Annotated in this window: 45 protein-coding genes, 2 tRNA genes, 1 pseudogene and 1 other annotated feature (2 of these 49 cut by a window edge); of the genes and pseudogenes, 4 read left to right on the top strand and 44 right to left on the bottom strand. The window is 48.0% G+C overall.

What is annotated here, in order from left to right:
* On the bottom strand, positions 1-232 hold the 5' end (the start) of the coding sequence (locus M1D61_RS07280) for a ThuA domain-containing protein (RefSeq protein ID WP_458121762.1). It extends 428 nt beyond the left edge of the window; 232 of the gene's 660 nt are visible here — the first part of the coding sequence; it begins with the start codon at positions 230-232; its stop codon lies off the left edge, out of view.
* 244 nt (positions 233-476) lie between these two features.
* Between M1D61_RS07280 and M1D61_RS07275 the strand changes: the two genes are divergently transcribed.
* Together M1D61_RS07275 and M1D61_RS07270 are read left to right on the top strand one after the other, a co-directional pair.
* On the top strand, positions 477-1,322 hold the full coding sequence (locus M1D61_RS07275; RefSeq protein WP_458121761.1) for an AraC family transcriptional regulator: 846 nt from the start codon (positions 477-479) through the stop codon (positions 1,320-1,322).
* Between the two features lie 197 nt (positions 1,323-1,519).
* Positions 1,520-1,729, top strand: coding sequence for a hypothetical protein (locus tag M1D61_RS07270; RefSeq protein ID WP_046214805.1), 210 nt, complete (start codon positions 1,520-1,522; stop codon positions 1,727-1,729).
* 165 nt (positions 1,730-1,894) lie between these two features.
* Here the strand turns inward: M1D61_RS07270 and M1D61_RS07265 are convergent.
* Positions 1,895-1,980: transfer RNA gene (locus tag M1D61_RS07265), tRNA-Leu, on the bottom strand.
* 364 nt (positions 1,981-2,344) lie between these two features.
* On the opposite strand from M1D61_RS07265, the gene M1D61_RS07260 reads away from it, so the two are divergent.
* Positions 2,345-2,545, top strand: coding sequence for a hypothetical protein (locus M1D61_RS07260; protein WP_458121760.1), 201 nt, complete (start codon positions 2,345-2,347; stop codon positions 2,543-2,545).
* A gap of 294 nt (positions 2,546-2,839) precedes the next feature.
* On the opposite strand, the gene M1D61_RS07255 is transcribed toward M1D61_RS07260, so the two are convergent.
* From M1D61_RS07255 to M1D61_RS07065, 39 genes and pseudogenes are all read right to left on the bottom strand, one after another.
* A tRNA-Ile gene (locus M1D61_RS07255) sits at positions 2,840-2,913 on the bottom strand.
* Between the two features lie 186 nt (positions 2,914-3,099).
* Entirely contained in the window at positions 3,100-3,741 is a 642-nt protein-coding gene (pyrE, locus tag M1D61_RS07250) for an orotate phosphoribosyltransferase (protein ID WP_458121759.1), read from the bottom strand.
* On the bottom strand, positions 3,728-4,474 hold the full coding sequence (pyrF, locus tag M1D61_RS07245; protein ID WP_458121758.1) for an orotidine-5'-phosphate decarboxylase: 747 nt from the start codon (positions 4,472-4,474) through the stop codon (positions 3,728-3,730). The genes pyrE and pyrF overlap by 14 nt, the downstream gene beginning before the upstream one ends.
* Before the next feature lie 138 nt (positions 4,475-4,612).
* On the bottom strand, positions 4,613-7,909 hold the full coding sequence (gene carB, locus M1D61_RS07240) for a carbamoyl-phosphate synthase large subunit (protein ID WP_458121757.1): 3,297 nt from the start codon (positions 7,907-7,909) through the stop codon (positions 4,613-4,615).
* Positions 7,910-7,911: 2 nt separating this feature from the next.
* Complete coding sequence (gene carA / locus M1D61_RS07235) at positions 7,912-9,042, bottom strand: glutamine-hydrolyzing carbamoyl-phosphate synthase small subunit (protein WP_458121756.1); 1,131 nt, start codon at positions 9,040-9,042, stop codon at positions 7,912-7,914.
* A gap of 106 nt (positions 9,043-9,148) precedes the next feature.
* Positions 9,149-10,474 (bottom strand): dihydroorotase, encoded by a 1,326-nt coding sequence (locus tag M1D61_RS07230; RefSeq protein WP_046214769.1) that lies wholly within the window; start codon positions 10,472-10,474, stop codon positions 9,149-9,151.
* 141 nt (positions 10,475-10,615) lie between these two features.
* Complete coding sequence (locus M1D61_RS07225) at positions 10,616-11,527, bottom strand: aspartate carbamoyltransferase catalytic subunit (protein ID WP_458121755.1); 912 nt, start codon at positions 11,525-11,527, stop codon at positions 10,616-10,618.
* Entirely contained in the window at positions 11,524-12,084 is a 561-nt protein-coding gene (gene pyrR / locus M1D61_RS07220) for a bifunctional pyr operon transcriptional regulator/uracil phosphoribosyltransferase PyrR (RefSeq protein ID WP_458121754.1), read from the bottom strand. Before pyrR ends, M1D61_RS07225 begins: the two co-directional genes overlap by 4 nt.
* A 539-nt stretch (positions 12,085-12,623) precedes the next feature.
* A complete protein-coding gene (locus tag M1D61_RS07215) occupies positions 12,624-13,580 on the bottom strand; it encodes an RluA family pseudouridine synthase (protein WP_458122433.1) in 957 nt (318 codons plus the stop codon).
* Positions 13,581-13,661: 81 nt separating this feature from the next.
* Positions 13,662-14,153, bottom strand: coding sequence for a signal peptidase II (gene lspA, locus M1D61_RS07210; RefSeq protein ID WP_458121753.1), 492 nt, complete (start codon positions 14,151-14,153; stop codon positions 13,662-13,664).
* 157 nt (positions 14,154-14,310) lie between these two features.
* The gene (locus tag M1D61_RS07205) at positions 14,311-16,749 is read right to left on the bottom strand and encodes an excinuclease ABC subunit UvrA (protein WP_458121752.1); all 2,439 of its coding nucleotides are present in this window, start codon (positions 16,747-16,749) and stop codon (positions 14,311-14,313) included.
* Between the two features lie 405 nt (positions 16,750-17,154).
* The gene (gene ileS, locus M1D61_RS07200; protein WP_458121751.1) at positions 17,155-20,250 is read right to left on the bottom strand and encodes an isoleucine--tRNA ligase; all 3,096 of its coding nucleotides are present in this window, start codon (positions 20,248-20,250) and stop codon (positions 17,155-17,157) included.
* Between the two features lie 115 nt (positions 20,251-20,365).
* Positions 20,366-20,729, bottom strand: a binding site (T-box leader).
* 249 nt (positions 20,730-20,978) lie between these two features.
* A pseudogene (locus tag M1D61_RS07195) lies at positions 20,979-21,479 on the bottom strand (DivIVA domain-containing protein); the annotation flags it as partial.
* Positions 21,480-21,835: 356 nt separating this feature from the next.
* Complete coding sequence (locus tag M1D61_RS07190) at positions 21,836-22,618, bottom strand: YlmH family RNA-binding protein (RefSeq protein ID WP_458121750.1); 783 nt, start codon at positions 22,616-22,618, stop codon at positions 21,836-21,838.
* Positions 22,619-22,735: 117 nt separating this feature from the next.
* Positions 22,736-22,954 carry a YggT family protein gene (locus M1D61_RS07185; protein ID WP_046215147.1) on the bottom strand — a complete coding sequence of 73 codons (219 nt, stop codon included), beginning with the start codon at positions 22,952-22,954 and terminating at the stop codon, positions 22,736-22,738.
* A gap of 58 nt (positions 22,955-23,012) precedes the next feature.
* Positions 23,013-23,462: a cell division protein SepF gene (locus M1D61_RS07180; RefSeq protein WP_458121749.1), complete on the bottom strand. Its 450-nt coding sequence runs from the start codon at positions 23,460-23,462 to the stop codon at positions 23,013-23,015.
* A gap of 2 nt (positions 23,463-23,464) precedes the next feature.
* Entirely contained in the window at positions 23,465-24,154 is a 690-nt protein-coding gene (locus M1D61_RS07175) for a YggS family pyridoxal phosphate-dependent enzyme (RefSeq protein WP_458121748.1), read from the bottom strand.
* A gap of 8 nt (positions 24,155-24,162) precedes the next feature.
* Entirely contained in the window at positions 24,163-25,008 is an 846-nt protein-coding gene (pgeF, locus tag M1D61_RS07170) for a peptidoglycan editing factor PgeF (protein ID WP_458121747.1), read from the bottom strand.
* Between the two features lie 195 nt (positions 25,009-25,203).
* Positions 25,204-26,349, bottom strand: a complete 1,146-nt coding sequence (gene ftsZ / locus M1D61_RS07165) for a cell division protein FtsZ (protein WP_458121746.1) — start codon at positions 26,347-26,349, stop codon at positions 25,204-25,206.
* A 64-nt stretch (positions 26,350-26,413) separates the two neighbouring features.
* On the bottom strand, positions 26,414-27,670 hold the full coding sequence (gene ftsA, locus M1D61_RS07160; RefSeq protein ID WP_458121745.1) for a cell division protein FtsA: 1,257 nt from the start codon (positions 27,668-27,670) through the stop codon (positions 26,414-26,416).
* Between the two features lie 373 nt (positions 27,671-28,043).
* Complete coding sequence (locus M1D61_RS07155; protein ID WP_458121744.1) at positions 28,044-28,841, bottom strand: cell division protein FtsQ/DivIB; 798 nt, start codon at positions 28,839-28,841, stop codon at positions 28,044-28,046.
* 227 nt (positions 28,842-29,068) lie between these two features.
* The gene (murG, locus tag M1D61_RS07150) at positions 29,069-30,193 is read right to left on the bottom strand and encodes an undecaprenyldiphospho-muramoylpentapeptide beta-N-acetylglucosaminyltransferase (protein ID WP_458121743.1); all 1,125 of its coding nucleotides are present in this window, start codon (positions 30,191-30,193) and stop codon (positions 29,069-29,071) included.
* 117 nt (positions 30,194-30,310) lie between these two features.
* Entirely contained in the window at positions 30,311-31,795 is a 1,485-nt protein-coding gene (gene murD, locus M1D61_RS07145) for a UDP-N-acetylmuramoyl-L-alanine--D-glutamate ligase (RefSeq protein WP_458121742.1), read from the bottom strand.
* Positions 31,796-31,797: 2 nt separating this feature from the next.
* Positions 31,798-32,766 (bottom strand): phospho-N-acetylmuramoyl-pentapeptide-transferase, encoded by a 969-nt coding sequence (gene mraY / locus M1D61_RS07140; RefSeq protein ID WP_046214754.1) that lies wholly within the window; start codon positions 32,764-32,766, stop codon positions 31,798-31,800.
* 19 nt (positions 32,767-32,785) lie between these two features.
* On the bottom strand, positions 32,786-34,180 hold the full coding sequence (locus M1D61_RS07135) for a UDP-N-acetylmuramoyl-tripeptide--D-alanyl-D-alanine ligase (protein WP_458121741.1): 1,395 nt from the start codon (positions 34,178-34,180) through the stop codon (positions 32,786-32,788).
* Entirely contained in the window at positions 34,177-35,664 is a 1,488-nt protein-coding gene (locus M1D61_RS07130) for a UDP-N-acetylmuramoyl-L-alanyl-D-glutamate--2,6-diaminopimelate ligase (protein ID WP_458121740.1), read from the bottom strand. The genes M1D61_RS07135 and M1D61_RS07130 overlap by 4 nt, the downstream gene beginning before the upstream one ends.
* A 109-nt stretch (positions 35,665-35,773) precedes the next feature.
* Positions 35,774-38,278 carry a penicillin-binding transpeptidase domain-containing protein gene (locus M1D61_RS07125; protein WP_458121739.1) on the bottom strand — a complete coding sequence of 835 codons (2,505 nt, stop codon included), beginning with the start codon at positions 38,276-38,278 and terminating at the stop codon, positions 35,774-35,776.
* 16 nt (positions 38,279-38,294) lie between these two features.
* Positions 38,295-38,705, bottom strand: coding sequence for a hypothetical protein (locus M1D61_RS07120; RefSeq protein ID WP_458121738.1), 411 nt, complete (start codon positions 38,703-38,705; stop codon positions 38,295-38,297).
* 21 nt (positions 38,706-38,726) lie between these two features.
* Positions 38,727-39,692, bottom strand: coding sequence for a 16S rRNA (cytosine(1402)-N(4))-methyltransferase RsmH (gene rsmH / locus M1D61_RS07115; protein WP_458121737.1), 966 nt, complete (start codon positions 39,690-39,692; stop codon positions 38,727-38,729).
* 20 nt (positions 39,693-39,712) lie between these two features.
* The gene (gene mraZ / locus M1D61_RS07110; RefSeq protein ID WP_458121736.1) at positions 39,713-40,150 is read right to left on the bottom strand and encodes a division/cell wall cluster transcriptional repressor MraZ; all 438 of its coding nucleotides are present in this window, start codon (positions 40,148-40,150) and stop codon (positions 39,713-39,715) included.
* Positions 40,151-40,463: 313 nt separating this feature from the next.
* Entirely contained in the window at positions 40,464-41,309 is an 846-nt protein-coding gene (locus M1D61_RS07105) for a DUF2785 domain-containing protein (protein WP_458121735.1), read from the bottom strand.
* A 123-nt stretch (positions 41,310-41,432) separates the two neighbouring features.
* Positions 41,433-42,695 (bottom strand): adenosylhomocysteinase, encoded by a 1,263-nt coding sequence (locus M1D61_RS07100; RefSeq protein WP_458121734.1) that lies wholly within the window; start codon positions 42,693-42,695, stop codon positions 41,433-41,435.
* A 344-nt stretch (positions 42,696-43,039) separates the two neighbouring features.
* Positions 43,040-44,686, bottom strand: a complete 1,647-nt coding sequence (gene bshC, locus M1D61_RS07095) for a bacillithiol biosynthesis cysteine-adding enzyme BshC (RefSeq protein ID WP_458121733.1) — start codon at positions 44,684-44,686, stop codon at positions 43,040-43,042.
* Between the two features lie 169 nt (positions 44,687-44,855).
* Positions 44,856-46,625: an ABC transporter ATP-binding protein gene (locus tag M1D61_RS07090; RefSeq protein ID WP_458121732.1), complete on the bottom strand. Its 1,770-nt coding sequence runs from the start codon at positions 46,623-46,625 to the stop codon at positions 44,856-44,858.
* A gap of 21 nt (positions 46,626-46,646) precedes the next feature.
* Entirely contained in the window at positions 46,647-47,501 is an 855-nt protein-coding gene (locus M1D61_RS07085) for an ABC transporter permease (protein WP_458122432.1), read from the bottom strand.
* Between the two features lie 66 nt (positions 47,502-47,567).
* Positions 47,568-48,500, bottom strand: coding sequence for an ABC transporter permease (locus tag M1D61_RS07080; RefSeq protein WP_458121731.1), 933 nt, complete (start codon positions 48,498-48,500; stop codon positions 47,568-47,570).
* Positions 48,501-48,751: 251 nt separating this feature from the next.
* Positions 48,752-50,416: a peptide ABC transporter substrate-binding protein gene (locus tag M1D61_RS07075; protein ID WP_458121730.1), complete on the bottom strand. Its 1,665-nt coding sequence runs from the start codon at positions 50,414-50,416 to the stop codon at positions 48,752-48,754.
* A 199-nt stretch (positions 50,417-50,615) separates the two neighbouring features.
* The gene (locus tag M1D61_RS07070; protein WP_046214742.1) at positions 50,616-51,008 is read right to left on the bottom strand and encodes a DUF3397 domain-containing protein; all 393 of its coding nucleotides are present in this window, start codon (positions 51,006-51,008) and stop codon (positions 50,616-50,618) included.
* Positions 51,008-52,012 carry a ketopantoate reductase family protein gene (locus M1D61_RS07065; protein WP_458121729.1) on the bottom strand — a complete coding sequence of 335 codons (1,005 nt, stop codon included), beginning with the start codon at positions 52,010-52,012 and terminating at the stop codon, positions 51,008-51,010. The genes M1D61_RS07070 and M1D61_RS07065 overlap by 1 nt, the downstream gene beginning before the upstream one ends.
* A 227-nt stretch (positions 52,013-52,239) precedes the next feature.
* Between M1D61_RS07065 and M1D61_RS07060 the strand changes: the two genes are divergently transcribed.
* Positions 52,240-53,346 (top strand): hypothetical protein, encoded by a 1,107-nt coding sequence (locus tag M1D61_RS07060; protein WP_458121728.1) that lies wholly within the window; start codon positions 52,240-52,242, stop codon positions 53,344-53,346.
* 119 nt (positions 53,347-53,465) lie between these two features.
* Here the strand turns inward: M1D61_RS07060 and M1D61_RS07055 are convergent, their stop codons facing one another.
* The 3 genes from M1D61_RS07055 to typA form a co-directional block, all read right to left on the bottom strand.
* Positions 53,466-54,797, bottom strand: coding sequence for a PhoH family protein (locus tag M1D61_RS07055; RefSeq protein ID WP_458121727.1), 1,332 nt, complete (start codon positions 54,795-54,797; stop codon positions 53,466-53,468).
* Positions 54,798-55,270: 473 nt separating this feature from the next.
* Entirely contained in the window at positions 55,271-56,422 is a 1,152-nt protein-coding gene (locus M1D61_RS07050) for an LCP family protein (protein ID WP_458121726.1), read from the bottom strand.
* Between the two features lie 141 nt (positions 56,423-56,563).
* Positions 56,564-57,671, bottom strand: partial view of a translational GTPase TypA gene (gene typA, locus M1D61_RS07045; protein ID WP_458121725.1) — the 3' portion only. Its footprint extends 731 nt past the window's final position; 1,108 of the gene's 1,839 nt are visible here — the last part of the coding sequence; the start codon falls outside the window, past its right edge; it ends in the stop codon at positions 56,564-56,566.

Raw genomic sequence — 57,671 nt, 5'->3', positions numbered from 1 at the left:
CGACAGCACGCAGCACCGGCTGCAGCTGCTCGTCCGTAATCTCCGCCATTGTCCAGACCGGGACGATCAGATTCAGCTGCTTCAGCTTCTTCTCATCCAGAAATGCATCCAGTGTATCGGATATCTCCACCTCAAAACCTTCCGCTCTAAGCCATTCGGCGAATAACTCGGATACTTCTACCGGCTGGTGTCCTTCCCAGCCGCCTCTGACGATTAATGCCTGTTTGGTCATATCTGCTCATTCTCCTGTATATTCGATCTGGTGCAGATCTTATTTTTGTAACGCTTACATACTATGTATTGTAGGGAAAATGATTGATCGTTGCGCGTCATTTTAATTGTAATAGTAGACAATTTTTGCTACTATTCATATAATCCAGCCGGAGTCTTTATTATTCGACAGTTATGCCAAATGGTGACCGAACACAGGACTTTTCAGCAAGAATATTACATATCAAGCTATGCGGGGTGAGAGGATGCGTGCTTTTCACGAGAACCGTTTGTATTATTATGAGACAGGGTTTCCTTTTCAGGCTATACAGATCCGGAATATTAACTTTCTGGCGCACTGGCATCATGATCTTGAATTTATGTACGTGTATGAAGGATCGGTACGCATGGGGATTAATTCGGAGACGAGAGTACTGCATCAGGGAGAGATGGCCCTGTGCGGCAGCGGAGATATTCACTATTACGACAGTACGGGTCTGGAATCGAGCATTCTGCTGATTATCTTCAACCCACGGCTGATTGGCATCCCTGCCGGATGGCCGCAGGAACATCCCCTTCGGTCCAGCTTTGTGTCTCCGAACGGGCCCGATGGAGAGCAAGACCGGCTGTTCCTGCAGCAGGCCGAGCCGGTGATTCGCTCGCTGGCGGCGGAAGTGCAGCATCATGAATCCCAGTATGAAATAATCATTACCGGCCTGCTGCATCAGCTGAGCGGCCTGGCGCTGCGTTATCTGGCTGCCGACCATTCGTCGGTTCGAAGACACCATTCCCGTACGCTGGCTCATCTGAAGGTCATGCAGGAGCTGCTGGAGCATCTGGAACAGCACTGCACAGAGCCATGTACACTGCAGGATGGTGCCGACTATGCAGGGATGAGCGTTTTTCACTTTTCCCGCTTTTTCAAAACGGTCACTGGGGTAGGGTATAATACATATATTAATGAGCTGCGCATTCGTCATGCCGAGCAGCTGATCCTGCAGTCGGATCGCAAGCTGATCGATATTGCGCTGGAATCGGGATTTGGCAATGTGCGTACATTTAACCGGGTATTCCGCCAGCTGCGCGGACGCACTCCCTCCGATCTGCGCTAAAAAAGAGGAAAGCTTCTCCTGTTGTTGCCTATCCATCCTACTGCTCCATTGTGATCGGCGAGACAGTTTGTTACTATATTAGAAAGCAGGATCACAAGCAGGCTATTTCGCTTCGCCTATCGGTCCGGGATCGGCATCATGCCTCCTGTCCTGTTACCATTATTCCATTCATCTGTGTACGGAGGTGCATAACGCCAATGAACGAAAGCACGGAACGCAAATTGACAACCAATGTCCATTTCTTCGCCGCTGCGCTGTTTCAAGCCAAGGTTTACGCCTGGCAGCCCGGTTTTAGTGTAGAACATGGAGTGATCGAGCGGATTACCGAAGATTACATAATGCTCAAAAATGAAGATGGGAATGTGACCTTCTATTCACGTAAAGATACGGTATTTGTTCATAAATAAGTCCGCTGTCCCTTCATTGGGACGCGGCCTTTTTTTGTTTTTGCTATTATGAATTTTTCATTTAATGAAATATTATTTAAGATTCAATTTACGGCTTTTTGTTCTTTGGCTTCTGTATAATAAAAAAAGCTTTCTCTCCTGTAAGGAAAGAAAGCTTTTTCAGTATGCCGAGGACGGGGGTCGAACCCGTACGGTAGTCACCTACCGCAGGATTTTAAGTCCTGTGCGTCTGCCAATTCCGCCACCCCGGCAAGTTAAGATCAAGTGAGCTGTGTTACTCAGGTGTATGAATACTTATCATTAATTGCTATGTAGTATATCATCTCATGATATGAACCTGCGCGTTTCAGTCACCAACATATAATATAATAATTTTGATATTCTGTAAAGCATAAATTTTTAGAACCTTTTTCTTCTCCATTTTGCGTCTTTCGGATACCATTTTACTGCTGCCAAATGAACAGTTCTTTTGCTAACAAAATGATTCAGCGCATCCTCCAATGGTTTATTTCGATAACATAGCTTTCTTTATTCTTATTCGCTCATTAGAATTGTACAGTTTCCTTTTTAATTCCGTTCACTACCAAATAGACGATACAGAAAGGATGAATGACAATGAACAATCCAGATGAATATAAAGATTCCCATAAAGAACGCGGCGCAGGTGTGGATCCTGTTCCCGATCCCGATCCGAATAATGATCGTTCCGCTCAGGACCTGCTGGAAGAGGCAGTCGGCGAAGCGGTAAATAAAGTACGTGAAGACTTTACAGATAAAGATGATAAGACAGATAAAGACAAGCCTTCCCGCATCTAGGATTCAGGCAGGGTCGTCTCTCACTTGATCATCTGAACTCCCATTATAATAACAGCAGCTTATCGATGAGGTACCCTGTATCCTGTTTATTTTCCGGAGACAGGTTCTGGAAAAAAGGCCGCTGATTCAAGGAGGTGGCCCCATATGAAATTTCTGCTGATTATTGTTGTTATTGTACTGCTGGTTATACTTTTCAAGAGACGCGGCAGGCGCTAACCGGTTACCCCTTTGATTCATAACAAAAAGGACCGTCCATCATGTCAGCAATTGACGATGGACAGTCCTTTTTTAGTATGGGCCCAGAGGGACTCGAACCCCCGACCAACCGGTTATGAGCCGGTAGCTCTAACCAACTGAGCTATAGGCCCTTGTGACCAAAAAGAGCGTTCTCTTCTGGTGCATCAAGTAAACAGCGACTTAATTAATATACCGCATCTCATTTATCGCTGTCAATATTTTTTCACAACCGCTGACAGATATGTATAAGACCTGGTGAAGCTCTCAGCAAGCGTTCACCAGGCGTAAGTAGACAATTCCAACTTGCTCCGGTTTATTTACTTGCCAAATGCGGCCGGGTCTTCTCTCCAGGAATGCAGCAGAGCGAGATCATCCGGCTGTATTTTACCCATTTCCACAGCTTTATCGATCAGTGCCGTATAGTTGGACAGCGTCTGCAGCGGCAGATTGGAAGCGGCAAAAGCCTGAACCGCTTTGTCCAGCTGATAGCTGAAAATCGCCAGTACAGCCAGCGGATCGCCACCTGCTTCACGTACCGCTTCGGCCGCTTTGATCGAGCTGCCTCCGGTGGAGATCAGATCTTCGATTACAATCACTTTCTGGCCTTCCTTGATCAGTCCTTCAATCTGGTTCTGCTTGCCATGTCCTTTGGCTTTGTCGCGAATATAAGCCATCGGCAAATCCAGCTTCTGGGCCACCCAGGCAGCATGCGGAATCCCGGCTGTCGCTGTGCCGGCGATTACTTCCGTATCCGGGTACTGCTCACGAATAATCATGGCAAATGCATCTGCGATCTGATCGCGGATGTATGGATAGGACATGGTTAGCCGATTATCGCAGTAGATTGGCGACTTGATGCCGGACGTCCAGGTAAAAGGTTCTTGCGGACGAAGCGCTACCGCTTCAATCTGCAGCAGGGCTGCGGCAATATGAGCTGGAATCTCTTCAATCGTTAACATGGACACTCATCTCCTCTATGATTTGTTCTGCAGATTGTCTCGGGTCGTTGGCACCGGTAATCGGGCGGCCTACGACGAGATAGTCATTGCCTGCTGCCATCGCCTGTCCCGGTGTCATAATCCGGCTCTGATCGCCTGCAGCGCTGCCTGCCGGACGCACTCCCGGTGTGACCGTGACAAAGGAACGGCCGCACATCTGCTTGATCGCAGGACCTTCCAGCGGTGAGGATACTACTCCATCCAGTCCGCTTTCCCGGGCCATCTGGGCATAACGTACGACGGTGTCTTCCACTTTGCCGGGAATGCCGATATCCTGATTCATCGTTTCCTGCGACGTGCTGGTCAGCTGTGTTACGGCGATCAACAGCGGACGCTGCAGGCTGGAATCTTCCTGCAGTGCCTGCTCCATACCGGCTGCAGCCGCTGCCATCATCTGGCGTCCACCGGCAGCGTGCACATTGAACATGTCGACACCCAGACGGGTGATGCTGTGTGCACCGCCTTTGACCGTGTTGGGAATATCGTGCATTTTCAGATCAAGAAAGACCGAATAGCCTCTCGATTTCAGCTCACGGATAAAGTCCGGACCTGCCGTGTAGAACAGCTGCATGCCTACTTTCATATAACAGGGGATGCCTTCAAGCTGCGTAATCAGCTGACCCGCTTCTGCTGCGTTCGGATAATCCAGTGCAATGATCAGCCGCCGGGCAGCGCTATGTAGAGCCTGGTTCATTGTTCCACTCCCTTTTTCCAGTTACTTTTACATCCTGCTTGTGTAACGATATCTCTATTCTCTGCTTGTATACACATATGCGCACACAAATGACGGCGGACACGTGAATGGTCCGCCGCACAAGTGGCTCATCATCATTTAGCTCAGGATTGTCTCCTGGTCTTCCAGCTGGCCGACAACGGCCTGGATATCGAGACTCTCTTTGCTTTGCTGCTTCTCCTTGCTCAGGGAAGGCATTGCATAAGACGAGAAGTTGATCGTATCCAGCATGGTCAGCAGCGCTTCAACGGTATCCAGAGACGTCATACATACGACGCCGTTCTCTACCGCTTCACGGCGGATACGGAATCCGTCACGCTCCGGTGTTTTGCCTTTGGTCAGTGTGTTGACTACGAAGTTTGCCTGTCCGCTGCGGATCAGATCCAGGATGTTCGGCGTACCTTCAGACAGCTTGTTGACAACAGTTACCGGGATATTGGCTGCTTTCAGTGCATCGGCTGTACCGCCGGTGGCAATGATTTTGTAACCGAGACGGTAGAAGCCTTTGAGCAGGCGAACCGCTTCGTCTTTGTCCTTGTCCGCTACGGTAGCGATCAGGGCGCCGGTGGATGGTATTTTCATACCAGCACCGATCAGTCCTTTGTACAGTGCTTTGGCATAGAGCAGATCGCGTCCCATGACTTCACCCGTGGATTTCATCTCCGGTCCGAGTGTCGGTTCTACGCGGCGCAGCTTGGCAAAGGAGAATACCGGTACTTTGACAGAGACATGGTCGCTCTCCGGCCACATGCCTTCCTCATATCCGAGATCGGCCAGCTTGCGTCCAAGAATCGCCTGTGTCGCCACATTGGCCATCGGGATATTGGTGACTTTGCTCAGGAATGGTACGGTACGGGAGGAACGCGGGTTCACTTCAATCACGTACACTTCATTTTTGAAAATAACGAACTGGATATTGACCAGACCGATTGTTTTCAGTTCCTTGGCAATGCGGATCGTGATGTTGACGATTTTCTCCTTGAGCTCTGCGGACAGATGCTGCGGCGGATAGACCGCGATGGAGTCACCGGAGTGCACGCCTGCACGTTCCACATGTTCCATGATGCCAGGCACCACGACGGTATCGCCGTCACAGATGGCATCCACTTCGACTTCCTTGCCGAGCATATAACGGTCGATCAGTACCGGATGCTCCGGGTTGACCTTGACGGCTTCCACCATGTAGCGCAGCAGTTCTTCGTCAGAGTATACAATCTCCATGGCACGTCCGCCGAGTACGTAAGATGGGCGTACAAGTACCGGATAACCGAGCTTCTGCGCGGTTTCTACCGCTTCATCCACAGACAGCACGGTGCTGCCCTGCGGCTGGGCGATATTAAGTCGGGACAGCAGAGCTTCGAACTTTTTGCGGTCTTCCGCTTCATCGATACTTTCCAGGCTCGTTCCGAGAATTTTGACGCCTGCTTTTTGCAATGGTGCAGCCAGATTGATCGCTGTCTGTCCACCAAACTGTACGATTACGCCTACCGGCTGTTCCTGCTCAATGACATTCATGACATCCTCGAAGAAGAGCGGCTCGAAATACAGTCTGTCCGATGTGTTAAAGTCAGTCGATACAGTCTCCGGGTTGTTGTTGATAATAACCGCTTCATAACCGGCTTCCTGGATCGCCCATACCGCATGAACGGTAGAGTAATCGAACTCGATTCCCTGTCCGATACGGATCGGTCCCGAACCAAGCACGACAATTTTCTCCTTGGTAGCCGGTGTGACTTCATTCTCGGTCTCGAATGTGGAATAGTAGTATGGCGTTGTCGCTTCGAACTCGGCAGCGCAGGTGTCTACCATTTTGAAGACAGGCATCATGCCATTTTCTTTACGATAGGCACGGATAGCATGTTCATTGTTGAATTTGTCATCCGGTTTGTTCTGGCTGCGCAGTTCGGCGATTGAGCGGTCGGTGAATCCGAGGCGCTTCGCTGTATACAACGTCTCATCGGTCAGTTCATCTTCCATCGTAATTACAGATTCATAAGCGACGATACGCTCGATCTTGTCGAGGAACCACCAGTCGATATTGGTCAGCTCCTGAATCTGATCCATGCTGTATCCACGGCGGAATGCTTCGGCGACAAGGAACAGACGCTCATCATCCGCCTTGGTCAGGCGCTCATCCAGCTTGCTGTCTTCAATCTCATCAGCACCTTTGAGATGCAGACGGTGAACACCGATTTCCAGCGAGCGGACCGCTTTGTGAATCGCTTCTTCAAATGTACGGCCGATCGCCATCACTTCGCCGGTTGCTTTCATCTGGGTACCCAGCTTGCGGTTGGCACCGGTGAATTTGTCAAACGGCCAGCGTGGAATTTTGGCTACGATATAATCCAGTGTCGGCTCAAAGCAGGCATACGTCTGGCCGGTAACCGGGTTCATGATCTCGTCCAGTGTGTATCCAAGCGCAATCTTTGCCGCCATTTTGGCAATTGGGTAGCCTGTCGCTTTGGAAGCAAGAGCCGATGAGCGACTGACACGCGGATTGACTTCGATGACGTAGTATTGGTAGCTCTGCGGGTCCAGTGCGAACTGTACGTTACAGCCGCCTTCGATATTCAGGGCGCGAATGATTTTCAGGGATGCGGAGCGCAGCATCTGGTACTCGCGGTCAGACAGCGTCTGGCTCGGTGCGACGACGATACTGTCACCGGTATGAACGCCTACCGGGTCAAAGTTCTCCATATTACATACAACGATACAGTTATCGTTGGCATCACGCATTACCTCGTACTCAACTTCTTTCATGCCAGCGATACTTTTCTCCACCAGACATTGTCCGATCGGGCTGTAGCGCAGTCCTGCCGCTACCGTCTCGCGCAGTTCTTCTTCATCAACGCAGATTCCGCCCCCTGTACCGCCCAGCGTGTAGGCCGGACGTACGATGATCGGATAGCCGATCTCATTGGCAAAAACGATCGATTCTTCCAGTGTGGTTACAATCGTGCTGTCCGGAACCGGCTGCTCCAGTTCGCGCATCAGGTCACGGAACAGATCGCGGTCTTCCGCTTTTTCAATCGAGTTCAGCTGGGTGCCGAGCAGTTTGACATTTTCACTTTCCAGTACACCGGCGCGTGCCAGCTCTACCGCCATATTCAGACCGGTCTGGCCGCCGAGTGTCGGCAGCAGCCCATCCGGACGTTCCTGGCGGATAATCTGTGTTACAAATTCCAGTGTGATCGGCTCGATGTAGACTTTGTCTGCCATGTTCGTATCGGTCATAATGGTGGCCGGGTTGCTGTTGATCAGCACGACTTCCACGCCTTCTTCTTTCAGTGCCTGGCAGGCCTGCGTGCCTGCATAGTCAAACTCGGCTGCCTGACCAATAACGATCGGACCGGAACCTATAACAAGAATTTTTTTGAGATCTTTATTTATCGGCATACTTAGCGAGCTCCTTTCACAGCGGCCATCATCTCAGCCTGACGTGTTTTCTTGGGGTTTTGCTGCTTGTGTTCACGAATCATTTCCAGGAACTGATCGAACAGATAACCGTTATCAAATGGACCGGGTGCTGCTTCCGGATGGTACTGCACCGAGAATGCCGGGTATTTGCTGTGCTTCAAACCTTCAATCGTCTTATCGTTATTGTTGATATGGGTCACTTCCAGGTCGGTGTTCTTGATGGACTCTTCCTTCACTGTATAACCATGATTCTGGGAAGTGATATAGCAGCGTCCTGTGCTCAGATCCTTGACCGGATGGTTGCCGCCGCGGTGTCCGAATTTGAGCTTCTCGGTGTCTGCGCCGCAGGCAAGTGCGAACAGCTGATGTCCGAGACAGATCCCGAAGATCGGATATTCACCGAGCAGTTCGGCAATTACACCTGCTGCGTGCATTACATCTTTCGGGTCCCCAGGGCCGTTGGACAGCTGAATACCGTCGGGATGCAGGCGGCGAATCTGTTCTGCCGTCGTATCCTGAGGTACAACCACCACATCACATCCGCGCTGTGTCAGTTCGCGCATAATACCGCTCTTGGCGCCGTAGTCGATCAATACGATCCGTTCCTTGGCACCAGGACTGCTGTAAATGTGACGGGTCGACGTCTGGCTGACCTGGTCAATCGATGAGCTGGTCGCCTGCAGACGCTCCATCAATTCTTCGGTGGATAGAGCTGCTGTCGTCAGAATGCCCCGCATTGTGCCCTGATGGCGAATACGGCGTGTCAGCATCCGGGTATCGATATCGCTGATGCCGATAATGCCATATTCCCGCAGCAGTTCATCAATCGTGTACTGGGCGCGCCAGTTGCTGGGAACAGGCTCATGCCGGCGGACGACAAATCCATTAATATACGGGCGGACCGATTCAAAATCATCGCGGTTAATTCCGTAGTTCCCGATCAGCGGATACGTCATCGTAACGATCTGTCCGCAATAAGATGGGTCGGACAGCACTTCCTGGTAACCGGTAATCCCGGTATTGAATACAACCTCGCCTGTCGTTTCACCTTCCGCTCCGAAACTCCGGCCGGTAAATAAGGTTCCGTCTTCCAATAACAATTTTGCCTGCATTCCGATTCACTCCTCTGTCTATCCTGAAAGTTATTTGGGACGGGTATGAAGCTCATACACCGTGTTCTTTATGCTCTATGAATAATTATATCACATTATAGTATATTTATGCACTAGGAGTTGTAACTTCCTGTGACCACACGACTTGACCGTCTACGATCGTCATAATCGGCCAGCCTTGCAGCTCCCATCCAGTAAATGGTGTATTCTTTCCTTTGGAAGCAAATGTCGACGGATCAACCGTGCGTTGTTCTTCCAGATCAATCAATGTCAGATCAGCAGGCGCGTTCTCTTCCAGTCGTCCGCTTTCCAGCCGGAATACTCTTGCCGGATCAGCCGTCATGCGCTGTACGAGCATTTCCAGAGACCAGCGTCCGGTCTTAACGAACTTCGTATACAACAGCGGGAAAGCCGTCTCGAATCCGGTAATTCCGAATGGTGCCAGCTCCATGCCTTTGGCTTTTTCCTCGGCACTGTGCGGTGCGTGGTCGGTAACGATCATATCGAGCGTACCGTCTTCCAGTGCGGCGATGCAGGCTTCTACATCACGCGGCGAGCGCAGCGGCGGGTTCATTTTCCAGTTGGCATCCAGACCGGGGATATCTTCATTCGACAGAATCAGATGATGCGGGCATACCTCGGCAGTAACGTTGATGCCGATCGATTTGGCCATACGGATCAACCGGATGGACTGCTCGGTGCTGACATGGCACACATGGTAATGAACACCGGTCGCTTCCGCCAGCAGAATATCGCGGCCGACATGGATTGCTTCCGACTCGTTCGGGATGCCTTTGAGACCGTGCTTGCGGGCAAATTCGCCTTCGGCTACAGGAGCGCCGACAACCAGCGAATCATCCTCGCAGTGCGCAATTACGGGCATGTCGAGTGAGGCCGCCAGCTTCATGGCGTCCTTCATCATCTGTGCATTTTGTACACCGACACCATCGTCGGTAAATCCGATCGCTCCGGCCTGCTTGAGTGCGGCAAAATCGGTCAGCTCGCGGCCAAGCTCATTATACGTAATCGCTGCATACGGCAGCACTTTGACACCGTTCGCTTGTGCGGCTTTGTCCAGCACCAGCTGTACGACTTCCGGCTTGTCGGTCACCGGCTTGGTATTTGGCATGCAGGCGATTGTCGTGAATCCGCCTTTAGCTGCAGCTTGTGTTCCTGTAGCTATTGTTTCTTTATGTTCAAAGCCCGGTTCGCGCAGATGCACATGCATATCGATCAGTCCGGGAGTAAGCAGCTTGCCGGAAGCATCAATTTCTGTGATCTCAGAGCTGCCGCCGTGTGACGCTTTGATTTCATCGACAGAAGTCGTCCCGGAGAAAATATGTTTGATACGACCGGATTCTACCCATACATGAGTATTCTCGAGCTGTCCCTGTCCGTTCAGTACGCTTGCATTGGTGATGAAAAGTGTCATGATTACCCTCCGAAATGGGCTTCAGCTATCCATCATTTCCGGATAGATCCGCCGGTTTATTTTCGGTATCCGCTCTGTCGGTCCTATTCTCCTACAGACGCGGATACCTGATATGAATTCAGTCATTCCGTACTGTATGATTTAGTTACGCAGAGCTCGTTCGATGACAGACATACGTACCGGTACGCCATTTTGCATCTGGGTAAAAATTTTGGATTGGGCACTTTCGACCAGTGCATCGTCAATTTCGACGTTGCGGTTCACTGGAGCCGGATGCATAATGATTGCATGTTTTTTCATCTTAGCTGCACGTTCTTCGGTCAGTCCGTATTGGAGCCGGTAATCTTCAGCCGACTTGAGCATGCCTGTTGCATGACGTTCCAGCTGCACCCGCAGCATCATGACCACATCCGCCTGCAGCGCTTCTTCCATACTAATGTAGCGGGCATCCGGCAGGTCGTCAGCTTTCATATTATCGGGTGCACAGAAGCTTACTCTGGCGCCCAGCGCATTCAATGCCCAGTAGTTCGAGCGGGCGACCCGGCTGTGCAGAATATCGCCGACGATCGCTACATGCAGCCCTTTGACCGAACCGAAGTGGCTGCGCATTGTATACAGATCAAGTAAAGCCTGTGTCGGGTGTTCGTTGTTACCATCCCCCGCGTTAATGAGCGGCACGCCTACTTTGGCAGCCAGCTCCTGGAGTACACCGGCAGGTTTGAGGCGGATAATGCCCGCGTCGATGCCCATGCTCTCCAGTGTACGTACCGTATCATAGATCGACTCACCCTTTTCCACACTGGAAGCGGCGGCCGTAAAATTGAGTACTTCTGCACCCAGACGCTTCTCGGCCATTTCAAAAGAGAAGCGGGTACGCGTGCTGTTCTCAAAAAACATATTCGCGACAAATTTGGATTGCAGTACAGATACCTGTTTTTCCGTATGAGCGTCCCAGTAAGCTGCCCGGTCCAGAATCGATGTCAGTTCGTGTGCACTCATGCCCTTGAGACCGAGAAGACTGCGCTGATGCAATGTAGGTGCTGCCATGATCATACAGTCACCTCCCGATGCTGCATAATGTTGACCTGATCGCTGCCATCCACTTCGCTCAAGAGCACTTCAATCTCTTCCAGCTTGGAGGTAGGTACGTTTTTACCGATATAATCCGGACGGATCGGCAGTTCACGGTGTCCGCGGTCGGCGAGTACCGCCAGCTGAATCTGCTTTGGTCTACCGCAGTCCATCAGAGCATCCATCGCTGCGCGGATCGTTCTGCCAGTGTAGAGTACGTCATCGAACAGAATAACTTTCTTGTCGCTGATGCTCAGATTTTCCGGTGTCAGCATCATCTGTTCTGTCAGCCCGGCCTGCTCTTCCTTGCGGTCGTCCCGGTAGCCTGTAATATCAAGCTCGCCATAAGGAACAGGCGTACCTTCAATCTCCTCAATGCGTTCTGCTATCCGTCTTGCCAAATAGACACCGCGTGTGCGGATACCTACGATAATACAATCTTCAATCCCTTTATTTTTCTCGAGAATCTCGTGTGCAATACGGGTAAGAGCACGGCGGATTGCCGTCTCATCCATGATAATGTGTGTATCCATCGTCATGATTTATAGCCTCCTCAGGTTTGTGGTTCGTACACCTAAGGCCCCGTGGTTAACATGCTGGCTGCAGATGATGTACCCGAGTCTGCCTTGCAGCCGTCTGGATGCAGGGTATAAAAAAGACTCCCTGCCCCAAAACGGCAAGGAGTCTCGAGTCATCGACCGCAGTCATGACTGTCATACTCAGACGCACTGCAACCTCACCGCTCCATCAGAGGGTGTACTTACAGTGAACATCATTCACGTTACCTTGCCAGTCTCACGGGACTGAATTAAAGGTGCTTATTCATCTGCATTGAATTATGACAGAAAGAATGAGGCATGTCAACCTCCATCTTTATCATCACAAGTCAGATATGTATAGCATGCATTTTTTATGCATCTTTATCTGAGCAATGAATAGTTATCCCTCTGCTTCTCATTTACCGGTGAAGTCGTATTGTCAGTAAAAATAAAAGCCTGCCACCCTGAACGGAATGACAGACTTTTGAGATATTGTATTAGAGCATCAAATTCATCCTATTTCCTGGTAAAGGACGGGATTAGCGATTGCGCAGAGCATGCAGTTCCTGTTCCATATCTTCCGGAATAGGTGCTTCAAACTCCATATATTCTCCCGTAGTCGGATGCTCAAAGCCAAGAATAGCGGCATGAAGTGCCTGACCTTGGACAAAGGAAGCTTTGGCACGGACACGTCCATACATCGGATCACCCACCAATGGATGCTCGATAAACTTCATATGCACACGGATCTGGTGTGTACGGCCGGTCTCCAGTCGAAGCTCGGCTACAGTGAAATCGCCAAACCGCTCGGTAACCGCAAAATGGGTAACCGCACGCTTGCCGTTTTTCTCTGTCACCGTGAACATCTTGCGGTTCTGGGAAGCGCGTCCAATCGGTGCATCAATCGTTCCGTGATCATGTTCGATATTGCCATGTACGAGCGCAATATATTTGCGTGTTACGGTATGGTTCTTGAGCTGTGCAGACAGGGACGCATGGGCCTTGTCATTTTTGGCAGCCATCAGCAGGCCGCTCGTGTCCTTGTCGATTCGGTGTACAATCCCCGGACGCAGTTCACCATTAATGCCGGACAAGTCCGTGCAATGGTACATCAGTGCATTAACGAGCGTACCGGAGGAATGACCGGCTGCCGGGTGAACGACCATACCGCGCGCCTTGTTCACGACAATTACATCAGCATCCTCGTATACAATGTTAAGTGGAATATTTTCCGGCTCGATCTCTACAGCCGACAGGTCAGGTACACGTACGACGACCTGCTCGCCTTCCGCCAGTTTGCGGTTGGCTTTGACCGGCTGGTCGTTAATGGTGACATGGCCGCCGGTAATCCACTGCTGTACCTGGGAACGGGAAATACCTTCCGGCAGACGGTCGGCAATATATTTATCCACACGTGCTTTGGCTTCGTCTGCAGTCACGGTCCATTCCAGCAGCTCTGTTCCTGCTTCCTCGCCGTCTTCCAGCATATCGTCCATCTCTGCGGTTACTTCCAATGTATCCATCTCTTCTACAGATTCCAGACCCTCGGCCTGATTATGATTCTCTTGCTTACTCACTTATACATTCTCCTCTTCCTGCTTAGCAGGCTGTTTCTTCTCGCGGATCATATCCAGCAGCGCGTCCAGAACAATGAGCGCCACGCCGACAACAATACAGGAGTCCGCCACATTAAAAATCGGGAAGGTGTAGCTGCCAAAGTTAAACTGAAAGAAATCGACGACTTCACCCATCCGCGCACGATCTATAAAGTTGCCAATCGCTCCGCCCAGCACAAGTGACAGTGCCAGAGGCAGCAGCTTATCCGGCCGTGATTTGACTTTTTGGATATACCATATAATCGCAGCCACTACAATAATCGTAATCACGATAAAAAACCAGCGCTGATTCTGCAAAATGCCAAACGCTGCACCCTGATTGCGATGTGACGTAATCAGGAAAAAGTCACCGATTACCGGAATTTGCTCTCTGAGTTCCATACGTGTTGCCACAAAGTATTTGCTGATCTGGTCGATAATAATAGCCACGAGCGCAATTACATAATAGATCACGTTCATCCTCCACCCTGTTTGTTCAATCCTGTGCCGGCGGCAGCGGATATTAATTGTCATTTTGTCCGTTTGCATCGTGAACACAGCTTTTCCTATTGTAGCATAGGCGGAAATGATGCGTCTATTGGTCTGGTCAGGCAGCATGGCTGTGTACCATTTAATTCCTCTCCAAATATCTTCCGGTTATCGATGCCTGATTGTCTCTTAACGTCTGGGGTGATCCTTCTGCAATAATTTGGCCCCCTTTTGCTCCCGCTTCTGGACCCAGCTCAATGATCCAATCACATGAATTTAATACTTCGGAGTTATGCTCGATAACGATAACCGAATTTCCATCTTTGACCAGTTCATCCAGAAGTTTGATCAATTGTGCTGTATCGTAAAGACTCAACCCGGTAGTCGGCTCATCCATGACATACAGAATATTCCCTTTCTTTTTCTTTCCAATCTCTTTTGCGAGCTTCAGTCGTTGTGCTTCTCCCCCACTCATTGTGGAAGTCGGTTGTCCCAGTGTAATATAACCCATGCTAATACGCTCCATCACTTCCAGGGTAGCAACGATCGTTTTATGTTCTTTGAAGAATGAGACTGCTTCCGATACTTGCAGGTCAAGAATTTCCGAAATGGTTTTATCCTTGTATCTCACCTGCAGGGCTGCATCATTATATCGCTTTCCTTTACATTTGCTGCACGTTATATAAATTTTCATGGCTGTACCAGGAAAGACTGCTTGACGACCACTGCCTCCGCAATTCTCGCAGGCCCCCTCGGAATTAAATGAAAAGTGCCCGGCTGACAGCTGTAAGCGTCTAGCTTCAGGTTGGTCAGAGAAAAGCTTTCGAATTTTATCCCAGATCTTAATGAAGGTAACCGGATTGGAATTAATATTTCTACCGATTGGCGCTTGGGAAACTTCCGTAAAACCCGACAAATATGCCAGACCATCCACACTTTCCACTACTGTCTCAATAAGTGACGCATCATCTTCAATATTGCTTTGATAATCTCCGTTATACATTAGGGTGTTATTCCTTGATGAATTGCGAAAATGCTTTTTCAGAAATGGAACCAGCGTTTTTGAAATCAGCGAGCTTTTCCCACAGCCGGAAATTCCCGCCACACCAACCAGGACGCCAAGCGGCAGCGATACCGTCACATCTTTCAGATTATTCGTTTTTGCATGATGGATCGTTAATCGGGGTGACTTTTCATCGCTAAATATATCGGGTTTCAACGTTCTGATCGGCATTTTTGCTTTTCCGGACAAATACTGCCCGCTGAGTGAGTCCTCGCACTGAAGCAGCCCTGCATAACTACCTTCATAAATAACTTGTCCACCTTCGATGCCTGCCTTCGGTCCGACATCGATAATATGATCAGCAGCTTCAATCGTTCTTTTATCATGTTCGACTACAATAACGGTATTCCCCAATTCCTTGAGTGCATAAATGGAGTTCAGCAATTCAGCTTTTTCTGACTCATGTAATCCTACTGTGGGTTCATCAAGGATATAGATCAGCGATTCCATTTTCGATTCAAGATGGGAATTAAGAAATAATCGCTGCAGTTCTCCTCCGCTCAAGGAAGACATTTCTCTATAGAGCGATAAATGCCCTAAACGAGATCGGATCAATGAAGAGATTTTACGTAAAATGTCCTGACTTAAAATTACCCCTGGTGCTGTAAAACAGCTATTTTCCAGCGCAGATTCAAAAAAGAGTCTCGCTTCCAGAAGTGTCATCTTTCCGACTTCTCCAATATGTTGGCCATTAATGAATACTCTGCGTGCTTGGTCGCTAATGCGGTAGCCACTGCATTCCGGACATGCAACCAGCTCGTACAGGTTATCCATATACTCACCTTTTTTATGACGAATCTGCAATATGCGAGACAGACAGAAACTCTGATTGGCACTATTATTCGTGTAATGGCCATTAATGACCTCATTTTTGATAGACTCTGGCAGCTCTGCATACGATATATCCATATAGGATTTGAGTTGTCTCTCTACTATCCTTGTTATGCCGGGAGTAACATGGATAGATTCGAAAATTTCACGAACTGTTATTTGATCATTTGGAACTAACCTGTCCATATTAACCTGATAATAAGCACCGCGTCCTGAACATTTTACACACATGCCATTAATATTATTGTAGGAGAAGCAACCGAAATCGAGCTGATTCTTTTCATTTTCACAGGCACTACAGCTTCCCCCTTTCGTTACCGCTTCCTCGCACTGTGAGCAAGAAAGATGACCTTCACTGAAAAAGAGCAGACCAATAAGGCGTAGAAGATCTGTTCTTGAACCCACGGTTGATCGAGGGTTGGCTTGACGCACAATACTCTGCTTCACAGCAACTGTAGGACCAATGCCGGAAATGCTATCAAACTTCTGTTCATCTTCCAGATCTCCAAACAAGCCAATAGATTTCAGATATTCTTTACGCCCCTCTTCAAAGATGATATCGAACATAAGACTCGATTTACCTGATCCACTAATACCAGTGGCGACGATAAGTTTATTTTTGGGAATAGAAATATCAATTTCTTTAAGATTGTGTATCCGGGCTTTTTTCAAATCTATACTGTTCATCTTGGCTCTCCTCATTTCTTTATGAATATAATTTTAATAATTCGTTGTTACGAGAATTAAATTAGGTTTATGTATGGGTTTGATAGAGTACTATGTTGGCATTTTCCCCCTCCGTTCTCTGTTGTCCTTATCCTAACTTATTATAAAAAAAATCACTACATTTCTTTATATAATGAAAATGCTATCTATTTACATTTCATTGTTTGACTCGCATTTATCCAATACAAAGAACCCACCCTTCCAACAAAGGAAAGGTGGGTTCAATATTATATCTATGGGCTCAATCGTTATTAAAGTAAAACAGCCAGCCTCATATTTCACTCCTGAAAGCAATCAGCAGAACGTAATATGAATGCGAATCCAATATGCTAATCACAATATTCCATCCTGCCTTGAATCAACCACTCAGTTAATATGAATACCCGCTTTTTGACCGACCAGCTCTACCTGCTCCATACCTTCCACTTCACCAAAGCTTACATCGGTGACGAGTACATTTTCGCGCAGTACATGATCGAATGCTTCGATTGCCTGACGCAGTTCGTCGCTGACGTTCAGGGTCAGGTGAACATATTTCTCGATCGGCAGGTCAAGCTTTTTGCGGTAATCCTGTACGGTACGTACTACTTCGCGTACCCAGCCTTCCTGTTCCAGTTCAGGCGTGATATCGGTGTTCAGTGCAACAGTCAGACCATAGCCGGATGCAGAAGCAAAGCCGGATTTGGCTTTTTTCTCTACCAGCAGTTCTTCACTCGTCACATGCAGCTCTTCGCCTTCCGGAGAAGTGATGTTCAGCACACCGGCTGCCACAACATTACGGGTTTCTTCGGCAGACATTTCCTTGAAGAAGTTCTGCAGGAAGCCTACGTTTTTGCCGTACTTCTTACCAGCAACTTTCAGATTCAGTTTGAAACTGAAATCGACGAAGCCTGCATCGTCATGCTCGGTACGGATTCCTTTGACATTGATCTCATCCTTGATGATCTCTTCATACGATGCCAGATCAAAGTCCTTGTCCAGCGAGACGATCAGCTCGGACAGCGGCTGACGGTTCTTGATACCGGTCTCGTTACGAACGTTACGCGCCAACTCAACGATGCGGCGTGCTGTCTCCATATCGCGCTCCAGCTCCAGATCCACCAGTGCTTCATTCACTACCGGATAATCTTCCATATGCACGCTCTCGCCGCTGCTCAGGTTGAGGTAGATATCTTCTGCCAGCATTGGTGTAAATGGTGCTACCAGCTTGGCTGTCGTCAGCAGTACTTCCGTCAGTGTACGGTAAGCATCCAGCTTGTCTTCAGTCAACCCACTGCCCCAGAAGCGGTCACGGGAACGACGGATATACCAGTTACTCAGTTCATCGACAAAGCCTTCGATCGCTTTGGAAGAATTCAGGTAATCATTGACAGCCAGTGCTTTCTCCACTTGAACGATCAGGCTGTTCAGACGGGAAACGATCCAGCGGTCCAGCTTGTGTGCCGATGGCTGGAATGGATGCTCTGCCGGGTCAAATCCATCGATCGTTGCATATAGCGTCAGGAACGCATGTGTATTCACGAGGGTGTCGATCATTTTGGATTTGGCTTCACCGACGATGCCTTTGGAGAAACGTTTGCTGTTCCATGGTGCACTATCGGACAGCAGTGCCCAGCGGAAAGCGTCAGTACCGTATTCTTCGATCACTTCCCAAGGATCAATTACATTGCCTTTGGATTTGGACATCTTCTGTCCGTTCTCATCCAGTACGTGTCCGGTCGCCATAACCGCTTTGTACGGTGCCTTGCCGGTCATCAGTGTAGATACGGCCAGCAGGCTATAGAACCAGCCACGTGTCTGGTCGATCCCTTCACAGATCATATCCGCCGGATACTGCTGCTCAAAGGTCTCCACATTTTCAAAAGGATAATGCTGCTGGGCAAACGGCATCGAACCACTGTCGAACCATACATCAATGACTTCCGGTGTACGCTTCATTTCATACTTGCCGCAGGAGCTGCGAACTTTGATATCATCCACATACGGTTTGTGCAGTTCCAGGTTCTCCGGCACATCACCGATGGCACGCTCACGCAGTTCGGCGATGCTATGTGGTGCAAACTGCTCACCGGTCTCCTCGCATACCCATACGTTCAGCGGTGTACCCCAGTAGCGGTCACGGCTGATATTCCAGTCCACGAGATCTTCCAGGAACTTGCCGAAGCGTCCTTCACGCACATGACCCGGATACCAGTTCACTTCATTATTGTTGGCGATCAGCTGATCCTTGATCGCTGTCGTCTGGATAAACCAGCTGTCCATTGCATAGTAGAGCAGCGGTGTATCACAGCGCCAGCAGAACGGATAGCTGTGCTCGTATCTTTCTTTGCTGAACAGACGTCCATGCTCGGACAGGTAACGGATGATATCCACATCACAGTCTTTGACAAAACGACCGGCAAAGTCAGTTACCGCATCAACGAATTTACCTTCCAGATCAACCATATTTACAAAAGTGATGCCATTCTCACGGCAGACACGGTAGTCATCTTCACCATGAGCCGGAGCCATATGGACGATACCTGTACCACTCGCATCGGTAACGAATCCTGCGCCGAGGATGATGTTCGCTTTTTCCGCTTGGACATAGTTAAATGGCGGGTCATAGGTTTTGCCGACCAGATCGGCACCCGGCATCGTGCTCAGCACTTCATAATCGCCTTTGCTTTCTTTCATAACCTCTTCGACGAGGTTTTTGGCCATGATGTATACTTCGCCATCCTGGCTGACACGTGCATATTCCATCTCCGGATTAACTGCCAGTGCCACGTGGGAAGGCAGTGTCCAAGGCGTTGTCGTCCATGCCACTACATATTCGCCGCTGTCGTGCAGCTTGAACTTGGCAGTTGCACTCAAGTCCTTGACGTCTTTGTAGCCTTGAGCCACCTCATGGGAGCTTAGTGTCGTCTGACAGGAAGGACAGTATGGGCTTACCCGGTGTCCGCGGTACATCAATCCTTTGTCATGGATTGTTGCCAGGTTGTTCCATACGCTCTCGATGTAATTATTATCGAGTGTGATGTAGGGATGATCCATATCGGTCCAGTAACCGATCGCTTCGGTCAGATCGCGCCACTGCTGCTCGTATTCGAATACGCTCGCTTTACATTCGTTGATGAATTTCTCTACGCCATAGTCTTCGATTTCCCATTTATGGGAAATGCCGAGCTTTTTCTGTACGCCGAGTTCTACCGGCAGACCATGTGTATCCCAGCCTGCTTTACGCACGACACGATAGCCTTTCATCGTGTTATAACGACCGATAAAGTCCTTGATTACGCGGCCCAGTACGTGTCCGATATGCGGTTTGCCGTTCGCGGTCGGCGGTCCTTCATAAAATACGAAGTTCGGCTTGCCTTCACGGCTCTCGATGGAACGCTGGAATGTACGCTCGCTGTTCCATTTGTTCAGGATACGCAGGTCGCGTGCCCGTGCTTTTTCTTTGATATCTACTTTTTGCATGTCCATTTCATCCTTTCGTCTGTCTCATTGTGCTGCGATCATCTGTCTGGTCGTATGCATGTGTCCCTGGTACTATAAATCATCATGTTCCAGAACATAAAAAAGCCCCATCCCAAAAAGGGACGAGGCTGCTCGCGTTACCACCCTTGTTCCATTTCACCTGTCTGCTGTAAAGCTGAACATCATCGGCTGACTACCATACATTCCTGCCGGTCTCAGCAAAATCACAAGCTGAGTGACTGTCAAAATGTACTTACGGCTGCAGCGATTGATCTCCACAGATAAAATGACACTTGTACCCGCATCATCTAATGCGGTGCCTCTGTAACGGCAGGCAATCCGGCTTGGCTTACTACAAATTACGGTTCAGCCGCGCTTCTCCGGGGAGATCTTCCATAGCGCATTGTTCATTGGCTTGCACCTGCCGCCAACTCTCTGGGAACAATGACAGCCTGTACTGGCCCCATCACTGAATTTAGAAGTTATATCATACTGCACTATAACGATCTCTGACCGTCTGCTTACACTACGGTATGCAGTACAGTCAGCTGTGCCGGAATATGGAATCCATGCACAGTCATAAAATATTTATAGCGCTTCGGGCTGAAAATGTCAACCTGATCTTTTGCATATCAGTACATATCTCCTGAAGAGCGTGACTCTTCCGCTTCACGATCTTCCAGGCGTTCGCGTTCACGGTTCCACTGTTCGCGTTCACGCTCGTTGCGTTCCTGACGTTCGCTGCTGGTTCGCTCCAGCTCGCGGGTCTGGTTTTCCAGTGCGTCCCAGCCATCCTGGCTGAGCAGCTCCAGCTGCGCTTCGACCAATGTACGGAAACGGGTCCGGTAGATGGAAGCCTGCTTTTTGAGCTCTTCCACTTCCATGGAGATCTTGCGTGCCTTGGACAGCGACTCATTGATGATCCGGTCCGCATTTTTCTCGGATTCCTTGATAATCAGCTGGGCCTCTTTTTTGGCATTGTTTTTTACTTCATCGGCCGCTTCCTGGGCAACGATGATCGTTTTGCTGAGTGTCTCTTCCAGATTTGCGAAATGGTCCAGACGCTCCTGCACTGCCAGCAGCTGGTTCTGCAGGTCTTTATTGTCGCGGATCATTCCCTCGTAATCCTTGATTACCTGATCCAGGAACTCATTCACTTCGTCTTCGTCATAACCACGCAGCCGACGCGAGAATTCCTTATTATGTATATCCAGCGGGGTTAATGGCATAATAGACACCTCCTATAATATTTAGGCCGCTTAAATTGCCTCATTACTGCTATCATACTGTATTTCGGCAACATTGAATATACTCTTGTGTCGAAAGCAGATATGTTAGTCTATATCGGCTGATAGCGCCTGTTTTTTGATCCTGTTTGGCGTCTCCTGTACACACCGGAAATAACAGCCTGGTACAAAAAAACCGACCTGAATGGAGCTCTGGTCCGTTTTTTTGTCCATTCTTCTGCCGGGTTGTCCGCCGGACACATGCCCGGCGGACAACCCTATTCAAATGCCAGGCAGATGGTAGACGGCTATGCTATCCGCTTATGCGGTCAGAACGTCAAAGAAGGATCTACTGTTTATCACACATATTTACCGATTTTGACTCGGTACCTTCCCTTTTTGGTCACACCTTCCAGTTCAAGTACCTTGAAACGGCCCAATCCCTGGACGGATACCATATCCCCTTCTTTGAGAGGATGGGAAGGATCTTCTTCGGGCTTCCAGTTAACCCGGCAGCGCCCCGCCTTGATCGGAACGAGTATTTTGCTGCGGCTCAGCCGGTACACATCACTGGCAATGCCATCCAGACGCATCGAAGCCACGCTCAGTTCCAGCGTTTGGATATCCGGCACAGCCGCGCGAAGTTCACTGATCGGCAGCAGACTGGTCATCACATGCAAACGGTGAACCTGATTCATATGCAAATGCAAATAGGAAGCGATCTCCGAAGCCACAACGGTATGACAGCCATCATCCAACACATGGATATCGCCAACCTTGCCGCGCTTCATACCAAGTCCTAGAATGGAGCCCATATAATCGCCATGCTCCAGTTCCGTGAACTTCTGGCCCTCCGGTGTAATCGATAACACTTCCAGCTGCATGTCTTCCGACTCCAGATCCAGATAATCCGGACCGACCAGTGCCCGCTTGCGCTCAGCATGGGGCGAACCGCCATCCAGTCGCAGCTGTACATCCGGTTCTCTGGCGATCAGCGTAGACAAAATATAGGCCTGTCTCGGATCGAGAAAGTCCGTCAGTTTCTGCTCATGATAACGGGCTGCGTTATCAACCCACTCCGCAGCCCGTTCTACAAACTCCCGCTCATCCGGATGAAAATGATGATGAATATTACTATGCATGAGTGGTTACTACCTTTCATTGAGCTATCTTGCGACAGCTCCTGTACTGTATAAGGATATAGCCGTATTCGGCCTGCAACATCCGTCTGCCGTATAGTGACTTATCATTAATCCAAATTAGTAGAACAGGCTGATCAACAGGTACTGAAGGCCGCTAAAAGCCAGATTCAGTACGAACAGCGCCACGATTGGCGAAATGTCCAGCACTCCGCCAATTGGCGGAATAAAGCGGCGGAACGGCGCCAGATAAGGCTCTACCAATTTGCCCAACAGCTGTCCAAACGAACTTTCGCGTGCGCTAGGCAGCCAGGACAACAGGATATAAATAATAAGCATATACGTATAGATCTGGTACAAAATGTTTAATACCGCAAAAACTGTACCCAACGTTCTATCACCTCATCTTGTTAATATCAAAATCTTCACCAAGTATCTCCGCGATCGTGCCTTCAATCTCCACCGTATCCGGTGTGCACAGGAAAATGTTACCGCCGATCTTGGAAATGCTGCCGCCGAGTGCGTACACCGTTCCGCTCATAAAATCGATAATCCGCAGCGCCTGGTCCGTACGGACACGCTGCAGGTTCACAATGACCGAACGGTGCGAGCGCAGATGATCTGCAATATCCTGTGCTTCATCGTAGCTTCGCGGCTCATTCAAAATGACTTTCACATTTTTTTGTGAATGAATACTAACGACATTATTCGCTCTACTGTTCTTACGTAGATCGGCCGGAGAAGTTTCACGGCGATCATCATCTTCCTCAATAATCTGCTCACGCTCCACAATTTCCTCTTCTTCCTGAAGCCCCAGAAAGTTCATAAAGCGATTCATTACTCCCATCGTTAATCCTCCTCTTTACCCACCAAAATGGAACCGAGGCGTACAAAGGTCGCCCCTTCCTCAACTGCTATCTCAAAATCACCCGACATTCCCATCGACAGATGCTGCATCGGTTGTTCCGTCAGCTTGAGCTCATTCAGCCGGTCTCTTAATTCATGAAGTCCGCGGAATACCGGACGTGTCTGTTCCGGATCATCGACTTCCGGTGCCATCGTCATCAGTCCTACCACATTCAGATGCGGCATCTGCTGAACAGCCTGCAGCAAAGCAGGCGCATCCGCCGGGGCCAGTCCATATTTGGACTCTTCGCCGGATACATTAATCTGTACGAATACATTTACACGGATATCCAGTTCGGCTGCCTTTTTCTCCAGCTCTTTGGCCAGTGACAGGCGGTCCAAAGAATGAATATATTGAAATTTGCCAATAACGTCTTTGACTTTGTTGGTCTGCAAATGACCGATAAAATGCCATACGCCGCGATCATGCAGCGCTTCCCATTTTTCCCGGGCGTTTTGCCAGCGGTTTTCTCCTAAGTGTACAAGTCCTGCATCCAGTACGCGTGCTGTCTTTTCCAGCGACACATATTTGGTGACAGCGACTATCTGGATTTCATCCACACTGCGGCTGCTTCGCTCACAGACAGCGGCAATACGCTCCTGTACATGAGCTATACGTTCTTGTAGTCCCAATCTGTAGTTCACTCCATTTCTATACCAACCCAGCTTGCCATACGGCCTGTACGTCCTCCATCTGCACGATAAGAGAAGAACAGATCATTGTTCTCGTACGTACACCATGTACTCATTTCGATATGCTGGGGCTGTATTCCTGCATAAATCATAATTTCCCGATTTAATTGTTTGAGGTCGAGCCAGGTTTTGCCCGGCTTGCCCGGTCTCGCGTATGTAAGCTGCTGACCATTACCCTCAAGCCTGGCTGTCCAAACATCTACCGCATCCATGACCTTGCTGTCCACTTCATAATGACCGCTGCCAATTGAAGGGCCGATCGCTGTACGGATATCGGCTGTATCGCTGCCATACTGCTCTGTCATGGTCCGGATCATTGCTCCGGCAATATCAGCTACCGTGCCTTTCCAGCCAGCATGAGCCAGTCCTACAACCTTATGCACAGGGTCTATAAAATATAATGGCACACAATCCGCGTAAAAGGAAGTCAGCAATATGCCAGGCACATTGGTGATTAACCCATCGGTTTCCTGAAATGCGCTTTCCCGGTCAGCCCAGCCTTTACCTGCATGCTCCGCTGTTACAATGGCGATATGATTGCTGTGAACCTGTTCTCCGCACACCCAGTTCTCCGGGTGAAAGCCGAGTGCATCGCAGAGCAGCCTGCGATTCTCCAGCACATCTGCTGCCTGGTCCTCAACATGATAGGCCAGATTAAAAGAATTGTAGGGCGCTTTGCTGACACCACCGCGCCGTCCGGTAAAGCCTGCATTCAATCCGCTGCTGTATGCTGAACAGTCCAGCATAAACAGCTCTGGCCTGTTATTTTCGGTTGTATGAATAAATGGTTCCATATGCATACCTCATCTCTGGCAGTTCTGCACAGTTCCTATGGAGCTGTACGGATATTTAACAAAATACATAAAGCTTGTTGAAATGAAAAAGACCTGTTTTCCGTAGAAAACAAGTCCTTTCCGTAAATCAAGTACATCCTGTATCAGGGAATGTTCACCAAACCGGTTCCCATTCCCGATTATGTGTTAACGGTTCTAGTCGTTTTTGTGACGGGAACGATTACGCAGGAAAGTAGGGATATCCAGCTGGTCTCCACTTGGCTGCTGATTATTGTTGCTGAACTGGCGCGGACTAGGCGCTTTTTCTTCAGCTGGAGCTTCGCCCGAAGTTGACTGCTGTGGCTGGGACGCGGATGGACGGCGTGCCGGCTGCATTGGCTGTGCAGGCTTATGTTCAAAACCCGTTGCAATAACGGTAACCTTGATCTCTTCCTTGAGGTTCTCATCAATGATCGCACCGAAGATCATGTTGACTTCCGGATCGGATGCACTGATAACAATCTCAGCCGCTTCGTTAACTTCATACAGGGACAGGTTGTTGCCGCCCGTAATATTCATGATTACGCCGCGTGCGCCTTCGATGGAAGTCTCCAGCAGTGGGCTCATGATCGCTTTACGTGCCGCTTCAGCTGCACGATTCTCGCCTGTTGCTTCACCGATACCCATCAGGGCAGAGCCGCGCTCGGTCATGATGGTTTTCACGTCAGCAAAGTCAAGGTTGATCAGACCCGGTACAGCGATCAGATCGGAAATACCCTGTACAGCTTGACGCAGTACATTATCGGCTTCACGGAATGCCTCCAGCATCGGAGTCTTCTTGTCGACGATCTCCAGCAGGCGGTCATTCGGAATGACGATCAGGGTATCTACTTTTTCCTTGAGTGCTTCGATACCGAGTTCTGCCTGGGAAAACCGTTTACGGCCTTCAAAGGTGAACGGACGGGTAACGACGCCGACTGTCAGCGCGCCGCACTCTCTCGCAATTTCTGCAATTACAGGGGCTGCACCTGTTCCTGTACCGCCGCCCATACCTGCAGTTACGAATACCATATCTGCCCCTTTCAGCGTGTTGCTGATCAGATCACGGGATTCTTCGGCTGCTTTTTTACCCACATCAGGATTCGCTCCTGCACCCAGACCGCGCGTCAGCTTGTCGCCGATTTGCAGTTTGTGTTCGGATTTAGCCAGATGCAATGCCTGTGCATCTGTATTTACCGTTATAAATTCCACGCCTTGAACACCATTCTCGATCATCCGATTGACTGCATTGCTTCCGCCGCCGCCAACACCGATGACCTTAATCTGGGCCAGGCTCTCCATTTCGAAATCAAATTCCAACATACTCTTCCATCTCCCCCTCATTGTCCATGAATGGCTCGTTCCAAGCTAGAATGAACTTCTTTTATTAAATGAATTCACTGAACATGTTTTTGAGCCGTTCAATCAAGCCCGGTTTTGCATTGCTCTCCGGGGTCGATGCGGCTTTGTTACGAGCCGGTGCTTTTTTATTGGCGCCAGCTGTACTTCCGCCGCCGCGAATATTGCGAATCACATTATACAGGATGCCGACACCGCTCGTATAGGCAGGGTCGCGTACACCGATGTAATCAGGAACTGCAATCCGGACAGAAGCTGCCAGTTCTTCACGGGCAATCTCGAGAACCCCCGGCATGGATACAGTGCCTCCTGTGAGTATATAACCACCCGGCAGCTCATGATAACCGAGACGTACAACTTCCTGACGAATCAATTCAAAAATTTCCTGTACACGCGGTTCTATAATCGCTGCAAGATCCTGCTGTGTGAACTCCTTGTCCACATTGCTGCCGATACGCTGTACTTTGAATACAACATCCGGCGCAGCTTCTTCATGAAGCGCACAGCCGTATTTGAGCTTCACTTTCTCCGCATTCTCTGTCAGGGTCCGCAGACCGTAGGCGATATCATTTGTAACAAACTCGCCGCCGATCGGCAAGGTAGAGGTAGCCTTGAGAGAACCATCTTCAAAAATGGCGATAGTGGATGAACCTGCTCCAATATCAACCAGCACGGCTCCCATCGTTTTCTCGTCTTTGGACAGTGCCAGCTGTCCGGCTCCCAGGGAAATCAATACCAGATCCTTAATATGCAGATCCGCTTTCTCTACACAGCGGAGCAGGTTATGAATGGATGTCTTGGCGCCTGTAATGATGGTTGCCTCCACTTCCAGCCTGACTCCGATCATGCCGCGCGGATCCTGGATTCCTTCCAGTCCGTCAACCACGTATTGCTTGGCGACTACATCGATAATTTCCCGTTCAGGCGGAAGGGCAATAACTTCTGCCGCTTTCAGCACCCGTTCGATATCCTCTTCGCCAATCTCGCGGTCTTCATTGGATACGGCTACTACTCCGTGGCTCGTTTGAAGTCCGATGTGGTTGCCCGAAATACCTACAATCACTTCAGATATTTGAATGCCGACCATACGCTCTGCATGATCAACTGCATTTCGGATGGACTGCACGGTCTGATCAATATCAACGATCGCGCCCTTGCGAATTCCTTCCGAGTCGGCAGATCCAACTCCAATAATATTAAAGGTTCCATTGTTCATTTCCCCGATAATAGCACGAACTTTGGATGTACCGATGTCCAAACTAACAATGATGTCATTGTTGCTCAAGCCCTTGGCACCTCCTGTAAATTCCTTAGTTAAAATAGTGCATTTCCGTTCTTCTGGGCTTGCTGCCTAAAAGCTGGAAACTCAATTTCCGAAAATCATTTTCCATAAAACGCTCTCTACATTAGTATTCCACATTTCATATGCTTTCCCTCTTTTTTCTGCAAACTTTTTGGGGTCCCGAAAAACGCTAAAAGTGTGGAGAAAAAAGAAAGAGCTCACCGGGTACTTCAGAAAATTGTTAAGCCAGTATTAAAGTTTACAATTCTTTAATATCTATACAGCCTATTCTAGCATTTTTCTGACGCGGCAGAAAGTATTGCGGCCCGAACATTGTCAAAAAGTACATTTTGCCAACATAAAGATGTCAAAATCGTTACTGCGCGGATGCCTCTTCTGCCTCATCCTTGATATCATCCGGATTAAACGGGGTATAGGCATCGGCCTCCAGCATGGTGATCACGCCGGGCGGCTGCGTCTCAATAACCTGGTTCAGGTACTCTACTTTGTCTGCGAGCAGCGATATGCTTGTAATCACTTCAAAACGTGAACGGGTATACATCATGATCCGATCCGGGAATGAAGGCGTCGGAGAAGGGATGATCTCCGAAATATCCGATGTCAGTTCACCCGGTATTGTTCCCAGTACTTTGCACAGCTGAACCTTTTGCGCTTCATAGTCCGCCCACTGGGTGAGTACGGGCTTTTCTACAGCTACGCCGCGCGTGTCGGCACGTACCGAAGCTCCGCTCTGCAAAATAGCTGTCAATTGTCCCGACCCTGCCAGCTCGTAGGCAACAACAGGGTACTCTTTGATCATTACGTCAATTTTACCCGGAAAGTGCTTGGTTACTGTTGCGCTCTCAATCGCCGGGATGCTCAAGAGCCTCTCCTTGATCGTGTCGGCAGATGAACCGTAAAAAGCATTGCCTTTGGCCAGCCGGGTCGCTGACAGCAGATCTGTCTTGGATGTAAACGCGTTACCTCTGAAAGTGATCTCTGATATTTTGCCCAGCGGTGAGAACCAGAATACGATCCCGAGTATCAGCAGGAAAAATATGCTCAGCAGAATGATCAATCGGTTTTTACGTCCGTATAATCTGCGGCCTGTAGCAGGGCGGGATCCTGCAGGATATTCATTTTTCGGAAGAACAACTAGTTTTTGCTTTGGCATGGCAATTCTCCAATAAGTCTTATTTCAATCCAATCCTCATTACAGCAAGGTTATGCTTGAACTTCTCCGTCATTATAGCATGCCCCATTTGGAATCCCCAACTAGCGTGAAGCTTCTTCCGAGTGTTTCCCTGCATAGCATGGAGCCACTTCATTGCATTAGCATGATATTTCGTCATCATGACCGATTGTCGATACAGACGATTTGTATGTAACTGTTCGTCCTGTTCATTCCTTTACCACAGGAACTCCGCAGATCCGCTGTATCTCTTCAACGAGTAAAAAGGCAGACTGTGGAGTTCCCAGACCGGAAGCCGCTTCGGACATTTGCTGCCGTTCCTGTTCATTATCCATAATTCGGTCAATATGGGCGATCAATGCCTCTCCACTGAGCTCACGTTCCAACAGCATCTCCGCTGCTCCGGCCTTTTTGAGAGCCAGCGCATTGGCTTCCTGATGATTGTTGGTGACATTCGGTGACGGAATCAATAATGAGGGCGTACCAAGTGATGTAATTTCAGCCAGGGAAGACGCGCCTGCACGACCGATCATCAGGGAAGTCGCTGCCAGCACTTCAGGCATATTCGGAATATAGGGCAGTACATGCAGATAGTTCGGTATTGAGCCTGTCCCCTGGTTAATGCGCTCATAGATCTCATCATAATAGATCTCACCTGTAACGAACACATAATGTACATCGGGTTTGGGCTTTAATAGAGGTGCTGTCTGTACCATGGCTTCCACCAGTGCACGTGCTCCCCGGCTTCCGCCAACCATCAGTACAATCCGGGCATCTCCAGGCAGTCCAAGTGAAGCCAGTCCGCGTTCACGATCGGCATGCTGTACCATAGTCGCCCTCGGATTACCCGTGAACAGCACATGCTTAGCTCTGCGGAATTTGGAAATGGCTTCTTCAAAGCTGACAGCTACAGTATCCGCATATCCGCTTAAAAATAAATTGGTCAGTCCCGGAATCGCATTCTGTTCATGAACCATTGTAGGTACACCCAGCTTGGCTGCCGCATAGACCACAGGTCCGCATACATAACCTCCGGTTCCGATAACAATATCCGGCTTGAATTCGCGTATGAGTTTTTTTGAAATTTTCACACCTTGAATGAAGCGGTTGATTGTCTTCACATTTTCCAGTGAGAACAGTTTTCTGCGAAATCCCGTAATATCAATCGACTCAAAACGCATTTTAGCTTCCGGTACTATTCGTGTCTCCAGGCCGCGTTTACCGCCGATATACAGAAATTCGGCTTGGATACCTTGCTCCTTGAACTGCTCGGCGATAGCCAGTGCCGGATAAATATGACCTCCGGTACCTCCCCCTGTTAAGATAACTCGCATTTTTCGCACCTCCTTTCATTTCAAAATTGCGTATCTCAGTCTCTGAGTTACATATTGTATAGTACAATAGAGTGCCTGGCTATTAGCAGGATTACCAGAGCTGTATATATCAGGAATCTACAGTTCACTGACAGCCTGCTTGAATACTTTCCCTCTGATTTCATAGGAGGCAAACATATCCCAGCTGGCACATGCAGGCGACAGCAGTACAATATCACCGGATTCCGCTAGTTCAGATGCTTGCTGAACGGCCTGTCGAACGGCCTGCTCCGCATCGTCTGTCTCTTCTACAATCTGTACGGAAGCGATTCCTGCGAGTTCGGCGACACGCGCCAGTTTATGACGAGTCTGACCGAGTACAACGAGAGCCTTGACCTGGGACTGAAGCACAGGCAGCAGATCCATATAATCGGATCCCCGATCCAATCCACCGGCAATCAGTACAATTCCCTGATCCTGAAAAGCGGACAGTGCCATCATTGTGGCCTTGGCATTGGTAGCTTTGGAATTGTTGTAATAAGCCACTTCATTATGGGTCGTCACATACTCCAGACGATGCTCCACACCACGGAAGCTGCGCAGGGTGTCTGCCAGCTCTTGTGGTTGGCAGCCTGCGGCAATGGCAATCGCACAGGCGGACAGTGCATTTTCCACATTATAACGACCAGGAATACCCAGCTCCTCCACACGCAGAATCGGCACAGCGCCCTGCACTTCATCCCAGTACATGATCGTCCGTACCAGTTCATCCTCGATATCCGGCAGGTAGGACGGGGATACGTATATTCCGCATACAGACATATTCGTCTCCGCTGAGAGGGCAGCTGTCATGGCTGCATTATTGCCCAGTTCCTCGTTCACGGAGAAAGGAATGATGCGGCCTGCTTTGATATAAGGAATCATACTACGGCAGTAGCTGTCATCCCAGTTTAGAATAGCGGTATCCTTTTCACCCTGATTTTCAAAAATTTTGCGTTTGGACGTTACATAATCATCCATCGTGCCATGATAATCCAGATGGGTCTCGGCTACATTCAGCAGGCAGGCAATCCTCGGATTGAAATCCCGTGTGCCTTTGAGCTGGAAGCTGCTCAGCTCGGCCACAATAATGGCGTTGTCCTTCTCTTTGGCCTGCATAACCGCCTCACAAAGCGGAATACCGATATTGCCGCCTACGATCGGATGCAGTCCACAGGCATCCAGCATTTGACCCACCCAAGTAGTGGTTGTCGTCTTGCCGTTGGAACCGGTAATGCCGATCATTGGAACATCCGATATCCGATAAGCCAGCTCGACTTCGGTAATGATTTCGATACCCAGTTCAAGCGCCTGCTGAATCGGCGGCGCACTGTAAGGGATACCGGGATTTTTGACAAGCAGTGCCACGTCCCGGTGAATCAGTCCTTCCGGATGTCCGCCGCAGATGACCTGTATATCCAGTTCTTCCAGCTCGGCTGCTTCGGGGGACTGCTCTCTTGGTTTCAAATCATTGACGGTCACGACAGCACCGAGACGATGCAGCGCTTTGGCCGCTTCGACACCGCTGCGTGCCAAGCCGATCACAACGACCGGCAGTCCGCGGTAAGATTGAGGATCATTCATCACTACAACCCCTTGCTAATATAGATTCCGAGCACGGCCAATACGAGGCTGACTGCCCAGAAGGTCGTCACTACACGCCATTCCGACCAGCCGGATAATTCAAAATGATGGTGAATCGGTGCCATTTTAAATACACGCTTGCCGTTACGGGTCTTATAGGAGACTACCTGAATAACAACAGACAGCAGTTCCACGACGAACACACCGCCAATGATCAGGAACAGCAGTTCACTTTTGGTTACGATCGCAATACCGCCGATCGCTCCCCCTATTCCGAGTGAACCCATGTCTCCCATAAATACTTTGGCCGGATGCGCATTGAACACGAGGAATCCGATCACTGCGCCGATCATTGCTGCGGCACATACGGCAGCAGCAGGCGCCGTCGCCTGAATCGCAATAATCGCATAAGCGGCAAATGCAATGGCACTTACCCCGGACAGTAAGCCGTCCACTCCATCGGTAAAGTTAACCGCATTAGTAATCGCCAGCAGCATGATAACGATGAACGGATAATAGAACCAACCGCCCCAGTCAAAGGAGAATGAAGTCCCTGGGATACCAAGCGCCGTACTATGCCCTTTATCAATCAACAAATAACAGATAATTGCCGAAAAGAACAGCTGCATTACCAATTTCTGCTTGACCGTCAGACCGAGTGAACGTTTCAGGCCGATTTTGATGTAATCATCGAGAAATCCGATCAGACCGAAGCCTACTGTAGACGTTAACAGCACCCAAAAGTTCGTATCAATCACCGAGAACTTGATGAAGACAAGTGTCGCTGCCAGGATAATAACAATACCGCCCATTGTTGGCGTTCCTGCCTTTTTCAGATGGGTCTGTGGGCCGTCACTGCGTACATGCTGTCCGAACTTGATACGTCGCAGCAGCGGGATCAGTATCGGCATCGCAATAATTGACAGTATGAATGATGCGGCAGCCGCTAATAACAATATTTGAAAATCCATTTTCCTACTCCTCCAGCGCCTATGCGTTGCTTATTGAATCAGGCATCAGCGCCTGTATAACTTCTTCCAGTCTCATGCCTCTGGAAGCTTTGAATAAAATAACGTCCTTGCTGCGAGCTGTTTGCAGCAAATCATCGATCAATTCCGGTTTGGATGTGTAGGAACGGATAGCTTCCGGCGGCAAATGTCTGGCTGCGCCGCTGGCAATCGCTTTTCCCCGTTCTCCATAAGTCAGCAGCAAGTCTGCTTGTCCATCCACATATTCACCAATCTGCTCATGATAAGCAAGCTCTTCGGTTCCGAGTTCCAGCATATCCCCGAGCACAGCGATTTTGCGTTTGTATCCCTTGAGACTGCCCAGCACATCGATAGCTGCCTTCATGGAGCTTGGACTTGCATTGTAGGCATCATTGAGCAGGGTGATTCCGTCTCTGCCCTGCAGCATCTCGATTCGCATGCCAGTCAGTCGCAGCTTGGCAAAACCCTGACGAATCTGGGCTTCACTCAGTCCATATGCATTAGCCACCAGGATTGCAGCCATGGCATTGACCATATTATGCGCTCCCAGCACCGGCAGATTCCAGGCTTCTTCCGATAGCGCATTGGTTGTAAATATGGTGGACTGTTCCTGGGTCATCATTCCGGTAGCATACAGATCATTGTTATGCTCCATGCCAAACGTAACCTTGCGCATTTCCTGACTGACATATTGCGGTTCAGCCAGTACCTGCTTGAGCAGCGGCTCATCTCCATGGTATACGAGCAGACCCGAGGGTTTTAGACCATTTACAATTTCCAGCTTGGCACGGGCAATTTCTTCCCGGCTGCCGAGCTGCTCCAGATGGGATTCTCCGATATTGGTAATAACCGCTGTATCGGGGCGTGCAATATGGGACAGCAGCTCAATCTCGCCGCGTGCACGCATCCCCATTTCCAGAATCAAAATTTGCGTATCCCTAGGCATGGCCAGAATGGTCAGCGGAAGACCGATATGACTGTTGAAGTTGCCTTCTGTCTTGTGTACCCGATAGGCTTCTGTCATCAGGGCATAGATCATGTCCTTGGTCGTTGTCTTGCCGTTGGACCCGGTAATGCCGATTACTTGCGCCTCGGTACTGTCCAGATAAGCGCTGGCAAGCTGCTGAAGCGCCTCCAGCGTATTTTCGACGACAATAGTATTCCCGGTAGGTGGTGCGCCGTGATCCGCCTGCCACAGCGCTGCAGCGGCTCCATCTGCCAGCACCTGTCCTACCAGATCATGTCCATCCATCCGCTCCCCGATAATCGGGATGAACAGGCAGTTGTCATGCAGCTGTCTGGAATCAATAATGACGCCATGACAGAGCACCGATGGATCGCCGTTCAGCTGTCCGCCGCACATGTCTGCTATCTGACCAATAGTTGTGTTTATCACTTGAAAAGACCCCTTATCGCTTCTTTGGCTACCAGCCGATCATCAAAATCATGAACCTCCGTACCTACAATCTGATACGTCTCATGGCCTTTGCCCGCAATCAATAGTACATCGCCGGGTAGTGCCATTTCAACCGCTTTTTGAATCGCAGCACGCCGGTCGACGATCCGTTCATATTTATCTGCAGCCACCTGCTGTTCACGCAGTCCGGCTTCAATGTCATCCAGAATGGATTCCGGATCTTCGGTACGCGGATTATCCGATGTCACCAGCGTATAATCGCTGTATCTCGCAGCTACCTGTCCCATTAACGGACGTTTAGTACGGTCACGGTCACCACCACAGCCGAATACGGTCAATACCCGTCCTTCTGCAAATTCGGTAATTGTACGCAGTACATTTTCAAGTCCATCCGGTGTATGGGCATAGTCTACAATGACGGCGAATGGCTGTCCGGCATCAACCGCTTCAACACGACCATCTACACCAGGCATCTGCTCCAGACTCTCACGGATGCGCTCGAGCGGCACATTCTCGATCAGTGCTGCTGTAATTGCAGCCAGTACATTGTACACATTGAACTTGCCTACCATCTGAAGTGTGATATCTGTACTTCCGCGAAATGTATCCAGATGGAATGTGGTGCCTTTGGCTGTAATCTGGATACGGGATGCCAGTACATCTGCAGGCTGATCCACACCATATGTAATCACATCGGCAGCCGTAATACTGCGGAAATACGCTGCTGCCGGATCGTCGGCATTCAGCACCGCATATTTGCGTTCACACGGATCGACATCATAAGAGTTCCCCAAACGTGCAAAAAACAGCCCTTTGGCTGCCACATACTGTTCCATCGTCTCATGATAATCCAGATGATCCTGACTAATATTTGTAAAAATGGCTGTCCGGTAATCCGTACCTTTGACACGTCCCTGTTCCAGCGCGTGGGAAGACACTTCCATTACACAGCACTCTACGTCATTTTGTACCATCTCATGCAGCAGACGCTGAAGCTCCATCGCTTCTGGTGTGGTACGAGGCATCGGCACCGCTTTACCGTTATAACGCATTTCAATCGTTCCGATCAAGCCTGTATTGATATGATGATCATTCATAATACGCTCGATCAGATAAGAAGTTGTGGTTTTGCCGTTGGTTCCTGTAATTCCGATCATATTCAGCTTGCGGCTGGGATGTTCGTAAAATGCATCTCCCAGTACAGCCATCGCATGACGGCAACTGCTTACCAGCAGCTGTGGAATATCCAGCGGCAGAATTCTCTCCACCACCAGAGCCGCAGCACCTTGTTTCAATGCCTGTTCGGCAAAATCATGTCCATCTACCGTAAAGCCCGGCAGACAGATAAACAAATCTCCCGCCTTCACCTTGCGTGAGTCAATTTCCATGCCAGTAATGGAAACATCCGCAGCACCTTCAATGCGGGATGTAATAAGCAGGCTGGCCGCTTCAGATAACAACATAGCGATTCCTCTTTTCCAAAATTAATAACGATACCCGGCAGTCTCCGGATGAATAAAGGGACTTCCCCTCACCGATGAATGCCGGGTTATCATAATTAGCATTAACTCATTAGTTCGTTGGAGCCCCTGTAGGTTCCGGAATTTTGAGTGAACTTCCGGAGGTGCTCCCTTTTTCCTGTACAGAGCCGGCAGTCGTATCACTGCTGCCCGTCTCTGCTGTAGATGAATCGGTTGATGTACCCGTAGATTCGGAAGAAGCCGCCGATGACTCGGCAGATGCATCCGTCGATGAAGTGGATTTTTCGGTCGCTTTCCCGGTGGAATCTTTTTCTTTGGATTCGCTCGCTGCATCCTTATCTTCTGCAGGCTGGGTACCGTCTTTGGTGCCCAGTGCATTTTCTTCCGGATCATCAACGCCGGTCACTGTAGCTCTCGCCGACTTGAGCGTGAGAGTGATAATTCTCCGGCCATTGCCCGAAGATTCCACCTGCTCTGCCACATAACCCTGTCCTACGGTTGTAACCTCGACTTTCATCAAATTCAGAATCTCCAGCGCATCACGCAGCGATTCTCCTTTGAGATCAGGAATTTCCATTTTGGTCGGGTCTTCGGTCATCAGATATACACTCTGGCCGCCGTCCATTACCGAACCTACAGAAGGATACTGCTTGACGACTTTACTACCTGTACCTACCACTTTAAAGGCAATTCCGCTGGCAATCAGCTTTTTCTTGGCTGCATCCACCGTTTTACCGGTAAGTGTAGGTACATTATATACGGCAGGAGCCGGCGCAGAGGTTGGTGCTTTTTCTTTCTTCTGCGTCGCAATGTTATCGTTTGCTTTAGGAACACCCATGTACGGGAGCGCCTGGCTCACGATTTTCTTGAATACAGGTGCTGCGGCTGCACCGCCGCCCAGATTGGAATCGGCCGGTTGGTCAATCACAACGATCATAGCGATCTTCGGCTTGTCTGCCGGTGCGAATCCAATAAAGGAAACAACCTGCTTGGTATAGTCATACTTGCCGTTGATAACTTTGACTGCGGTACCGGTCTTACCAGCGACACGGTAACCATCAATGTAAGCATGACGGCCTGTTCCGATTTCCTGGTCAGATACAACCTGTTCCAGATAACCGCGTACTTTCTCCGATGTGGCGGCGTCAATCGTCTGACGCACTTCATGTACAGGAACATTGGTAGTAACACCTGTATTCGGATCAGTAATCGACTTGACCACATGAGGGGTCAGCAGCTTACCGCCATTGGCTACTGCAGATACACCGACCAGCTGCTGTAAAGGGGTAACCTGTACACGTCCGTGTCCATATGCTGCTGTGGCAACCTCTGTTTTGATATTTGGATCAAAAGTAATAGCACCCGGCAGTTCACCAGGCAAATCAATTCCGGTCTGAACACCAAATCCGAAAGCGTCAATATATTTGCGCAGTCGATCGGCTCCCAGCATTTCATAGCCGAGTTTGACAAAAGCTACGTTACTGGAACGCTTAAGACCTGTCAGGTAAGTGATAGGTCCCCAGCCGACACGGTTGATATCATGCAATGTCGTGCGGCCAACTTGAATAGTACCTGACTGGTAGGTTGCTTCTGGGTTAAACAGCCCTTCTTCGACTGCACCAGCAAGAGTAATAATCTTAAAAGTGGAGCCCGGCTCATATTCCGCTTTGATCCCAAGGTTTGTGAAATCCGACATTTCCTTGACCTCATTGAACTTGTTTGGATCAAATGTCGGCATATTCGCCATCGCCAGAATATCCATCGTATTCGGATCGGCAGCAATAACCGTTATGCTTTTCGGTTGGAGCTGCTTGTAGGCTTCTTTCATCGCCTGCTCCGTGTAATACTGGATTGTCTCATCAATTGTGAGTTTCAGATTGCTGCCATTCATAGCCGGCTGATACACATCCTGCGAATCCGGCAGTTTGTCATTCTGATTATCACGCTGATAACGGATCGAACCGTCTGTGCCTTTGAGCTGCTTATCGTAATAAGCTTCTATTCCGGCTACAGCTGCGCCGTCATTATTCGTATAACCAAGTACATGGGAAGCCAATTCATTTTTGGGGTAGTACCGCTTTGTTGTAACATTCAGCTGTACACCTACGTCATATTTTTTACCAGTTTTTTCTTTCAGTTCGGCGATCAGTGCACTCACCTGATCGGCTTTGTCCTGCGGAATCCTGCGACCGCCCGAGTTTAGCTCACGCCATACACGAAGCTCGCTTACAGGATTTTTGGCTGTGGGTGTGGTTTTGGATGTAGCCTGCTTTTCAATTTCACTTTCATCCGTGCCCAGGATCTCATGCAATCTGCTTACAATCTCATCCTTCACACCAAGTTCTGCAATCACTTTAGGATTAAGTACGACATCATAGGCAGGGGCATCCATCGCCAGTTTGTTACCGTTACGATCGGTAATTGTACCACGAACAGCAGAAATGGTACTTGTCTTTTCCCATTGTTTGACCGCATATTTATGCCAATCCGATCCTTGTACGACCTGAATCCAGAATACACGGATAATGAGTACAGCAAAAAAAAGGAGGATGCCTCCTCCTATGAGTAAAGCACGAAGTCTAATTCTTTTATCCACTGCCTGATCCCCCGCTTTAGTTGTTCACTTTAATATCCGTAGAGGTAGCGGTCGTTCCTTTTTCCCGTGATACCTGGATAGGTACAGTATCGGTAGGCTCTATGTAACCCAGAGCAGCTGCGCGCGTAACAATATCATTCTCAAGCAGATGTTGACGCAGTTCATTTTGTGTGGTCTGCTGCTGCAGCTTGGCTGTAGCACTCGCCATTTCCTGCGCATTTTTATTGATTTCATAGATGTACGCATAGCGCCAAACAATAATTCCTGCAATCGCAACACAGAACAGAACGGTTGCGAGATAAAGCATTTTTTCCTGAATCGACAGGGCAGATCGGCGTACAACCACTTTTGTCGTTTCACGATATTTCCGTACGACCTTTTCAGCCGGTTTTTGCTTAACGGCCAGGTTCCCGCGTGTATAAGCCATGTATCCGTCTCCTCACTGTATTTATTGTAGATTTTCTTTGTTTACTTTTTCGGCAACACGCAATTTGGCGGATCTTGCCCGTTTGTTACTCGTTACTTCCTCATCTGTTGGCAGGACCGGCTTGCGGTTGACCAGCTTCAGAACTCCTCCGTTGCTCACATAAATAGGGAAGCCCTGTGGTGCAACATCTTTTTCCAGATATTCTGCAAGAATTTGTTTGCACAGGCGATCCTCCAGAGAGTGGAACGTAATGACAGATACACGTCCGCCTGGTGCCAGACAGCGCACCGATTGATGAAGCGCTTCTTCGAAAGCACCCAATTCGTCGTTAACAGCGATCCGCAGCGCCTGAAAACTACGCTTGGCCGGATGTCCGCCTGTTCTTCTGGCTGCAGCAGGAATGCCTTCCTTGACAAGCTCTGCCAATTCCCCTGTCGTCTCGATCGGAGCTTCATTTCTCCGATTTACGATTACTTTGGCAATACGCTTTGAAAACTTTTCTTCGCCATATCGATATAGTATGCGGGCGATTTCTTGTTCAGGCCAGGTATTCACAATAGTCCGGGCGGTTAATTCGATGGACTGATCCATTCGCATATCCAGCGCAGCATCGTGATTATAGCTGAATCCCCTGTCAGCATCGTCGAACTGAGGTGAAGAAACGCCAAGATCAAACAGAATGCCGTCTACCTGCGGTACTCCATCTTTGACCGGCACTCCGGCTTCCAAAAGCTTTTCCTCCAGATGACGGAAGTTACTTTTGATCAGAGTGACTTTGTCCTCATATGGTGCCAGTACCGCTTTGGCATTATTCAGCGCAGTATCATCCTGATCAAACGCGATCAGTCGTCCACCCGCTCCCAGTTCAGCTGCAATTACCGAACTATGTCCTGCTCCCCCGAGCGTACAGTCGACATAGATTCCGTCAGGTTTGACCTGAAGTGCTCTTGTCGCTTCTTCTTTTAATACAGTGATGTGATGAAACAAGATGTAAACCTCCTAGACGATTACAGATCAAGATCAAAATCAACCAGCTTCTCAGCAATTTCGTTAAATGATTGTTCTGATTCGTTATAATATTGTTCCCATACAGCTTGGCTCCAAATCTCTACCCGGTTGGAGACACCGATAATGACACATTCCTTCTCCAGCCTGGCGTACTGCCTCAAATTGCCCGGCAGATTGACCCGCCCTTGCTTATCCCATTCTCCTTCCAGTGCTCCCGAGAAAAAGAAGCGTGTAAAAGCACGGGCATCAGCTTTCATTAGCGGTAAAGATTTAAGTTTTTGTTCCAGGAGAGACCACTCCTCCATGGGATAGACAAAAAGACAATGGTCCAGACCGCGGGTAACAACAAAGGATTGACCCAGAAGTTCGCGAAATTTGGCTGGAATAATAATCCGGCCCTTATCGTCAATGTTATGCTGAAATTCACCCATGAACATTGGCGGCTCACTCCTTTTACCCATTGTTCCCCACTATGTACCACTTTCCTCCACTCTATCTAGCATAATAGATTCGTCGTATAAAATCAAAACCCTTCTTTAAATGTCAATTTTTTTTGAAAAACGTAACTTTTTTTTAATCTTTATGTACATTAGCATATTGTTTTGCAAAAAAGCGCGCAAAAAGCCCGACTTTTTTATATCGGAAGAATCGTTCTTTTTGCTTAGTAACTTGCTTGAGAAATTTCTGATTGCTGTCTGACTGTTGAGAGTTTTTTTGAGGTTTTACATTTCTGCCTTATGAACCGTCCCCTTATATGTAATTCTCCATCAATGTATTTATCCCAATTTCTATCTTACTGGCTGTATGGACAAATTTGGGATTGCCATGAATACGAAAATAGAGACTTCCCAGAAAACTTTTAATATTGAATATAATTTTGTATTCTTCATTCCATACTTCGGTTTTGTCCCATTTCAAAAAGCTGCCGATCCAGTCTTCCACTTCTGCATCCGTCAGCTTTTGCTGATCAAACAGAATGACTGCTGCAGTTACCAGTCTTTCTTCTTCAAGGTTGGTATAGGTAACTTCTTTTGTACAGACAGCCGTCTTTATGGCTTCCAAAAATGCAATATAATCCTGCGGCGGCAGATCAATATAAAGAAATAATGCATGTATGGCATCTGCCGTATGAGCCAGTGTATGTGCCCATCCTTTATTTTCTACAAAACCTCTTCTATCTCTCTCTTTCCTGATGTAATGCAGAAGATTTTCCTTGATCTCCATCAGTTCATCTCGCTCCAGAAATGGACGGGCCTGATTTCTTTCCAGCAGCAGAGGGATCAACAAGACTGAAAAGGAACGTACAAAAACCGAATCGGTATTTGTCTCGCCTATGTTATAAAACAAATGTTCATGATTCAGCATGCTATCTTTTATGTAAGCCAGTATATTTTTGGACAGTTCTCCTGAAATAATCCAGTGCGCAAAAGTTGTATAAATAAGACCATCCCGCAGTTCGCTATCTGTTGATCCTATATGTCTAAGCATTAACTCGATAACCTCTTCAATATGATCACTTTTATCCAGCTTAAAGTCTTTTTGTTTAAGCATATTAAGTTTGTTTTTCAATATGTGCTCGTCCTGTGCCCTATTCATAACAAAACCTCCCTTTCGATCAGTCAAACAACACAGAAATGGATAATACATTTGCCATATTCTCAGACAAATATATTATCCATCTTCACTAACTATAAAATAACGATTTCGGTTCGACGGCTGTTAAGACCAGCTGTCCAGATAGGATTTCTGTGCATCGCTCAAAACGTCAATGCCAATGTCCAGGCTCTCCAGTCTGTAACGGGCCACCTGTTCGTCCAGTTCATAAGGTACACTGATGACGCCAGCACCCAGCTGCTTGTAATTTTCATTGACATAACGAAGGCCCACTGCCTGCAAGGCAAATGTCATATCCATGATTTCAGCCGGATGACCGTCTGCAGCACCCAGATTAACCAGTCTGCCTTCAGCAAGCAGATAAATGCGGCGGCCGTCCTGCATTTTGTATTCTTCGATGTTTTTGCGGGCGGTACGGATCGATACGGCGCGGGCTGCCAGATCCGGCTTGTTCGCTTCCACATCGAAATGACCGGCGTTACATACGATAGCACCATCTTTCATTACGTCATAGTGCTCGCCTACGATAACATCCTTATTGCCGGTTACGGTAATAAAGAAATCGCCAAGCGCTGCCGCTTTGATCATTGGCATTACATGGAACCCGTCCATATGGGCTTCCACCGCTTTGATCGCATCCACTTCAGTGACAATGACATTCGCGCCGAGTCCTTTGGCACGCATCGCCACCCCTTTGCCACACCAGCCGTAGCCGACGACAACAACCGTAGTACCGGCGATCATCAGGTTGGTCGTACGGATAATACCGTCAAATACGGATTGACCGGTACCATAACGATTATCGAACAGATGCTTGCAGTACGCATCATTGACAGCGACCATCGGCAGCTGGAGTGTGCCTTCTTTTTGCAGGGCTTTCAGGCGGATGATTCCTGTAGTCGTCTCTTCGGCGCCGCCGCGAATACCTTCCAGCAGATCCGGGCGCTCGCCGTGCATCAATGTAATCAGGTCTCCACCATCATCGATGATCAGATCCGGGCGGGTCTCCAGTGCATGCAGGACCAGATTTTTGTATTCGGCAGGGTCCGGATTGTATTTGGCAAATACGGTGATTCCGTCTTCAACCAGTGCCGCACATACATCATCCTGTGTAGACAGCGGGTTGCTGCCGGTAATGGTTACTTCCGCGCCGCCTGCCTTGACCACTTTGGCCAGGTAAGCCGTTTTGGCTTCCAGATGCAGACAGATCGTAACTTTCAGTCCCTTGAAAGGAAGATCACGTTCAAATTCTTCGCGAATCCGGTTCAATACCGGCATATGGGAAGATACCCACTCAATTTTACGGTGGCCTTCCGGAGCAAGCGCCATATCAGCGACGATGCTGTTTTGAAGGGATGGCAATGTCATATTCATTTCTCCTCTGCATATAGATAATTCCAGCTCATTATTATAACCCACTGATAGTTCCATTTAAAGGCATACCTATCCAAGAAGCAATCTTTATTTCTTCTTTCACCACTCCTGCTGTAGTATTCAAACGGGATACAGATACTATTCATACTGCTTGGCCCATGTCCATTTCCACATAAAAATAGAGCATCTCCCGACGAGAATGCTCTATTTGATATGCATTGCAGTTATGAATCCGATCTGTTGTAGGAGGTGTCCTCAACAGCCTGATCGGATGCGGAATATCCACCGTTTGTCATGCATTATAGTGGTAAAGTAACTCCACTTGTCGCATGCATCATTTACATGTAGATCAAGCGGTGCCCGCCATCCAGATCAGGCTCGATACACAGCAGCTGATCCAGCCACTGCTCACCATACCGACCCAGATAATAGTAGCTGTTGATCGTACGTTCCTGCGGCTTGCCAAAAGGATACAGCGAATGAGCAATGCGATCCAGTCTGCGCAGTCCCACTTCGTGCTGCTTGGCTACCGCGTTGCTGCTTTTGCGATGCAGGTATTCAATCTGCGCTTCGATCTTGTGCTGATTGGTCTCGGCGATATGAGGCAATGATGGATCCACCTCAGCCAGAGATTCAATAAACGGCATATATATCTGATCAAATTGGCGTCTCAGTTCTGCGAAACGCTCGTCCAGATGGTAATCTTCTTGTTCGGACAACCATTTTTCTCTTACTTCTCCAAACCGCTGCCGCACATCATCAAAAGAAAGATCGAACTGCTGCATCAGCATTTGAATTTTCTCTTCTACCATCGTAAAGGACATCCGCGGCAAAATCGGCGGCATCTGCAGATCCAGAATCTCAAATGCCTGATGAGTAAGCGCCCAATAGGCAATCTCTCCGGTACCCAGAATCGTACTCAATACGGGGAAAAGGGATTCCTGCATCAATGGACGGGTCAGTACATTGTTGCTGAATCGCTCGGGGTGTTGTTCCAGTATGTCCAGCAGTTCATCTGGTGTAAATGTCACCAGACCTTTGCGATCGGTGAACATGCCGTCACGCTTGAACAGCAGTATCCGCTCATTGGTATAAATTTCATCACTATGGATATAAAACAGATTGGCACTTTCCTCGGCAACTGTCGCCTGTTCTTCATAGCCAAGTGCACGCACTTTCTCCGCTGCTGCCAGATAAGCTTGTGTCAGTTGATCATTCTGCTGAATCATTTTGCGGAATACAGGAACTTCCAGTCGGCGCAGCTGTGGATCATCTGAATCCAGCAGCACCACACCAAAGCGTCCAAACAAACGTCCCAGCTGTTTGGCAAATGCCCCGCTTAGATTGTCTGACTGCTCCATATACTTACGCAGCTCCTGAATCCATTCACTCTTATGTTCACTGTCAGGCAGCAGGCTCTCGAACTGCTTCAGTACACCTTCCGTATGACTGCGGTCGATGGATGTACGACTTACCGGTGAATGACCTCCACGTTCATGATCCATACGGATTTTGACCGCCTGGCCGTCACGATCGGGAAGATACGTATGATTCACTTCATCCCAGTCATGATCTTCACCGGCAATCCAGAACACAGGCACTACAGGCCGGTTCAGCCTGGCTGCCGCTTCCCGTGCACCAAGAATCAAGGTTACTACTTTATAAATAACCAGAAGCGGACCTGTAAACAAACCACTCTGCTGGCCGCCGACCATCGTCAGCGTCTCCTCCTGACGAAGCAGCTCCAGTGATTTGTGGACTTCTTCATGATTATTGTGTAAATGATTATAGGATTCCAGACAATCTACCAACGCTCCACGTTCCATCCGGGAGTGCTTACTCTGATCCAGCCATGCTGCACGCTGAACCCACGTCTGCGGATCAGTAACTTTCATATTATACAAGCTGCTTACCGATGCAAAATCATTCATATACCGCTCTGCGAGCGGCTGATTCGCAGGTAGCCTCTCCGGGACTACATTCATGGGGTAAGGTCCTCCTCATCGTTGTTACTTATTGTAACTTCTATACCTTATATGATTGTAACGAAAGTATAGCCGTTTAGTCAAAGAAATCAGCATACTTTTTTACTTTTTGAAATAAAGAAAAAAACCGTCATAATATATGACGGTTTTTATATAAAACGATTATAAATTAAGCAAGCGGCTGAGCCACCCAGTGTCCTGGAGATACTTCCAACAGCTCGGAATTTTCCAGATTGAAAGGATCTTTTGGAGTACCAGGGTTAGCGGACTCTACAGGCGCCTGCTGCTCATCCGGCAGCAGAATTCTGCGCTTGTTAACTTCCACATCCGGATCAGGGATTGGAATTGCAGACAGTAGTGTTTTGGTGTAAGGATGCAGCGGATTCGCATACAGCTCTTCACTTTCTGCCAGTTCTACAATTTTACCCATGTACATAACAGCTACACGGTCACTGATATGTTTTACCATGGACAGGTCATGGGCAATAAACAGATAGGTCAGACCAAGACGCTGCTGCAGTTCTTCCAGCAATTTAACAACCTGTGCCTGAATCGATACGTCCAGTGCGGACAGCGGCTCATCACAGATGATGAATTTTGGATTAACAGCCAGCGCACGGGCAATCCCGATTCTCTGTCTTTGACCACCGGAAAATTCATGCGGATAACGGGTAGCATGACTCGCCGTCAGTCCTACCATATCCAGCAATTCTTCTACACGTCTTTTGCGTTCTGCACGGCTTCCCGCCAGTCCATGAATATCCAGAGACTCTCCGATAATATCCATAACGTTGAAGCGTGGGTTCAGAGATGCATATGGATCCTGGAAGATCATCTGCATATCTTTACGCATCGCTTTCATTTTACGTGGAGAAAGGCTGAAAATATCCGTTCCGTTAAATTTAACACTTCCTCCAGTCGGCTCATACAGACGAAGCATCGTACGACCTGTTGTCGACTTACCACAACCGGATTCACCTACGACCCCAAGTGTCTCACCTTCATAGATTTTGAAGCTGATATCATTAACGGCTTTGAGGACGTTGCCTTTGCCCAGGTTGAAGTGTTGACGAAGATTCGTAACTTCTACCAGAGGACGAGTCGGGTCCAGACCGGCAATGGCAGATACCATTTTCGGTTTTTTCGGCTCATCCAGACGAGGCAGTGCGTTCAGTAGGCGCTTGGTGTAAGGATGCTGAGGGTTTTTGAAAATCTCGGATGTTGTACCTGTTTCTACAACATCGCCTTCTTTCATAACCACGACGCGATCACACATGCCTGCTACGACACCCAGGTCATGCGTAATCAGAATGATGGATGTCCCCAGCTTTTGCTGCATGTCTTTCATAAGGTCCAGAATCTGGGCCTGAATCGTAACGTCCAGTGCTGTAGTCGGCTCATCTGCAATCAGCAGGGATGGACGACATGCCAGTGCAATCGCGATCATCGCACGCTGACGCATACCACCCGAGAATTGGTGCGGATAATGGTTGAAACGAACTTCCGGATTTTTGATACCAACCAGTTTGAGCATCTCCAGTGCAGAAGCTTTGGCTTCTGTTGAAGACATTTTCTGATGCTTGCGCAGTACTTCTGTAATCTGCTTGCCGACTTTGATGGTCGGGTTTAGAGAAGTCATTGGATCCTGGAAGATCATACCGATATCTTTACCACGGATTGATTCCATTTGCTTATCGGTTTTATGAAGCAGGCTCTCGCCCAAAAAAGTGATTTCTCCACTTTTAATCTTAGAAGGCGGAGAAGGAATCAGACGCATAATGGTTTGAGCCGTTACACTTTTACCACTACCGGATTCCCCAACAATACCCAGCGTCTCTCCTTTGCCAATTTCAAAATTGACATCTTTTACGGCATTAAATTCACCTGCACGAGTACTGAAAGACACGCTCAAATTCTTGACTGTTAAGATTTTCTCCACTTAGCCCACCTCCTATAGATTTTATTTTCTCAGTTTCGGATCCAGCGCGTCTCTCAGACCATCACCCAACAGGTTGAATGCCAGCATAGTGATACAGATCAGACCAGCAGGGAACCACATACGCCAAGGATACAGATTCCATCCCTGCAGTGCATCATTGATCATCGAACCCAGAGAAGATACAGGCGCCTGTACACCAAGACCCAGGAAGCTCAGGAAAGCTTCGGCAAAGATTGCACTTGGTACCGACAATGTTACCGTTACGATAATAGGTCCCAATGCATTTGGCAGCAGGTGTTTGAATAATTGACGGCTGCCACTTGCACCCATGGAACGTGCTGCCAGGATAAAGTCACGATTTTTCAGCTGCATAATCTCACCGCGTACAATCCAGGACATGGTTACCCAGCCGGTTACAGCGAGTGCGAAAATGATAGTTGTCAATCCTGGCTCCATAACAACCAGCAGCAGGATGACGATTAGCAGATAAGGAATGGAGTACAAAATCTCGGAGATTTTGTTCATCACTTCATCGACGCGGCCACCTTTATAACCCATAACAGCGCCATAAATGATACCGATAATAAGGTCAATCAGTGCTGCAGAGAAACCAACGATCAGGGAAATACGAGCTCCCATCCACGTACGAACCCACATGTCACGGCCCAGGTTATCCGTGCCAAACCAGTGTTCTGCCGACATTGATTTATTCGTGTTCATCAGATCATTACTATAATAATTATATGGCACCATGTGCGGACCAATAATAGACATCAAAATAATAATAAAGAGTATAACCAAACTAATCATGGCAACAGGATTACGGGATAAACGATACATGGCATCCTGCCACAACGATACACTTTTTTGCTGAATAGTCGGATCGCTCGCCGTATCAGCAGTTGCATTATTCGGATTTTGGTTTCCAGTAGCTGCCAACGGTTAAGCCCCCTTTCTTCCAGACAGTTTGATGCGCGGATCAACCAGCACATACAAAATATCTGTTATAAAACGTGCAAGCATCAGAATTACACCATAGAAAATGGTTACGCCCATAATCATTGTATAATCACGGTTGGTAATACTTTCAACGAACACTTTACCAATACCACCAATACCAAAGATCTGCTCAATAACAACAGAACCCGTAATAACATTGGCAGTCATAGGCCCTACATAAGTAACAACCGGTAAAATACCGTTACGTACAACGTGACGAGTCATAATCGTAAAGCCATTCAGACCTTTGGCTTTGGCTGTTTTGATATATTCGGAGTTCAACACTTCCAGCATGCTGGAACGGGTCAAACGCGCGATAAATGCGATCGGTTGTACCGCCAAAGCGGCTACCGGAAGCACAAAATCACTAGGCTTGCTAAAGCCCATTACGTTAAACCAGCCCAGCTTGAGGGCAAACAAATACTGAATGAGCGTCGCAAGCACAAAGCTTGGTACCGCAATCCCTACAATTGCCAAAATCATAGCTACATGGTCAATCAGCTTGCGATGATACAAAGCCGCAATCAGACCAAGCACAATTCCGACAATAATTGAAATGATAATTGCAAAAATACCAATCTGCAAAGAAGGCTTAAAGGTTTGAGCAATCCGTCCGGTAACATCCTGATTCTGATATTTCATCGAAATACCAAGATCTCCTTGAATAATATTGCCCAGATAACGTACATACTGCACAGGAATTGGTTGATCCAATCCGTATTGCGCCATCAGACGTGCTTTAATCTGAGGCTGCACTGCTCTTTCTGACATGAAAGGATCCCCTGGAATGACTTTCATCAGAAAAAATGTCAGTGATACCAGAATAAATAGAGACACTAGCATAAAAAGAAACTTGCCGGCAATATACCTAACCATTCTTCTGGAACCCTCCTTTGTGTATTTTTTTATGCGCTACGTTGAACCATGATATTCCTTTTACTATTCATAAAAAGCAAAATTGCGATTCATATTATTTAATAGAAACAAGTAAAAACTTGCAATATTCAAAGTTAGAAAAAGCAATATATGGAAAAACAACAAACACACATAAAAGCGGGATATATATGGTTGGAAAATCTCCACATATATCCCGCAGCAATCATCTAACTGCCAAATTCATTATTGAATTATTCGAAATACGCTTTGGAGAAGTCAACTGCTCCACTGAAATCAACAACGATTCCTTTAAGGTTAGGTTTTACAAGGGAAATACTAGTGTAGTAGTAGATTGGCATAATAACCATATCGTCTTCAACCAGTATTTTCTCTGCTTGGGACATATCAGCCATACGTTTTGCACTGTCTTGAGTTGCTTTTGCATCATCAATCAGTTTGTCGTATGCCGGATTTGCATAACCAGCATTGTTGTTACCACCATCAGTTACCCACATGTCCATAAATGTCATTGGATCATTGTAGTCAGCTGTCCAACCAGCACGGGCAACTTGGAAGTTACCACTTTGACGGTTGTTCAGGAATACGCTCCACTCCTGGTTTTCGGTTTTAACATCTACACCCAGGTTGGTTTTCCACATATCAGCAATCGCCAGAGCGATTTTTTGGTGAGCTTCACTGGAGTTGTAAATCAGTGTGATTGGAGGCAGAGTTGTGTAACCTTCCTCTTTCATACCTTCTTCAAGCAGTGTTTTTGCTTGTGCTGCATCTTCTTTGAAATAGCTGTCTTTGTGCTCAGCACGGTATTCGTCAGTTTGGCCTTTGATACCCGGAGGTACAAAACCAAATGCCGGAATTTGGCCGCCCAGTGTTACATTGTCAACGATCGCCTGGCGATTGATGGACATTGCAAACGCTTTACGGATTTTTGCGTTATCGAAAGGTTTTTCTTTGTTATTAAATTCATAGTAGTACGTGCTTGCAATACCTTTTGCCTGGAATTGATCCGGGAATTGTTGTTTTGCAGCAGGGATCTGGTCGGTTGGAATCTCGCCAGTTGGTGCACCAGCATAATCAAGCTGGCCGCTTTGATAACTGGAATACTCGGTTGCGCCGGAGTTAACCAGGGAAGCCGTAATCGTATTCAATTTGATTTTATCTTTGTCCCAGTACTTATCGTTTTTGGTCCAAGCCAGTTGTTGGCCTGTAGTCCATGTTGTCAAAGTGAACGGTCCGTTAGTAACCATAGTGTCTGCTTTTGCAGCCCATTTGTCATTAGCTTCAACGTTCTTTTTGTTAACCGGGTAGTATGTGTAGAAAGAAGTCAGACCCAACCAGTAAGGTGCAGGATTCTCAAGGGTTACCTCAAGTGTCTTCTCGTCAACAACTTTTACGCCAACCTGGGAGAAATCTTTGATTTTGCCAGTGTTAAACGCTTCACCATTTTTCAGGTAGTAAAGCTGGTAAGCATATTCAGATGCCGGAGCAGTGTCTGGGCTCAGAACGTGTTCCCATGCATAAGCGAAATCTTCCGCTGTTACAGGTTCACCGTTGTTCCAAGTTGCGTTATCACGAAGGTGGAAAGTATATTTCAGACCATCTTCGGATACATCCCATTTCTCAGCAACGCCAGGAGCGGGGTTGCCATCTGCACCCATACGGGTCAGACCTTCGTACATCAGCTTCAGAGCCGTATTTGTCTGGCTGTCTTTTGCTTGAGCCGGATCAAAAGTAGGAGGTTCTGCGCTCATGTTAATACGTAAATCCTGTGTTGCAGTACCTTCTCCTGCTTGTCCACTTGTACCTGTACCACTTTCAGAACCGCTGCCGCAAGCTGCAAGCAAGGTGCTAAAAGCTAGTACGAGGGTCATAAGTACTAACCAACTTTTCTTTTTCATCTAGCAGTTTCCCCCTAAAAAATGTGGTATATGTTTATTGATTATACAACCAGTGGTCAAAAAAATCTATATCTTAATCTTAAAAAAAGCGTTTTTTTTCGGTTTTTTCAACAAATTTATCACATGTGTGAGCATATTAGGCTTCATCTCACGAAGGAATACCTGACATCAAGCAAAATTATTCCAATTTTCGACACGTTTATCGTGTTATGTATTGCAGAATTGCGATCAAAAGCAGCACGATGTAACCTAAGCTCAAAAATAGAAACGATAAACGCCAGACCGCCCGGAAAAGTCGTTGGAAATCCACTTTCCCTTTTAACCGATTCTGTGCGCTGCCTATAATACCGATCGCCAACAGCAAAATTAACAAAAATATGTAAAATCCCATTTGGCTGTTGAATATGATGTTAAATAATGCGGCTACCGAAATATAAAGGAAAGGCGTTGTCACATCCATTGCATTTCCGATCGCTTTCTTTTTCGGCTCTTTCTTAAAACGGCTGATGAGGTATGCAGCCAGGAAAGGAATAAAGGGAACGAGACTCAAGAAAATCGCTCCATTTAGCAGCCACCCAAAAAATCCTCCCATTAATCTGCCTCCTTTGTGGTCATTGCCTCAATCAGGGCGCACACCCATTCATGCCCAGGTGCTGCAGTCTGATGACGCCGGCCAATCTCGACGATACTGCCATTTATCCATCCAATCTCGGTTCTTCGGCCCTGCTGTACATCAGCAAGCATGGAAGAGGTATTGGATGCTGTCGCACGGCATACCTGTAAGATATCATTCCACAGTGATTCTGACCATTCTATATCTGCTTTGTCATATACCTGAATCGCTTCTTTATAGAGCCTTTTCATCACCGATGTTCGCTCGGGACTCTGCAAAAGCTCTCCATTAGGTATACGCCACAAAGCTGTAAGTGGATTAATCACCGCATTGATCATCAGTTTCCGGTATATGGCCATCTCGATATTATTCGACATCGAGGCATTAAGTCCTGCTTTAGTCCATAAATTTAATAACAAAAGTATAGCGTCCGATTGCCCATTCTCTGCACCCTTCGATTTATCTCCTCTGTCTGCAGTACTGTGACCTTGGACCAATCGGCCGATTACCGTCTCTCCATACCCGGAATGGACTACCGCATAGGCTGATGGTTTCTTGGCGCCCTCTGTTGTAATGCCTGCATAAACCTGCCATTGATCACCCCATAGATTATCCATCCTTATCCCATTCTGAAAACAGATAATGGCAGTCCGCTCGGATGCACGTTTTCTCAGCTGACGAACAAAATCAATTGTGAGATGAGTCTGCTTTACGGTCACTAGAATAACGTCAGCTTTTTGATCCTGATCTGCCTGCCGAATGTCCGATACTGGTTTTACGCTTCCTTTTGCCGGAATCGTTAGACTATCCATAAAAGAAACAGAATCGGCAGATGGATAAAACTGTACCCCTTGCTCGCGGATCAGCGATGCCTGTTCCTCGGTACGTGTCCATAGATTCAGCTGGATCTCTTCTTCTGTCAGCGCCAATTTACTATAAAAGAGCAAGCCAAGAGAGCCTGCTCCAAAAATATCAATAATCATGTGATTCCCTCCGAACATGGTATACGATAAAATAAGAATAGCTGAGTCAGGAATAACCCTATTCCATAATACTCATTCACTGCATGGTACACGATTAAAACCAACAACAGCTATATGTATACATAACCGCAGTTTTGGCTGCTATCCTGCTGCACCATTGACCGCGCAAACCGAATAATGAATTTATTTGCAGGAACAATATTAATTATACAGGGAGGAAACGATAGATGAAACCCATTTACGCTGCCTGTGTCGTTTGCTTCTCTCTTACTACTGCTATACTGGCACCTTTTACCATGGTAAATGCTGCTGCTCCTTCCATTGAATCTGCAGCACAGCTTGATCCGCAGACCCGTCAGCTGCTGGAAGACAGCCTTTCGGTAAATGAACTGGATCAAGAGATCCAGCGAATTGGTCAGGAAGAACAGACGGCCCGTACCAAGTATGTGCAGCTGGAACAGCAGGCTGTTACGAGTCAGCAGCAGCTCAGCGATGCCAAACTGCAATCCGATAAAGTACTGGTTGCCTACTATACCGGGGAACGCGAACAATTGCGCAATGCATTCTGGGCGGCAGGAAGTATCTCCGGTGTTATTGCCTTTTATGAATATTACAAAATGATTCTGGATCATGATCAGAAAATTATGGCTGATTATCGATCACAATATGAACAGATCCAATCGATACGAAGCGATTTACTGCGTACATCTGCTGAATTGACGGATATCGGCGACCGACTAAAGCAGCAGAGACAGCGGGTCGCCTCCCTTCAGACTCGAATTCACAGCGGCCTTGCTTCCAGTTCCGAGCCGGCGACTGCCCGGCAGCTCATAGAAGAGATGAATGCTTACTGGAAAAATATCGGTCTATACGAAGTAAAAAACTATTTCCGTGCACTGGCGCAATCCATGCAGCAATTTCCGGACTTTCTCCAGTCACAGCCCGGTGCAATCCGGATCAACGGCAGGCAGTATACCATTGTGATCGAGCAGAAGCAGCTCAACGATTTTCTGCATCATACTGCCGGACTACCGGACAGTCTGCAGTTTAACTTTGAACAGGATCGACTTGTTGTCACTGGACAGGAAGGCCAGCTGTCTCTGAAAATTATCGGACATTATGAAATCGAGAATACTACGCAGAATGTGATGCGCTTCCGGGTCGATCAGCTTGTGTTTAACGGCTTACGTTTACCGGAGACGACATGTACCATGCTGGAAAATGAATTTGATCTTGGATTTTATCCTGAACAGATTATTCCCTATCTCAAAGCCACTTCAGTCGCTATTGTACCTCAATCCATGAATGTGCAGCTGGAATTATCACTGAACTAAAGTATAGTGCATTGCTACAACCGAACTTCTGCTACTAATGATTATGCGTATTAATTGGAATAAAGCATACCAAAAAGCGTCCTCCCCTTTGCCGGTTAGGACGCTTTTCTTCATTTATATTACAACAGATCTGCAGCCAGCTGCGCCAGTTTGGAGCGCTCCCCTTTTTCGAGGGTAATATGGCCGCTGATTCCTTCCTGTTTAAAATGCTCAACTACATGGGTGAGACCGTTGCTGATCGAATCCAGATAAGGATGATCGATCTGATCCGGGTCACCGACGAGTACAATTTTACTGCCTTCTCCTACCCGGGACACAATTGTCTTTACTTCATGGCGGGACAGATTCTGTGCTTCATCAATAATGATAAATTGTCCGGGGATCGACCGGCCGCGGATATAGGTGAGTGCTTCTACCTGAATACTGCCGAGGCCCATCAAAATTTTATCGATGTCACCGGCTTTTTTGGTATTAAATAGAAATTCCAGATTGTCATAAATTGGCTGCATCCATGGGCGAAGTTTCTCATCCTTTTCGCCAGGCAGATATCCAATATCCTTGCCCATCGGTACAACCGGGCGAGCGATCAGCAGCTTTTTATATTTTTGCTCGTCTTCCACTTTGGATAACGAAGCCGCCAGTGCCAGAAGTGTTTTACCTGTGCCGGCTTTACCGGTAATTGTTACAAGTGGAATATCATCATTGAGCAGAAGTTCAAGCGCCATCCGCTGCTGGGCATTACGTGCTGCAATACCCCATATCGGCTCATTGCTCAGGAACAGTGGCTCCAGTTTGCCGCCATCATGGCTGACTTTGAGCAGAGCAGACTTTCCGCTGCCCATTTCATCTTTTAGAATAACAAATTCATTGGGATACAGGGTATAGCCCAGGTTTAGCGCATTCACGGATAAATAGCGGTTATTGTAGAAATCATCAATTACAGCGGGATGAACCTGCAATGTCGTGTAGCCGGTATAGATTTCATTCGGCTCGGCTGCACGGTCTGATAAATAATCTTCCGTCAGCAGTCCAAGCACATCGGCTTTGACACGTACGAGCACGTCTTTGCTGACCAGAATCACCTGACACGGCACTTCTTTCTCGCGTTCTTCCAGATCATAATTCAAGGCAACTGCGAGAATCCGGTTATCATTTGTGACTTCGCCGAACATTTCATGCACTTTGGCAAAGCTGCGGTGATTTAGTTCGACACGCAGTATACCTCCATTATCCAGCTGAACCCCATCATGAAGATGTCCTATTTCACGAAGCGCGTCCAGAGAACGGGAGACGCCGCGGGCATTTCGTCCGATTTCATCTGCATTTCGTTTTTTCGAATCAATTTCTTCCAATACCACTGCGGGAATAACCACATCATTTTCTTCAAAAGCGAAAATGGCATTCGGATCGTGAAGAAGCACATTGGTATCCAATACAAAAATCTTTTTCATGGAGATTCCCCCCTGGGTACGAATTGTTTGTGATCTCTGATGCCTCCAGCTTATGCTTCCCGCTTCCTGAACCGCCAAGCCTCACCCTCCTCTTGAAATAAAACCAAAAAAGCCCGGGCTATAAAGCACCAGACTTTTCCTATTATATCGCTTTTTTTGGACAACCTATAACAAGCTGCACCTCTTGCACACAGCTGAGTGAAAGTTCTATTCTGCCCGCATAAAATGACTCCATCATACGATAGCGTACTGCACATTAATCGCGGCATCCTAAAACCTCCAGTCCCTGCATTCGGTGAAAAGTAAGGTGCACGGATATTATAGCACACCCTATCCGCTTTTGAAATGCAGCCTTGATGACCTTATATTTATCCAAAAAACAAAAAAATACAGGTCTCTGCATGAGCAGAAACCTGTAAAATAATCTCATTTCTGATACTGTAACCAAACCGGAATGATGATCATACCTTGAGTTACTGTGCAGTCGCTGACTGGCCGGTACTTTCTGTGGAAGCACCTGCTCCATCAAATTGATCCGCATGTGTCGCTGTTCCGTTCAGTTCGTTCTGAAGCGCCTGTTTGGCGTTGGCCAGCTCGGTTTCATTAATATACACATACGGGCTCTTCCAATCTCCTGTGACTGGCATGTACTTGATATTCGCTTTTGGAATATCCCAGTATGTCGTCAACAGATTGGTGAACTGACTACCTTCGATATCGGTTTCCATATTATCATCGACCGATTGGATAATCGAACTCAGCTTCGCCACACCACTGAAGGATTGGACTTTGTCGACTATGGAATTCAGCACTTCATTTTGACGTTTGTTACGGTCGAAGTCACTGGATTCCTGGGTTCTTGGACTACAGGAGCTGCTGGAATGACGATAACGTACATATCCCAGTGCCTGTTCTCCATTCAGATGCTGCGGCCCTTTTTTGATGTTAATATTGGTTCCGTCCGCACGGTCAACATAACACATATTCATGGCTGCATTAACATCCACACCACCTACAGCATCGACCACATCGCTAAAGCCCTGGAAATTGATAACCGTCGTATAATCGACATCCACTCCCAGATATTTGCCCAGCATGGTCTGCATTTCTTCCATGGCGTTGTTCGTACCGTTCTTCTTATCTTCCGCATAGAATTTAGGATAATACGCATTTAGCTTGTTTGGAATGTATCCATCCAACTGGAAGTACGTATCCCGCGGCAGTGATACGATCGTGGCAGACTTGGTATCGGGATTGAGCGTAGCCACCATTACTACGTCGGTTAGACGTGTGCCGGTTTCTTTGCGATAATCCGTACCGAGCAGAGCCATCGTAATCGGCTTTTCTTTGGCAGATTTCTCAGGGACTCTGGTATCTACAATACCTGGAGCCTGATCTGTGCCACCTTTACCTTCGAACATTCCCTGCAGCTGATAATAAAGAATACCAGCGTACGCCATAACACCTACAATTGCCAGCAGAATCACGATCAGCAGAATCTGCATGAACCGTTTGAAGCCGCTAACTTTTTTCTTTTGTTTTTTATTGGACTTGGGATTGCCGGCTTTTTGCGATTTGGCCTTGCCCCCCGCTCGCGGCGGAAGTCCTCCTGCTGTCGTACTCATTGCTCTCAACACCTGTTCCATCGTTTTAGATAAATGTAGTGAAAGTGACTGAATCCTGTCTGCTGATCACCAGCATGCTTTGGATTCAGCCACCTACTATAATGAAGAATTCAGATTATAATTGCAACTTTACGATCGGAATCAGCTATTTTGTGCTGCTTTGCGGTGTTTCTCAGCACGTTCGCGCTCGCTCTTGTTCAAGATCTTTTTGCGCAGGCGAATCCCTTTTGGCGTGATTTCACAATACTCATCATCATTCAGGTATTCCAGAGCTTGCTCTAGCGAGAACAGACGCGGGGTTTTCATTTTAACAGTATCATCTTTGGTAGCAGAACGAACGTTAGTCAGCTGCTTTTCTTTACAGATATTAACGACGATATCATTATCACGGGTATGCTCACCAACGATCATGCCTTCGTAGATTTCAGTACCAGGCTCAATGAACAGTGTACCGCGATCTTCAACTGACAGGATACCGTACAGTGTGGAAGAACCGTTCTCACTGGATACGAGTACACCCTGGTGACGTCCGCCAACTTGTCCTGCTACGAGCGGGCCGTAGCTGTCGAATGCATGGTTCATGATGCCGTAACCGCGAGTCAGTGTCAGGAAGTACGTACGATATCCGATCAGACCACGTGCCGGAATCAGGAATTCCAGGCGAACCTGACCGCTGCCGTTATTGATCATGTTGACCATTTCGGCTTTGCGACTTCCCAGACTTTCCATAACTGCGCCCATGCTTTCTTCAGGCACATCGATCATCAGACGCTCGATTGGCTCCATGCGCACACCATCAATCTCACGAACGATAACTTCAGGCTTGGATACCTGCAGCTCATAGCCTTCACGACGCATGTTCTCGATCAGGATACCGAGGTGAAGCTCACCGCGTCCGGATACGATATAAGCGTCAGGACTTTCAGTTTCGTCTACACGCAGACTCACGTCGGTCTCCAGCTCTTTGAACAGACGATCACGCAGGCGACGGGATGTTACCCATTTACCCTCACGTCCGGCAAATGGACTGTTGTTAACGAGGAATGTCATTTGCAGTGTAGGCTCGTCAATTTTCAGAACCGGCAGTGCTTCCGGATTCTGTGGATCAGCGATCGTCTCACCAATGTTGATGTCCTTGATACCAGCCAGTGCAATGATGTCACCAGCACCTGCTTCTTCAACTTCAACACGTTTCAGCCCCTGGAATCCGAACAGCTTCTCGATACGAGCTGTTTTCTTCTGGCCTTCA

The organism is Paenibacillus sp. Z6-24 (assembly GCF_054161335.1).
This window is presented reverse-complemented; position numbering and strand designations above follow the sequence as displayed.

Coding starts and splice junctions, on each gene's coding strand:
- M1D61_RS07225 (WP_458121755.1), bottom strand. CDS start 11,527: ATGATCATGGCAGCACCTACATTGCATCAGCGCAGTCTTCTCGGTCTC.
- M1D61_RS07105 (WP_458121735.1), bottom strand. CDS start 41,309: ATGAATAGGGCACAGGACGAGCACATATTGAAAAACAAACTTAATATG.
- ftsZ (WP_458121746.1), bottom strand. CDS start 26,349: ATGTTGGAATTTGATTTCGAAATGGAGAGCCTGGCCCAGATTAAGGTC.
- pyrR (WP_458121754.1), bottom strand. CDS start 12,084: ATGACGATGGATACACACATTATCATGGATGAGACGGCAATCCGCCGT.
- M1D61_RS07230 (WP_046214769.1), bottom strand. CDS start 10,474: ATGACACTTTTCATCACCAATGCAAGCGTACTGAACGGACAGGGACAG.
- M1D61_RS07260 (WP_458121760.1), top strand. CDS start 2,345: ATGAACAATCCAGATGAATATAAAGATTCCCATAAAGAACGCGGCGCA.
- M1D61_RS07205 (WP_458121752.1), bottom strand. CDS start 16,749: ATGAACAGTATAGATTTGAAAAAAGCCCGGATACACAATCTTAAAGAA.
- murG (WP_458121743.1), bottom strand. CDS start 30,193: ATGCGAGTTATCTTAACAGGGGGAGGTACCGGAGGTCATATTTATCCG.
- M1D61_RS07155 (WP_458121744.1), bottom strand. CDS start 28,841: ATGCCAAAGCAAAAACTAGTTGTTCTTCCGAAAAATGAATATCCTGCA.
- mraY (WP_046214754.1), bottom strand. CDS start 32,766: ATGGATTTTCAAATATTGTTATTAGCGGCTGCCGCATCATTCATACTG.
- carB (WP_458121757.1), bottom strand. CDS start 7,909: ATGCCGATAAATAAAGATCTCAAAAAAATTCTTGTTATAGGTTCCGGT.
- M1D61_RS07075 (WP_458121730.1), bottom strand. CDS start 50,416: ATGAAAAAGAAAAGTTGGTTAGTACTTATGACCCTCGTACTAGCTTTT.
- pgeF (WP_458121747.1), bottom strand. CDS start 25,008: ATGGAACCATTTATTCATACAACCGAAAATAACAGGCCAGAGCTGTTT.
- M1D61_RS07065 (WP_458121729.1), bottom strand. CDS start 52,012: ATGATTATTGATATTTTTGGAGCAGGCTCTCTTGGCTTGCTCTTTTAT.
- M1D61_RS07130 (WP_458121740.1), bottom strand. CDS start 35,664: ATGTTGTTATCTGAAGCGGCCAGCCTGCTTATTACATCCCGCATTGAA.
- M1D61_RS07215 (WP_458122433.1), bottom strand. CDS start 13,580: ATGGACGATATGCTGGAAGACGGCGAGGAAGCAGGAACAGAGCTGCTG.
- M1D61_RS07270 (WP_046214805.1), top strand. CDS start 1,520: ATGAACGAAAGCACGGAACGCAAATTGACAACCAATGTCCATTTCTTC.
- M1D61_RS07070 (WP_046214742.1), bottom strand. CDS start 51,008: ATGGGAGGATTTTTTGGGTGGCTGCTAAATGGAGCGATTTTCTTGAGT.
- M1D61_RS07275 (WP_458121761.1), top strand. CDS start 477: ATGCGTGCTTTTCACGAGAACCGTTTGTATTATTATGAGACAGGGTTT.
- bshC (WP_458121733.1), bottom strand. CDS start 44,686: ATGAATGTAGTCCCGGAGAGGCTACCTGCGAATCAGCCGCTCGCAGAG.
- M1D61_RS07055 (WP_458121727.1), bottom strand. CDS start 54,797: ATGAAAAAGATTTTTGTATTGGATACCAATGTGCTTCTTCACGATCCG.
- M1D61_RS07050 (WP_458121726.1), bottom strand. CDS start 56,422: ATGAGTACGACAGCAGGAGGACTTCCGCCGCGAGCGGGGGGCAAGGCC.
- pyrF (WP_458121758.1), bottom strand. CDS start 4,474: ATGAACCAGGCTCTACATAGCGCTGCCCGGCGGCTGATCATTGCACTG.
- ileS (WP_458121751.1), bottom strand. CDS start 20,250: ATGCAAAAAGTAGATATCAAAGAAAAAGCACGGGCACGCGACCTGCGT.
- M1D61_RS07180 (WP_458121749.1), bottom strand. CDS start 23,462: ATGGGAGTAATGAATCGCTTTATGAACTTTCTGGGGCTTCAGGAAGAA.
- mraZ (WP_458121736.1), bottom strand. CDS start 40,150: ATGTTCATGGGTGAATTTCAGCATAACATTGACGATAAGGGCCGGATT.
- M1D61_RS07100 (WP_458121734.1), bottom strand. CDS start 42,695: ATGACATTGCCATCCCTTCAAAACAGCATCGTCGCTGATATGGCGCTT.
- M1D61_RS07190 (WP_458121750.1), bottom strand. CDS start 22,618: ATGCATAGTAATATTCATCATCATTTTCATCCGGATGAGCGGGAGTTT.
- M1D61_RS07080 (WP_458121731.1), bottom strand. CDS start 48,500: ATGGTTAGGTATATTGCCGGCAAGTTTCTTTTTATGCTAGTGTCTCTA.
- M1D61_RS07120 (WP_458121738.1), bottom strand. CDS start 38,705: ATGGCTTATACACGCGGGAACCTGGCCGTTAAGCAAAAACCGGCTGAA.
- murD (WP_458121742.1), bottom strand. CDS start 31,795: ATGAATGATCCTCAATCTTACCGCGGACTGCCGGTCGTTGTGATCGGC.
- carA (WP_458121756.1), bottom strand. CDS start 9,042: ATGCAGGCAAAATTGTTATTGGAAGACGGAACCTTATTTACCGGCCGG.
- pyrE (WP_458121759.1), bottom strand. CDS start 3,741: ATGTTAACGATTGAAGAGATTCCAGCTCATATTGCCGCAGCCCTGCTG.
- M1D61_RS07185 (WP_046215147.1), bottom strand. CDS start 22,954: ATGCTTATTATTTATATCCTGTTGTCCTGGCTGCCTAGCGCACGCGAA.
- M1D61_RS07060 (WP_458121728.1), top strand. CDS start 52,240: ATGAAACCCATTTACGCTGCCTGTGTCGTTTGCTTCTCTCTTACTACT.